Origin of the sequence: Escherichia sp. 94.0001, from assembly GCF_013369155.2 — a bacterium.
Taxonomy (GTDB): domain Bacteria; phylum Pseudomonadota; class Gammaproteobacteria; order Enterobacterales; family Enterobacteriaceae; genus Escherichia; species Escherichia coli_F.
Genome location: NZ_JABWMS020000011.1, coordinates 1 through 57,671, shown reverse-complemented (window position 1 = coordinate 57,671; position 57,671 = coordinate 1). Strand labels below are relative to the sequence as shown.

Sequence of the window (57,671 nt, the reverse complement as noted above, 5' to 3'; positions counted from 1 at the left end):
GGATACCGACGCGATCAAGGCAGTTAAGAATTTCGCCACGAGCCGCTTCCCGACGCATCCCGCGGTGGAGTGAAAGCACTTCATAAAGCTGTTTTTCCAGGGTATGCAATGGATTTAACGACACCATCGGTTCCTGAAAAATCATGGCAATCTTATTACCGCGTACACCGCGTAACGTTTGATCGCTGGCATGAAGCAGCGATTCGCCATGAAAACGAATATCGCCGGAGAGATATTCAACCGGCGGGGAAGGGAGCAGGCGTAAAATTGACAGCGCGGTAACGCTCTTACCTGAACCAGACTCACCCACCAGCGCCAGCGTTTCGCCAGCCTCAATCTGTAGTGAAACATCATTGACTACTGTGCGTACGGTTTGCTGATGGCGAAAACCCACCGACAAATTTTCAATCGCTAACAGAGTTTGCGTCATGCTACACCGCCTTATTAGGATCAAATGCGTCGCGGACGGCTTCACCAATAAAGATCAGCAAAGACAACAATATCGCCACCGACAAGAAGGCGGTGATCCCAAGCCACGGGGCCTGAAGGTTATTTTTCCCTTGTAACAGCAGTTCGCCGAGTGACGGTGAACCGAGCGGCAGACCGAAGCCGAGGAAATCGAGTGAGGTCAGGGTGGTGATCGAACTACATAAAATAAACGGTAAAAAGGTGAGGGTAGCGACCATGGCATTTGGCAACATATGACGCAGGATGATACTGCGATCGCTGACGCCAAGCGCCTGCGCCGCACGGATGTAGTCGAAATTACGGGTACGTAAAAACTCCGCCCGCACCACGCCGACCAGACTCATCCAGCCAAACAAGACGGTAATTGCCAACAGCCACCAGAAGTTAGGCTGTACGACGCTGGAAAGTAAAATAATCAAAAACAGCGTCGGCATCCCCGACCATACTTCAATAAAACGTTGCCCCCAGAGATCGACTTTACCGCCGTAATAGCCTTGTAGCGCCCCCGCCAACACGCCCATCACGCTGGAGCAGAGGGTCAGCATCAGGCCAAACAGAACTGAGATCCGCGTGCCATAGAGAATGCGCGCCAGCACATCGCCGCCATTGGCATCCGTTCCCAGCCAGTTTTGCCGGGAGGGTGGAGAAGGGAAGGGCTTATCGGTAGCAAAGTTGATACTGGTAGCACCAAAGCGAATCGGTGCCCACAGTACCCAGCCTTTATCTTCCAACCGCTGTTTCAGCCACGGGTCCTGATAATCAGCCTGGCTTGCCAGCGGGCCGCCAAAATCGCTTTCGCTGTAGTTTTTCAACAACGGGAAATACCAACTGCCGTCATAACGTACCAGCAACGGTTTATCGTTGGCGATAAGTTCAGAACACAAACTCAAACCAAATAAGACGAGGAAAATCCATAACGACCAGTAGCCGCGACGGTTATGACGAAAACGCGCCCAACGGGCCTGATTGACGGGGCTGAGTCGCGACATTAACGTCCCTCAAAATCTATACGCGGATCGACCAGCGTATAGCTGATATCACTGACAATATTCAGCAGCAGGCCAATCAGGGTGAAAATATACAAGGTACCAAACATTACAGGATAATCGCGCGAGACGGTCGCTTCGTAGCCCAGTAAGCCAAGACCATTGAGTGAAAACATCACCTCAATCAGCAGCGAGCCGGTAAAAAACATGCTGATAAACGTCGCCGGAAAACCGGCAATCACCAGCAGCATGGCGTTGCGGAACACATGTTTCCAGAGAATATTTTTTTCACTTACCCCTTTCGCACGGGCGGTCACCACGTATTGCTTGCGCACTTCATCAAGGAATGAGTTTTTTGTCAGCATGGTCAGCGCCGCAAAGCCGCCAATCACCGTCGCCAGCACCGGCAGCGTGATATGCCACAGATAATCGGTGATTTTCTGATACCACGGCAGCGAATCAAAGTTAGCGGAAACCAGGCCGCGCAGAGGGAACAGGTCGAAATAGCTGCCGCCCGCGAAGAAGACAATCAGCAGGATGGCAAACAAAAAGGCCGGAATGGCGTAGCCGATGATGATAAATGCGCTACTCCAGACGTCAAAGCGGCTACCATTATAAACAGCTTTGCGAATGCCTAACGGAATCGACACCAGATAGATAATCAGCGTGCTCCACAATCCGAGGGTGATGGAAACCGGCAGACTGTCTTTAATCAGCGTCAGCACAGAAGCGCTGCGAAACAAGCTGTCGCCAAAATCAAAGCGAATGTAGTCCCAGAGCATTTTGAAGTAACGTTCGTGGATCGGCTTATCAAAACCGTAGCGATGAGTGATCTCGGCGATCACTTCTGGATCTAATCCGCGTCCGCCACGGTAATTACTGTCGCTGATATTGCCGACGCCCGTTTGTGCATGGCTGGCACGAACACCTTCACTGCCAGCGCCGGGTAATACTCCGGCATTACCAAACTCGATGGCGGCGATGGCCTGGTCGACCGGACCGCCAGGCGCAATTTGCACGATGAAAAAGTTGATAGTGATAATCGCCCATAACGTTGGGATCACCAGCAACAGACGGCGAATCAGATAAGCGCCCATCTACTCTCCCTGTTGTCTGGCTGACGGCAGTTTCGTCGCTTTATTAACGTCATACCACCAGGTATCGATACCCAGGCTGTAAACAGGGCGCACTGCGGGTTGAGAGAATTTATCCCACCAGGCGAGACGGTCTTCCGCCATATACCACATTGGCAGCATGTAATAATTCCACGTTAATACGCGATCCAGTGCTCGCCCCAACGGCAGTAATTTTTCTTTATTTCCCTGCGCGGCAATAATTTGGTTGATCAGCGAGTCGATAACCGGACTTTGCACGCCGGGGGCATTATAAGTGGAGTTGATATATTCCGATGACCAGGAAATCTGTAAATCGGAACTGGGCCACGGCATCGCCCGCCATACGCGCGGCATCATGTCATAGTCGCGACTGCGCATGCGGTTGGTGATTTGCGAGTTATCCACCTTGCGAATGTCCATGTTGATACCCAGCCGTTGCAGGCTGTGCTGGAACGGTAATACCCACTGACTATTGCTGCTTGCGGGAAGCAATAATTCAAAGCTGAGAGGCTGACCCGTTGTGGCATTAACGCGTTGCTGACCCTTCAGCACCCAGCCCGCTTCATTGAGAAGTTTGTCGGCTTTTAACAGGTTGTCACGATCGTAGCCATCGCCTTTCGATACCGGCGGCTGGTAGATTTGTGTGAAGACTTCTGGCGGAAGATCTTTTTTCATTGGTGCCAGAAGCACCAGCTCCGCGGCGTCGGGGTAATTTCTGGCTGCGTATTCGGTATTCTGAAAATAACTGTTCGTGCGACTCCAGGCATTGTAAAACAACGCCTTGTTCATCCATTCAAAGTCAAAGGCGAGAGTGATCGCTTCCCGGACCCGGCGATCGCTGAATACCGGACGTTGGATATTAAACGCCAGCCAGCGCGTATCTTGGGCTGATTCGTTCTTTTGCTCATCTTTGATGATGTATTTCTTATCGAAATTTTTACCGGTATAGCGCGTGGCCCAGTTTTTGGCGTCGTTTTCCATACGCAAATCAAAGGCACCGGCTTTAAACGCTTCAAAGGCGACATTATCATCGAGGTAATAATCGTAGCGAATGGTGTCGAAATTCCATCGTCCACGGTTTACCGGTAAGTTTGCGGCCCAGTAATCTTTCACGCGGGAATAAACAATATTTTGCCCCATTTTCCAGGACGTAATGCGGTACGGACCACTGGCAAGTGGAGGCGTGGCGAGCGGGTCGCTAAGTTTGTGATCCTTCCAGTACTTTTCTGGAAATACCGGCAGCGAAAACAGGCTCAGCATATCTTCTTTGCCGGGTTTCGCTAACTCAATACGCACGGTTAATGGTGCAATGGCTTTGACGGTGGTGCCTTTGTAGACCAGACGAAATTGCGGCACGCCTTCGGTCATAAATTTTTGAAAAGTAAACTCTACATCGCGGGCAGTAATGGGAGAACCATCATGAAAACGGGCGCGCGGATTAATTGCGACCTCCACCCAGGAATAATCGTCAGCATAGCGCGCACTTTCGGCAATCAGCGGGTAATAACTGCCTGGCTCGTCATCGGAAGTAGTAAATAGCGTGTCGTACAGCAGCTCGGTGCGTGCGCCCGGGTTGCCGCGCAGTGCATAACGGTTGAAATTATCGAAGGTGCCGAGGGCTGACAACGTTATCTGCCCACCTTTTGGCGCGGCGGGGTTCACATAATCAAAATGGTTGAAATTAAACGCGTACCGGGGTTCGCCCAGTACCGCAAAGGCATAGCTTTCCTTGATAGCCTGCGCCTGCGCACCAAAGGTGAACAGAGCGATAAACAGCAGCAGTATGCGCACAATCATCTGCAACAGATTTCCTTTTACTCATCATTAGCCGCAAACCGGCATGCTTTCACTATGAATAATAAGGGACGTAAGCACGCCTTACCACTGCGGCGTATACGGTTTCTTCAGCCAGCGGACAAAATCGTCCAGCGGTAATGGGCGACTGATCCAGTAGCCTTGCATGAAATTAACGCCGCGTTCGCTTAGCCATCGCGCCTGTTCCGGCGTTTCAACCCCTTCAGCAACCGTCAGCATATTGAGACGTTTCGCCAGCGTCAGCACCGCGTCAAGTACGGGTGAAGTGATCGTTTCCGTACCGATGGCGTTGATAAATCCACGATCAATTTTCAGATAATCGAGCGTAAAACGCTCAAGATAGATAAGCGCGCTGTGTCCGGTGCCAAAGTCATCAATAGCAATTTCAACGCCGACTGAATGCAGCCAGGCGAAGAGTTGCGTGGCTTCTTGCTCTTTCAACATATCGCGCTCGGTAATTTCCAGCACAATCTGGAAATGATGTGCGGGCAGGGAAGTGAGCAATTTTTGGATATCAGCTTTAAAGCTTTCGCTGTGCAGATGGTCCGGCGCAATGTTAATGCCAAATTTGACGCCTACCGGCAGTACTTTTTCTAATTCTGCGGCATCACGGGCAATCAACTCAAACAGGTGCTGAGTCAGCGGCACAATCATCTTTTGCGATTCGGCAAAGTTGATGAAGGCATCCGGGGGAATTTCTCCCGCTACAGGATGCCGCCAGCGTAGTAGTACTTCCAGGCCTGTTACCCGCAAAGCTTGTGTATCAACCACCGGTTGATATACCACGTAAAATTGTTCGCGCTTGATGGCGGTCATGATTTCTCTGCCCGGTCGCATACGCACGCTCATCAGGTAATAGCAGAGAAGTCCAACCATTGTTCCACTCATGCCGCCCAGTAAAAATGCGTACCACACATCGTTCCATGTCCAGTCATCCGCATAAAGTCGAACGGTCAGAGGAATGCCCGCAATTTTAGTTTCACGGACCGGCATGTCGGTTAATTCATTAACATTCATCAAACGTGACGAAAAGGTAGATAGAGCAGTATTGCCAATAATGAGCGCGACACCATCGTAATCTTCTTGCCGTGAGCTATAGAAGAGAGAAGGCGTCAGATTGAGATTCAGAGCGGCAAACACGCCGCTATTTTTCAGCAAAGGGTTGCGATACCAGATGACGATTGCGGGTTTGTTCGGCACCATCGGCGTGCCGGGTAAGATCGCCATATCGACGTTTTTATTAATGTCGAGCGCCGGAATCAATTCATTGAGTGGAATGTCCATCTCACCGGTCGCAGATGAACAGAATGTTTTTTTATCTTTTACCAGCACAAACGTACGGACATTCATGCTAAACGCCGCGCGGGCGGTCAGTTCGGGGTTAGCCTGCTGGCAGGTATCTAAGGTCAGCGGCTGGAGCCGGTCAGTAGTGGATTTCAGGTCGGCAAAATAGGTATCGAGATACTTTTGTACGTCGGTAATCAGTGTATCGTATTTGACTTCGTGCTTATGCCAGGCGACTAGAAACTGAAGGCAACTCACCAGTATCGCAATCATCACGCCTGCAACGATGCAGGTAAGCATAAGCTTACGTCCAGAAGAGGGAGCGCGTATGAACATGATTCCGTTAATTTCCTGAAATTACGACAACATTTAAAAGATAACAATGACCGGACTATAGCCTGGATCATGACGCGGAAACATCATTTTCTCTGATGAATGGAAACAAAAAAGCACTGCCTAAGCAGTGCTTTCAGTTAACTCGTCAGGATAGCCAAGGGATTGCATCCAAACGGTTTATTAGCTGCGGCTGAGAACCCGGCGTGCTTCGTTGTAACGCTTCTTCCAGTACGGTTCATTCATGCTGGAAATAATAACACCACTGCTGGTGGAAGCATGGACAAACTGATTGTTGCCGATATAAATACCGACATGGCGTCCCGTTGAACCGGCGCGGAACAGAACTAAATCACCCGTACGCAAATTACTGCGGGAAACAGATTTACCCATTTCCTGCTGTTCGTAAGTCGAACGCGGAAGTTCTAAGCCAAATTGCTCACGGAATGTACGCTGTACGAAACCAGAACAATCGATACCTTTTTTAGTGCTGCCGCCCAGACGATAGCGTACGCCTTTCCAGTCAGCATACTGATCCATAATTCGCGATTTTACGTCGACATTACGAACCAGGTTTTCAAATTCATCCTGAGAAGCTTGCAGTGATGATGTTTCACTACCCACTGCACGTGTCTCAGGATGCATATTCTTTGCGGTGTTATTTGCACTACATGCAGAAAGCAGAACCGCTACTGCAATCGCGGGGATCCCGCGCAAGATATATCTCAAAATCGGTTGAGATTTGACCATGTTGTTTGTTTTCCCTTGAAGTCCTTAACGACAAATATCGTTATAAAAAAATGCCAAGCGACACGAGACTAATTACCTGGGCATGTTGAAACAATTCCTTAAGGCCAAATCTGTGGACTAACGCACAAAATTATATGCTGTGAGGATAATCTACCGCCGAGGCAAAACGAGTTCGAGATTACCCGATTGGTGCGGTCTTGGCGAGTGGTTTTACATGATTTTTTATAAGAAAAAGTGATACAGAAAGTTAATAAGCGGGATTGGTCAATTAAAGTACGATTGAGTGAAACGCATACAATCCATTCATTTACTTAGGGAATGATTTTTGTGTTCGATGAAAGAAAGCAAAGGCGCACATCATCAGGAATATCCTTACTATAAAAATAAACCTGATGATGTTAATTACCTTGAGTTATTTGTTTTGGAAATGTTTGTTTTTTCCCGGTAGTGATTTATCAAAAAAGGTGATTAATCGATCACTTAATGGCGTCAGCAACATCCAGGGCAAACCAATCAATATCACGGTCATCGAACCAACAATGATGTCAGTAAACCAGTGTGCACCAATCATTACTCTGGGAAATGCAAAAACCACAAAAATAATAAGGGCGATAAGGCCTGCGACTTTGCCGAAATAACGCCACATGAATGCCGAAAAAATAAGCAACATCATGCCGTGATCGCCGGGAAAGCTATCTCGTGAGGCATCTTTCGTGGGAACAGAGAGCAGTTCGCTGACGCGGTTAATATCGGTAAAACTCAATGTTGGGCTGGCCCGTTTTACAGGAATTAATGCCTGACCCAGCTGGTTTAATACCACTGCAGTTAATAGCATGACCAGACCAATAATCACGATACGTCGTCGGCCTGGGGCGTTTTCTTTCAGCCAGAAACTCAGCATCAACATTCCCATTGCCAGCAGTGAACAACCGTCGAAGGCACGATTATTGGTCAATGCAACCAGCCACAAAAAGGCCTTACTTTCGACCAGTTTCTGATTAAAAAAATAAAAAATATCCGCATCAATCGGCAACCAGAATCCATGATTAACGGGAATATACCAGGAAAGAAACAGCGCGAGGCCGACAATATTCAACAACACTATTTGCGGCAAATTTTTAATCATATTTTCTCTAATTATCTTACTGAAAAACGCAGGCAACCTTACGCGGTAGTCGCTAAACGAAGCTTCAACAGCGCGCTCTGCAAAGCATTCCAGTCAGCTTCGCTGCTGGAAATCAGCTCAATACGACTGTCCGGTGGCGCAACGTTTTGCGTTTCAATGTGCAGGTCATCGCCCTGACGGTTGATTCGCACCAGCCCTTCGGGAATACGCATCACGCCTTTGACGCGTTCCACCGGTGCAAGTCGCGCCCATTCCAGAATGCCAATGGTGTCGAATACCGTATCAGCGTCGAATATCCAGCCACAGGCCTGATGCCCTTGTCCACTGTTCAGACTGCGACGCCAGCGTTGATGCTCTGGCAGGCTTAACGCTGCTAATCCTTTTTTCACGCTATGCTGATGAGAATGCGCCGCGCTGGCGGGCAACTCGGCTAAATTGCGACGTGGCAAATCCAGAAGATGACCGTCAATTTTCCCATGCTCGCTGTGAATTAATTGCCGATCGCCACCATTTTGCTGCCACCAGCGCTGTAGCGCTTGCTCACTTTCGGGCGTCGCACGGTCGGATTTATTGGCGACAATAATGTCTGCGGCAGCCAGCTGGTCACGGAAGTTTTCATTGCTGGCGCTTTTTTCGTCCAGCAGCAGGCGTGGATCGAGAATGCACAACGTGGCGCGCAGATCTATCCACGGTTCATACACGGGCGCGGTTAAGAGATCGAGGATCTGTTTCGGATGGCCCAGCCCGGTCGGCTCTATCAACAAGCGGTCTGGTTTTCCCTGACGCAGTAAGGTATTCAACCCTACCTGCATGGGTAAACCATTAACGCAGCACATACAGCCGCCGGGGATCTCTTTCAACAATGCGCCGCTATCGGCGAGCAAAGCACCATCAATTCCGACTTCCCCAAATTCATTAACCAGTACCGCCCATTTTTCGTTGGGATCTTTATGGGCTAACAGATGAAGAATCGACGTAGTTTTCCCGCTGCCGAGAAAACCGGTGATGAGGTTGGTCCTGGTCACAACGGCTCCGCAATACTCTTAAAAGTTAACTGAGCGTTAATCCTGGCTAAAAAAGGCAGAAAAGAGAAGGGGAGAGCGGACGAAGGCGAGCTTCATCCGCTTTAACCGCAGAAATCGTTAAATTTTGAGGGTGTTTAATAGCGCCTGATGCGCGCCGAATTGTGCGATTTGCTGCCAGGCTTGTTCGATAGCCTGTACAAAATGCGGGTTATCTGGCAGATCATCACCGAAAACTTCACGCAGAGAAAGCAGGGCGGTTACGCGTTGTTCACTGCTACTGCCCGCAACAAGTTCGCAAATTTTATCGCTAAGCGGATCGCGAACATCAATGGCATTTCCGGCATCATCAACGCCGCTGACGTAACGCATCCAGCCTGCAACGCCTAATGCCAGCAACGACCAGTCCGTTTCGCGCGCCAGATGTATGCGAATACCTGCCAGCATACGTTGCGGTAATTTCTGGCTACCATCCATTGCGATTTGCCAGGTCTTATGTTTCAGCGCCGGGTTAGCAAAACGTGCAATTAACTTATCCGCATATTGTGTTAAATCGACATCTTTAATTCGCAGTGTCGGCGCTTGCTCATCCAGCATTAATGCTCTGGCGGCATGGCGAAATGCGCGATCCTGCATGCAATCACTGATGTGCGCGAATCCTGAGAGGTAACCCAGATAAGCGAGAAAAGAGTGGCTGCCATTAAGCATACGCAGTTTCATCTCTTCCCATGGCAGGACATCATTCACCATTTGTACACCGGCGACTTCCCAGGCAGGACGCCCAGCGACGAAGTTATCTTCCACCACCCACTGGATAAACGGTTCGCAGCTAATCGCGCAGGGATCATTCACCCCCAGATGTTGGCTGATTTCCGCCAGTGATTCGTCGGTTGCTGCCGGAACAATACGGTCGACCATGGTTCCCGGAAAACTGACGTGTTCTTTTATCCACCCGGCGAGTTCTGGTGAACGTTTTTCCGCCATCCCCTGCACCGCGTTTTTCACCACATGGCCATTGTCGGGAATATTGTCGCAGGAGAGTACGGTAAACGGTGCAAGGCCGCGTTCACGGCGTCGTTTCAGTGCTTCGACGAGAATACCCGGCGCGGAGTGAGGTTCTTCAGGATTTTGAAGATCGTGAATAATCCGCGGATTGCTGGTGTCGAGTGCACCGGTGGCCGGGTCAATACAATAGCCTTTTTCGGTAATCGTCAGGGAAACAATTGCCACCTGTGGCTCGCAAAATTTCTCAATAATTGCCGCTAAGGAATCCAGTTTTGCATTCAGGCATTCGTGAACGGCACCGACAATTATCGCCTGATTGCCGTCCGCACCTTTCTCCAGCACGGTATATAAATGGTTCTGTGCGCGGAGCTGGCTCATCAGTTGATCGCCGCTGAACAAGCTGATCTCACAGATCCCCCAGTCGCCGCCCTGGGCATTCAGCACACGATCGGTCAGTAACGCCTGATGTGCGCGGTGAAAGGCTCCGAAGCCAAAATGAACGATACGTGATTGCAACTGCTGGCGATCGTAGCGTGGAGCGTGTACCTGAGGCGGGAGCGTAGCGGAGGCGATTGTATTCATAGGAGTCACGTCTTAGTAACGATTGATTAACAATGACAGTGTAAAGTTATATGACAGAAATTGAAATTGGTCTGGATTGTTAATGCGATGAAGTGTGAGGGCGATCAATGAACTGGTGAATATTACGGGAGAACTATATTCAGGAAGCGCAAAATAGAAGATTGGTATAATAAATTAAAAAAGGGACAGTCTGAGCTATCCCTTTTCTGCATGCGGCTGAAGTTAGTCAGCACGACCCATATAACGACGTTCTTCGATATGAATACGAATTTTTTCACCCGGGCTTAAGTATTCCGGTACCTGAATCACCAGACCAGTGCTCAATGTCGCCGGTTTGTTACGGGCGCTGGCAGATGCCCCTTTGATGCCTGGTGCGGTTTCAACGATTTCCAGATCAACGGTCTGCGGCAGCTCAAGCGCCAGCAGTTGACCGTCCCAGGTCAGCACCTGCATGTCCGGCATGCCGCCCTCAGGCATAAACAGCAACTCTTCTTCAATCTGATCTTTGGTGAAGGTATACGGGGTATAGTCTTCTTTATCCATAAAGACATATTCGTTGCCATCGACATAGGAGAAGTCAACGTAACGGCGGGTCAGCGTCACGGTGTCAACGATATCATCTCCTTTGAAACGCTCTTCTACTTTCAGCCCGGTACGGACATCAGAAAAACGCATTTTGTACAGCGTAGCGGCACCGCGGGCAGTGGGCGACTGAATATCAATGTCCTTAACCAGCAGCAGTTTGCCGTTGTAATTCAGTACCATACCTTTTTTAATTTCGTTCGCTCTTGGCATCGAAAAATTCCTGTAGTCGAAAATGTCAAAAATATCGCGACAAAGTACTCGCGACGGGCCTTTCGGGCAAGTGGTATTCGCACTTTTGCTGGTGCAAAAAAGGTGGTACTGTGCGCGCTCATCAATCCGGTGGTTAACCTTAAGAGAACAACGTATGGAATGCCGTCCGGGTTGCGGGGCGTGTTGCACTGCCCCTTCAATTTCCAGCCCTATTCCCGGTATGCCAGATGGCAAGCCCGCCAATACGCCCTGCATTCAGCTTGATGAACAGCAACGCTGTAAAATTTTCACCTCGCCACTGCGGCCGAAAGTCTGTGCAGGCTTACAAGCCAGCGCTGAAATGTGCGGTAACTCGCGTCAGCAGGCAATGACCTGGCTTATCGATCTGGAAATGCTGACCGCGCCTTAAACATCTTTAATCCGCAGTAAGCAAAACAGAGTGGCGATAATCATCACCATCGCAAACCAGAACACAGCGTGATAATTCCAGATCTCGGCGACGATGCCCGCCACAGATCCTGCGATGATCCAGCCCACGCGCGACGTGTTGGTATAGAGCGTGGTGGCTGAACCTGCCTGACCGGGCATCAAATCCTGAAAATAGAGCATCCCGATGCCGCCCAGAATGCCAATAAAAATAGCATTTAGCAGCTGCAAGCCCAACAGAATGGCAGGTGAATGCGCCATCAGCATTCCTGCGTAAAAACAGACGCCACCCACGGCAGCAACGCGCATTAAGAAACGCTTACCCAGACGTTTGGCAAAATATCCGGCAATCAACATGGTCGGGATTTCCAGCCCGGCGGCGGTCCCCATCATCACGCCTGCCAGTTTCTCGGGAAGATGCAGTTCGTTGATAATAAATAGCGGCATGTTGATGATGTACAGGCTGTTCGAGCCCCACATCAATGTACAAATGACAAACAGCAGCAGCGTATCGCGACGGTTACGGCGCGGCGCTTCAACCGTGCCGGTCGCCAGCGGAAGCTCTTTTTGCATCGACGGTAAAAACAGCCACACCATCACGCCGCAAACAATAAACGCTACCGCTGCGCTCAGATACATTACCGTAAAGCTGAAACCCATCGCTAAGGCATAAGCCAGCGGCGGGCCAATGACCCATGCCAGTGAAACCTGAGCGCGTAAAAAAGAGCTGAACATCACCGCCTCACGTCCGGTTTTGTCGGCATGTTCACGAGCAAGGGCAAACATTTGCGGGTTAGCGGTCGAGCCAAAGCTGCTAAGAAAGACGCCAACGAATAGCAAAACAAAGTAGTTGCGATTCCAGGCAAAAAGGGTGCAGGCCAGCACGCCTAACAGGCAGCAAAAGACAATCAGCGATTTGCGATCGCCGCGCTTATCAGAGCGCCCGGCGAGAAACTGACTGACCAGAATCCCAATGACAGCGCTGCCGGTAAAGAAGAATCCCACCATCGCCGGACGGGCATGTACTTCATCGGTAAGGAAAATACTGAGTGTCGGGGTTTGCAGAGCGCCCGCAATACCGGTGAGAAAGGCAACGATTAAAAACGCCGTCGAGGTCAGGTCAAACGATTTCGCGCTGGAGACTGCGGGGGAGTTATGCATGCTGGTCGATCACTGGAAGAGGAAGACGCGGAGTTTACGCTGCTTGTTAGAAAATAAACAGACAGCGAAATCAAAAGCGCCACGAATAATCAAAATGCCATTTCACTGTTGCTGATTGTCTGCTGACGCTGCTGAATTGAAATTACTGACCACGGATTTTCCCATCAGCAATTAGGAAAAATGACAAAAAATTGTGCAGCACATCAAACTTTTGCTCATTACTTTACGGCTTTCCTTGCGTGCTGAAACAGAAGTATTATGCTTTCTTGAAACGTTTCAGCGCGATCTTGTCTTTAACCCTAAGCCAGGTTGGCGCTTTTTTTCTCATAGAAGCTGAATCGTTTCAATTCAGCAAGAGAGGAGAACTATGTTCCAGTTATCCGTACAGGACATCCATCCGGGCGAAAAGGCCGGAGACAAAGAAGAGGCGATTCGCCAGGTCGCTGCGGCGCTGGTGCAGGCCGGTAATGTAGCTGAAGGCTACGTCAATGGCATGCTGGCGCGCGAACAGCAAACCTCTACGTTCCTCGGCAATGGTATTGCTATTCCACACGGCACTACCGACACCCGCGATCAGGTGCTGAAAACCGGCGTTCAGGTATTTCAGTTCCCGGAAGGCGTCACCTGGGGTGACGGCCAGGTAGCGTACGTGGCGATCGGTATTGCTGCCAGCTCGGATGAACATCTGGGTCTGTTACGCCAGCTGACCCACGTACTGAGCGATGATTCCGTTGCTGAACAGCTGAAGTCAGCAACGACAGCAGAAGAACTTCGCGCATTGCTGATGGGCGAAAAGCAGAGTGAGCAGCTGAAGCTCGATAACGAAATGCTGACGCTGGATATTGTCGCCAGCGATCTGCTGACGCTTCAGGCGCTTAACGCTGCGCGTCTGAAAGAAGCAGGGGCAGTTGACGCCACCTTCGTCACTAAAGCCATCAATGAACAACCGCTGAACCTCGGACAGGGCATCTGGCTGAGCGATAGCGCTGAAGGCAATTTGCGTAGCGCGATTGCGGTAAGCCGTGCGGCAAATGCTTTTGATGTGGACGGCGAAACGGCAGCCATGCTGGTGAGTGTGGCGATGAATGACGATCAGCCCGTCGCGGTTCTTAAGCGTCTCGCTGATTTGTTGCTCGACAATAAAGCTGACCGTTTGCTGAAAGCGGATGCGGCAACGTTGCTGGCGCTGCTGACCAGCGATGATGCGCCGACCGACGACGTGTTAAGCGCGGAGTTTGTGGTGCGCAATGAACACGGCCTGCATGCTCGTCCAGGTACCATGCTGGTCAATACTATTAAACAATTTAACAGTGATATTACCGTGACAAACCTTGATGGCACCGGCAAACCGGCAAACGGACGTAGTCTGATGAAAGTTGTGGCACTTGGCGTTAAGAAAGGTCATCGCCTACGCTTTACCGCCCAGGGTGCAGATGCTGAGCAGGCGCTGAAAGCCATTGGCGACGCTATCGCTGCTGGTCTTGGGGAGGGCGCATAATGAGCAGACGTGTTGCTACTATCACCCTTAATCCGGCTTATGACCTTGTTGGTTTCTGCCCGGAAATTGAACGCGGCGAAGTGAACCTGGTGAAAACCACCGGTCTGCATGCGGCGGGTAAAGGCATCAACGTGGCCAAAGTATTAAAAGACCTGGGAATTGATGTCACCGTTGGCGGCTTCCTCGGTAAAGACAATCAGGATGGTTTTCAGCAACTGTTCAGCGAGCTGGGCATTGCCAACCGTTTCCAGGTTGTACAGGGGCGCACCCGAATTAACGTTAAGCTGACGGAAAAAGACGGCGAAGTGACCGACTTCAACTTCTCGGGTTTTGAAGTTACCCCCGCCGACTGGGAACGCTTTGTGACTGATTCTCTGAGCTGGCTCGGTCAGTTCGATATGGTCTGTGTCAGCGGAAGCTTACCGTCAGGCGTCAGCCCGGAAGCGTTCACCGACTGGATGACTCGCCTGCGTAGTCAGTGTCCTTGCATTATCTTTGATAGTAGCCGTGAAGCGTTAGTGGCAGGTTTGAAAGCGGCACCGTGGCTGGTGAAACCTAACCGCCGCGAGCTGGAAATCTGGGCGGGCCGTAAACTGCCTGAAATGAAAGATGTGATTGAAGCTGCGCATGCGCTGCGTGAACAAGGTATCGCGCATGTCGTTATTTCACTGGGTGCCGAAGGCGCGCTTTGGGTTAATGCCTCCGGCGAATGGATCGCCAAACCACCGTCAGTCGATGTCGTAAGCACCGTTGGCGCAGGGGATTCTATGGTTGGTGGCCTGATTTATGGCTTGCTGATGCGTGAATCCAGTGAACACACACTGCGTCTGGCGACAGCTGTTGCAGCCCTGGCGGTAAGTCAAAGCAATGTGGGTATTACCGATCGTCCGCAGTTGGCCGCAATGATGGCGCGCGTCGACTTACAACCTTTTAACTGACAGCAGGAGAGGCATAATGAAAACGCTGCTGATTATTGACGCTAATCTCGGTCAGGCACGCGCCTATATGGCGAAGACCCTGCTGGGCGCGGCGGCGCGAAAAGCAAAACTGGAAATCATCGACAATCCGAACGACGCTGAAATGGCGATTGTTCTCGGTGATTCCATCCCGAACGACAGCGCGCTGAACGGTAAAAATGTCTGGCTGGGCGATATTTCCCGGGCAGTTGCGCACCCTGAGCTGTTCCTGAGTGAAGCCAAAGGCCATGCGAAACCTTACACTGCACCGGTCGCTGCGACAGCACCAGTTGCCACCAGCGGTCCGAAACGCGTAGTTGCGGTGACAGCTTGCCCGACTGGCGTAGCACACACATTTATGGCGGCTGAAGCCATTGAAACCGAAGCGAAAAAACGTGGCTGGTGGGTGAAAGTTGAAACCCGTGGTTCTGTTGGCGCGGGTAATGCGATCACCCCTGAAGAAGTAGCCGCAGCGGATCTGGTGATTGTGGCGGCAGATATCGAAGTGGATCTGGCGAAATTTGCTGGTAAACCGATGTATCGCACCTCTACCGGTCTGGCGCTGAAGAAAACCGCGCAGGAACTGGATAAAGCGGTTGCTGAAGCAACGCCGTATGAACCGGCGGGCAAAGCTCAAACAGCGACCACTGAAGGTAAGAAAGAGGGTGCAGGCGCTTACCGTCACTTGCTGACGGGCGTCTCTTACATGCTGCCGATGGTCGTTGCAGGTGGTCTGTGTATCGCGCTTTCTTTTGCTTTTGGTATCGAAGCGTTTAAAGAGCCGGGTACGTTGGCAGCGGCGCTGATGCAGATTGGTAGTGGTTCAGCCTTTGCGCTGATGGTACCGGTACTGGCAGGTTACATAGCCTTCTCCATTGCCGATCGTCCGGGTCTCACGCCGGGTCTGATTGGCGGTATGCTGGCGGTCAGCACCGGTTCTGGCTTCATTGGGGGTATTATTGCGGGCTTCCTGGCTGGTTACATTGCGAAGTTAATCAGTACGCAACTGAAACTGCCACAGAGTATGGAGGCGCTGAAACCGATCCTGATCATTCCGCTAATTTCCAGTCTGGTGGTCGGTCTGGCGATGATCTACCTGATCGGTAAACCGGTTGCTGGCATTCTCGAAGGGTTGACTCACTGGCTGCAGACCATGGGGACTGCGAATGCGGTTCTGCTGGGGGCGATCCTCGGTGGCATGATGTGTACTGACATGGGCGGTCCGGTAAATAAAGCAGCGTACGCATTCGGTGTGGGTCTGCTGAGTACTCAAACCTATGGCCCGATGGCGGCGATTATGGCGGCAGGTATGGTGCCACCGCTGGCAATGGGTCTGGCAACAATGGTGGCGCGTCGCAAATTCGACAAAGCGCAGCAGGAAGGTGGCAAAGCCGCTCTGGTTCTTGGTCTGTGCTTTATTTCGGAAGGTGCAATTCCGTTTGCTGCTCGTGATCCGATGCGTGTGCTGCCGTGTTGTATCGTTGGTGGGGCGCTGACTGGCGCAATCTCAATGGCGATTGGTGCGAAGCTGATGGCACCGCACGGTGGTCTGTTTGTTCTGCTGATCCCTGGCGCTATTACGCCGGTACTGGGTTACCTGGTAGCAATTATTGCCGGTACGCTGGTGGCGGGTTTGGCCTATGCCTTCCTGAAACGTCCGGAAGTGGACGCAGTAGCGAAAGCAGCGTAATAAAAGGTGTGTTACAGGGCAGAAATTTCCTGCCCTGTAACATTTGATGAGCGCAAAGGGAATGACCAGTTTGTGAATGTAATTTTATGAATTTAAATGGTTTTATCTTTCAGTAGAAACTTGAAATGTTCATCAAACACTAAGGTTATTTCCTCAAGGGCAGATTATTTTCTGCCCTTTTTTAGTGTTCCTGTTCTGTGCATCCCGTCACAAATTCCTCACTTTTGTAATTCAGGCATTTAATCGCATTTTGTGAGCCTGCTCAAATCTGCCCATTTTGCCTCTTTGGCGGCAATTTACTTTACGTAAAACATGCATACTATGAGCACATGTTTAAATATGAACACATGTTTAAACCGTCTTTGCAGTATCTATATTCTTGTGGATTGACAGGGTTGGTAATTTTTTACCAGAGGACGTGCTATGCGCGAAAAGGATTATGTCGTAATTATAGGCTCGGCGAATATTGATGTCGCCGGATATTCACATGAATCATTAAATTATGCGGATTCAAATCCAGGTAAAATAAAATTTACGCCTGGTGGGGTAGGGCGCAATATTGCACAAAACCTGGCGTTGCTGGGTAATAAAGCCTGGCTACTGAGCGCCGTAGGCAGTGATTTTTATGGTCAATCGCTGCTAACGCAAACCAATCAATCTGGCGTTTATGTCGATAAATGCCTGATTGTGCCGGGAGAAAATACGTCGAGCTATTTATCATTACTCGATAATACCGGTGAAATGCTGGTTGCTATAAATGACATGAATATTAGCAACGCTATTACAGCTGAATATCTCGCACAGCACCGTGAATTTATTCAGAGGGCAAAGGTCATTGTCGCGGACTGTAATATCAGTGAAGAGGCACTGGCATGGATTCTGGATAATGCCGCCAACGTACCCGTATTTGTCGATCCTGTTTCTGCGTGGAAATGTGTCAAAGTGCGCGACCGTCTAAATCTGATCCACACTCTCAAGCCAAACCGCCTTGAAGCGGAAACCCTGAGTGGGATTGCGTTGTCAGGGCGTGAAGATGTGGCAAAGGTTGCCGCCTGGTTCCATCAACATGGCCTGAACCGACTGGTATTGAGCATGGGCGGCGACGGCGTTTATTACAGTGATATCAGCGGTGAAAGTGGTTGGTCTGCGCCGATTAAAACCAATGTCATTAATGTTACCGGAGCGGGCGATGCCATGATGGCGGGACTTGCTTCGTGTTGGGTAGACGGAATGCCGTTTGCCGAATCTGTTCGTTTCGCACAGGGATGTTCGTCAATGGCGCTCTCCTGTGAATACACCAATAACCCCGATTTATCGATTGCCAACGTTATATCGTTAGTGGAGAACGCAGAATGTCTGAATTAAAAATTTCCCCTGAATTATTACAAATTTCCCCGGAAGTGCAGGACGCTTTAAAAAACAAAAAACCGGTTGTGGCACTGGAATCGACCATTATTTCTCACGGAATGCCATTCCCGCAAAATGCTGAGACGGCAATTGAAGTAGAAGACACAATTCGTAAGCACGGTGCTGTACCTGCAACAATCGCCATTATTGGTGGTGTCATGAAAGTAGGTTTGAGCAAAGAAGAAATTGAATTGTTAGGCCGTGAAGGACATAACGTGACGAAAGTCAGTCGCCGTGATTTACCTTTTGTCGTTGCCGCAGGAAAAAATGGCGCGACCACCGTTGCTTCAACGATGATTATCGCGGCACTGGCAGGAATTAAAGTATTTGCAACGGGGGGGATTGGTGGTGTGCATCGCGGTGCGGAACATACATTCGATATTTCTGCCGATTTACAGGAACTGGCAAATACTAATGTCACCGTTGTTTGTGCCGGTGCAAAATCTATTCTCGATTTAGGATTAACAACAGAATATTTAGAAACCTTCGGTGTACCGTTAATTGGCTATCAGACAAAAGCGCTGCCTGCGTTTTTCTGCCGTACCAGCCCATTTGAAGTCAGTATTCGCCTTGATAGTGCCACGGAAATCGCTCGTGCAATGGCAGTGAAATGGCAAACCGGTTTGAACGGCGGCCTGGTAGTGGCGAATCCGATCCCGGAGCAGTTTGCGATGCCGGAGGAATCTATCAATGCAGCCATAGATCAAGCCGTCGCCGAAGCCGAAGAGCAGGGCGTTATTGGTAAAGAAAGTACACCGTTCCTACTGGCGCGTGTTGCTGAACTGACCGGTGGTGACAGCCTGAAATCCAACATCCAACTGGTGTTCAATAACGCCATTCTGGCGAGCGAAATTGCCAAAGAATACCAGCGTCTCGCGGGTTAATTTCTGACGGGCAGAAAGCCGTCGCCCGTACTGATCATACATACCAAAACCTGGCGCTAGCGCCGGGTTTACTGGCATGAAAGGAAAATCATTATGGATATAATGAGAAGTTTGGTGGGTATGGTGGTATTGCTGGCAATTGCATTCTTATTGTCAGTGAATAAAAAAGGTATCAGCATACGCACGGTCGGGGCTGCATTGCTGCTGCAAATCGCTATTGGTGGCATTATGCTCTACTTCCCACCGGGAAAATGGGCAGTAGAGCAGGCGGCATTAGGCGTGCATAAAGTGATGTCTTACAGTGATGCCGGTAGCGCCTTCATTTTTGGTTCGCTGGTTGGGCCGAAAATGGATGACCTGTTTGATGGCGCGGGCTTTATCTTCGCCTTTCGCGTACTTCCGGCAATTATTTTCGTCACAGCGCTCATCAGCCTGCTGTACTACATTGGCGTGATGGGGCTGCTAATCCGCATTCTTGGCAGTATTTTTCAGAAAGCCCTCAACATCAGCAAAATCGAATCTTTTGTTGCGGTTACCACTATTTTCCTTGGGCAAAATGAGATCCCGGCGATCGTAAAACCGTTTATCGATCGCATGAATCGCAACGAGCTATTTACGGCAATTTGTAGCGGGATGGCGTCCATTGCCGGTTCGATGATGATTGGTTATGCCGGAATGGGCGTACCAATTGACTACCTGTTAGCGGCATCGCTAATGGCGATCCCTGGTGGTATTTTGTTTGCACGTATTCTTAGCCCAGCCACCGAGCCTTCGCAGGTGACATTTGAAAATCTGTCGTTCAGCGAAACGCCGCCAAAAAGCTTTATCGAAGCGGCGGCGAGCGGTGCGATGACCGGGTTGAAAATCGCCGCTGGTGTGGCGACGGTGGTAATGGCGTTTGTGGCAATTATTGCGCTGATCAACGGCATTATCGGCGGAATTGGTGGCTGGTTTGGTTTTTCCAATGCCTCTCTGGAAAGTATTTTTGGCTATGTGCTGGCACCGCTGGCGTGGATCATGGGCGTGGACTGGAGTGATGCCAACCTTGCGGGTAGCCTGATTGGGCAGAAACTGGCGATTAACGAATTCGTCGCTTACCTGAGTTTCTCCCCATACCTGCAAACGGGCGGCACGCTGGAAGTGAAAACCATTGCGATTATCTCCTTTGCGCTTTGTGGTTTTGCTAACTTTGGTTCTATCGGTGTTGTCGTTGGGGCGTTTTCGGCTATTTCGCCAAAACGCGCGCCGGAAATCGCTCAGCTTGGGTTACGGGCGTTGGCAGCAGCAACGCTTTCCAACCTGATGAGCGCGACCATTGCCGGGTTCTTTATTGGTTTAGCTTGAGTTTCATTGCCGGATGTACGCGCTTATTAAGCGTTGCATCCGGCAATCGCGTACTATTCCAGATTAATTTTTACTGCATCATCCCGGAGAATTTATTCTCCGGATCCATCTCCAGCGCCAGCCCTAACAACTGCTTTCTGTTTTTAATCAGATACCCTTTCTTGCTTTTAATTAATAAACCGTCATGAATGAATTGCGCGAGAACATATAAAAGATGTCGATAAGAAACGCCCAAATACTCTGCCGCTTGCGTATGCTTTTCGTGATAAAGATCACCTTCCTGCGAGAGTAATATAAAAGCTGCCAAGCGATTCACTAACGGAAATGATTGATTCTGAGTTAAAGAAACAATATTACGATAATTTTTATGACTTAAGGTGACGCAGAGTTTTCGTAAAAATAGCGTATCGTTTAATAACAGCGGACGGTAATGTTTCATGGGGAGTGCAAGGCACCAACACTCTTCAATCGCCTGTACCGCTCGTGGTTCATGATCTTTATCGATTAACTCAATCTCGCCAATAAAACAGGGTGCAGCAAAGAAATCAATAAGCGACACGCGACCATTAGCAAGCGTGGCGTAAAGCCTGGCGCGGCCTCGCGTCAGGTAAAACAGCCATGACGGCTGTTGCCCTTCCTGCACAATGTAGTCACGTGCTAAAAAATGAAACAGCCGTGTATCGGCTGAAACATCCGTTGAAAAGCAATCCTTACACGCGGACTCACTCATCAATTGCTGCTTAAGATCATTATTGTGGATTTCTTTCACGATGTTTATCCGCTATGAGATTTCTCATATTTAGCATACGTACGCTGTTGTTAAGATTCAATCATCGGCCCGGTCGAATTTTCTTTGCTGTAGAAAAAATAACACAACTGGAAACAGAGGAAATAAACAATGGAAAAGAGAAAAATTATTCTGGATTGTGATCCGGGTCATGATGATGCTATTGCCATAATGATGGCCGCGAAACATCCGGCGATTGATTTATTAGGTATCACTATTGTGGCGGGGAATCAAACCCTCGATAAAACATTAATTAATGGCCTGAATGTTTGCCAGAAACTGGAGATTAATGTTCCGGTTTATGCGGGGATGCCGCAACCCATTATGCGTCAACAAATCGTTGCCGATAATATTCACGGTGAAACCGGGCTGGATGGTCCGGTATTCGAACCGCTGACTCGTCAGGCAGAAAACACCCATGCGGTGAAATATATCATCGATACCCTGATGGCAAGCGATGGCGATATCACTCTGGTGCCGGTTGGTCCGCTTTCAAATATCGCGGTGGCAATGCGTATGCAGCCCGCAATCCTGCCGAAAATCCGTGAAATTGTACTGATGGGCGGCGCTTACGGTACTGGCAACTTCACCCCATCTGCCGAGTTCAACATTTTTGCTGACCCGGAAGCCGCACGCGTGGTGTTCACCTCCGGCGTTCCATTAGTGATGATGGGCCTCGATCTCACCAACCAGACCGTTTGCACTCCGGACGTGATTGCACGGATGGAAAGGGCAGGCGGCCCTGCCGGAGAGTTGTTCAGCGACATCATGAACTTCACTCTCAAAACCCAGTTCGAAAACTACGGTCTGGCTGGCGGCCCGGTACATGACGCCACCTGTATCGGTTATCTGATTAACCCCGATGGTATTAAAACCCAGGAGATGTACGTCGAAGTGGACGTCAACAGTGGCCCTTGTTACGGGCGTACCGTCTGCGACGAGCTGGGCGTTCTTGGCAAGCCCGCCAATACCAAAGTCGGCATCACTATTGATACCGACTGGTTCTGGGGATTAGTCGAAGAGTGCGTGCGCGGCTACATCAAAACCCATTAAGTGTTGATAACAAGCCGGGACAGTATCGCAAGATGCAGGCCCGGCTATTTCTGATGGGCAGAAAGCCGTCGCCCAAAATGACATGAAGAGATAATAACTATGGATGTCATGAGAAGTGTTCTGGGAATGGTGGTACTGCTGGCAATTGCGTTTTTGCTGTCAGTAAACAAGAAGAAGATCAGCCTGCGTACCGTTGGCGCGGCGTTAGTGTTACAGGTCGTGATTGGCGGCATTATGCTTTGGTTACCGCCAGGGCGTTGGGTCGCAGAAAAAGTCGCTTTTGGCGTGCATAAAGTGATGGCGTACAGCGACGCAGGTAGCGCATTTATCTTCGGTTCTCTGGTTGGACCGAAAATGGACACCTTATTTGATGGTGCAGGATTTATCTTTGGTTTCAGGGTATTACCGGCAATTATCTTCGTCACTGCACTGGTGAGTATTCTCTACTACATCGGTGTGATGGGGATCTTAATTCGCATTCTCGGCGGTATATTCCAGAAAGCATTGAATATCAGCAAGATCGAGTCATTCGTCGCGGTCACTACCATTTTCCTCGGGCAAAACGAAATTCCGGCAATCGTCAAACCCTTTATCGATCGTCTGAATCGCAATGAATTATTTACAGCGATTTGTAGCGGGATGGCCTCGATTGCTGGTTCGACAATGATTGGTTACGCCGCACTGGGCGTGCCTGTGGAATATCTGCTGGCGGCATCGTTAATGGCGATCCCTGGCGGGATCTTGTTTGCCCGCCTGTTAAGTCCGGCTACGGAATCTTCGCAGGTTTCCTTTAATAACCTCTCTTTCACCGAAACACCGCCAAAGAGCATTATTGAAGCCGCTGCGACAGGGGCAATGACCGGGCTGAAAATCGCTGCGGGTGTGGCGACAGTGGTGATGGCATTTGTCGCCATCATTGCGTTGATCAACGGTGTTATCGGCGGCGTTGGTGGCTGGTTTGGTTTTGAACATGCCTCGCTGGAGTCCATTTTAGGTTACCTGCTGGCCCCGCTGGCGTGGGTGGTGGGTGTTGACTGGAGTGATGCGAATCTTGCCGGAAGTTTGATTGGACAGAAACTGGCGATTAATGAATTTGTCGCTTACCTCAATTTCTCACCTTATCTGCAAACAGCTGGCACTCTGGATGCTAAAACCGTGGCGATTATTTCCTTCGCGTTGTGCGGATTCGCTAACTTTGGTTCTATCGGGGTGGTGGTTGGCGCATTTTCTGCGGTTGCGCCACACCGTGCGCCGGAAATCGCCCAGCTTGGTTTACGCGCGCTGGCGGCGGCGACACTTTCTAACCTGATGAGTGCCACCATTGCAGGATTCTTTATTGGCTTAGCGTAGTGCGCGAGTTATGAGCCGGATAAGACGCGGTCAAGCGTCGAATCCGGCAAGATTGTTACACCATCGGCACTAATGAAAGCGCGTTATCGGCAGACAGGGTAGGGTTGTTTAAGCTGCCGCTGGCGCGTGAAATTGCCGCGCAGGCCATCGCAAAACGGGCACTATCACGGAAACTGCTTCCTTCCAGAAAGCTATACACCAGGCCCGCCATAAAACCATCGTCAGCACCAAAACTGTCTACCGTCGTATGCGCTGGCGCAGTCAGCAAAAATTGTTCGCCATCCTTTTGGCTGCAATAAACAGACTCATCGGGCAAATAAACAAACAGTTGCTGAACGCCTTGCTGATGCAACGCATTCACTGCGGCATTACGATCAGCATCGCGGGTTATCGGCTGGCCCCATAAAATTTCCAGCTCCGGCAAAGTGGGTTTCAGAGTGTGAATATGCGCCAGCCAGTGTTTGATTTTGCCCGCTTTGAATTCTGAAACGGTATCGACAAACACCGGGATTTCATCAGCGAGGGTAAAGACCCACTCCAGCGCCTCGGCTGTCAGGTTGCAATCAGCCAGTACCACGCCCGCATGACGAAGTAAATCGCGCGACCCGTTCAGTAGTTGCGGTGTCAACTGATCCAGCAGATGGGTATCGTTAATCGCCAGCACGGTTTGATCGTCTCGATTGGCAATTGCCAGATACGTCGATGTGCTTTGACCATGTAAACGAACGCAGCCGGAGACATTCACGCCGGCGCGGCGCGTTTCTTCCAGGAGCATTTCGCCATAAAAGTCATCGCCAATCACTGAAAGCAAATGGACGTCGCGGCCTAACAGCGCCAGATTGTGGGCGATATTGCGTCCAACGCCGCCTGCCGAGCAATGAATTGTACCGGGATGAGAAGCCGCTTGCGGGTAACGGATATCCGCCATCCCGCGAATATCCATATTGATTGTCCCCACCACTACGCAGTATTCCTGCTCGGTGAGAATGTAACCTTTGCCTTTAATCCGACCTTTGCGCATTAAATCCATAATATGCGCTGCAACACGCGAACGGCTGATTTGCAGCATATCCGCAATTTCGTTCTGCTGAATCAGCGGGTTACGCCTTAATATTGCAAGGATCTCCTTCTCCCGGTTATTCATCTTCAGGCTACCGCTTTTTCAGTTTGTTGCGCTTTCAGCCAGGCGATCTCTTCTGCCCAGATATCCGGGTTGATGGTTTCAAGGATCAGCGGAATTCCGTCGAAACGGTCATCCTGCATGATCCAGCGGAACGCATCATGACCGATATTGCCTTCACCGAGGCTATGATGGCGGTCAACGCGGCTACCAAAGGTGCTTTTCGCATCGTTAAGGTGCATCCCGCGCAGATACTTAAAGCCGACAATACGGGCAAAATCCGCGAACGTTTTCTCGCATTCGGCTGGAGTACGCAAATCATACCCGGCAGCGAAAGCATGGCAGGTATCAATGCAGACGCCGACGCGGGATTTATCTTCCACGCCGTCGATAATCGCCGCGAGATGTTCGAATTTAAACCCTAAGTTGCTGCCCTGACCGGCGGTATTTTCAATCACCGCTGTCACACCTTGAGTTTTATCCAGCGCAATGTTGATGGATTCGGCAATACGCGCAAGGCAATCCTCTTCTGAAATCTGCATCAGATGGCTGCCAGGGTGGAAGTTGAGCAAAGAAAGCCCCAGCTGTTCGCAACGCTGCATTTCATCTATAAACGCATCGCGCGATTTTTCCAGAGCTTCAGCGACCGGATGTCCGAGGTTAATCAGATAACTGTCGTGGGGAAGAATTTGCGCCGATGTGTAGTGATATTTTTCACAGGCGGCTTTGAATTCATCGATGGTTTGCGTCGTGAGCGGTGCGGCACGCCACTGACGTTGGTTTTTGGTGAACAAGGCAAACGCGGTTGCGTCGATTTCGGCGGCGCGAATTGCGGAATTTGCCAGACCGCCAGCAGCACTAACGTGCGCTCCAATGTATTTCATGCGAGGACTCCTGTTAAACCCGCTGGAGGAAAACGGTAATGATAGCGGGTTAACAGGAGCAAGATGTAGTGGTTTATGCGATGACGCTTTGAATCACATAGTTAATCGCACCACCACCAACAATCAGCCAGGCAAACAGTACCAGAGCCATCAGCAGAGGTTTCGCCCCGGCTTTTTTCAGCGCGCTGACGTGAGTGGTCAGACCCAGCGCCGCCATCGCCATTGCCAGCAGGAAGGTATCCAGCGTTACCAGCATATTCACTACGCTCTGCGGTAACAGGTGGAACGAGTTAAAGATGGCAACTACGATGAACAAGATGGCAAACCACGGAATAGTGATTTTGCTTTTCTCGCCGCTGTTCGCCCCAGACAGCTGTTTAACACGCGCCGCCAGCAGGATGAGGAACGGAGCCAGCATCATCACGCGCAGCATTTTGGAAATAACTGCTGCGTTTTCTGCATCCGGGCTGATGGCATGACCTGCCGCCACCACCTGCGCCACTTCGTGCACAGTAGAACCAATGTAGATACCGAAAGTTTCCGGACTAAACCATTGAGACATCAGCGGATATATCGCCGGGTAGAGGAAAATCGCGACGGTCCCGAAGATAACGACGGTTGCAACAGCCACGGTTACTTTACTGGCTTCCGCTTTCACTACCGGCTCAGTCGCCAGTACCGCGGCAGCACCACAGATACTGCTACCGGCACCGATCAACCAGCTGGTGTGCTTATCCAGACCAAACACTTTCTGCCCCAGGAAGCAAGCCAGCAGGAAGGTACTGGACAGCGTCAACACGTCAATGATGATCCCACTGATACCGACATCGGCAATTTGCGAGAACGTCAGACGGAAGCCATAAAGAATGATACCCAGACGTAATAAATATTGCTTGGCAAACAGCACGCCACCGTCACAGCTTTTCCAGATGTGCGGATAGATGGTGTTGCCTAAAACCATCCCCAACAAGATTGCGAGGGTGAGGGCACTAAACCCGGCACCCGCAACCGCGGGAATGGAACCACCCCACAGGGCGACCCCGGTGATAACTGCACTCAGGGCTAACCCCGGAATAAAATGCCACAGTGTACGATGTTGTTTCTGTAAGGTGATATTCGTCATAACCCTCTCCTTTAACCGGGTATAAGGTTACGACTAACTGGTTTAAAAATAAAATTGATTATATATTTATAATTAATCTTTATAAGTGGTAAGCGACTATGCACATCACCCTCCGGCAGTTGGAAGTTTTTGCAGAAGTATTGAAAAGTGGATCAACCACCCAGGCGTCGGTGATGCTGGCGTTGTCGCAATCAGCAGTGAGCGCAGCCTTGACCGACCTGGAAGGGCAGCTTGGCGTGCAACTGTTTGATCGCGTGGGGAAAAGACTGGTAGTTAATGAACACGGGCGGCTGCTCTATCCGCGAGCGTTGGCACTGCTTGAACAGGCGGTTGAAATCGAACAACTGTTTCGCGAAGACAACGGCGCGATTCGTATCTATGCCAGTAGTACTATCGGTAACTACATTCTGCCTGCAGTCATTGCCCGTTATCGCCATGATTATCCGCAGTTGCCGATTGAACTTAGCGTTGGGAACAGCCAGGACGTGATGCAAGCGGTGCTGGATTTCCGCGTTGATATTGGCTTTATTGAAGGACCGTGCCACAGCACTGAAATCATCTCTGAACCGTGGCTGGAAGACGAGCTGGTGGTTTTCGCCGCGCCGACTTCGCCGTTGGCTCGTGGTCCGGTCACCTTAGAGCAGCTGGCTGCCGCGCCGTGGATCCTGCGTGAACGCGGTTCCGGCACGCGGGAGATTGTCGATTATCTGTTGCTGTCACATTTACCGAAGTTTGAGATGGCGATGGAGTTAGGTAACTCCGAGGCAATCAAACATGCGGTGCGTCATGGATTGGGAATTAGTTGCCTGTCGCGACGGGTCATTGAAGATCAATTGCAGGCAGGCACGTTAAGTGAAGTTGCGGTCCCTTTGCCGCGCTTGATGCGCACGTTGTGGCGTATCCATCATCGGCAAAAACACCTTTCCAACGCGCTTCGGCGCTTTCTGGACTATTGCGATCCCGCGAATGTACCGCGTTAAGTTGCTGTACAAGAACATGCTGGTGCTGTGTCGATTTCGTGACGCAGCGCCCGCAGCATGCATTCGCCAGAAAAGAGATTGGCTGCTTTACTTATAATCCCGGGGCGATCATGAAGGTGTCTTATAACCGTGTATTTCTGCCGGAAGGATTGCCAATCGTCTGCTACAATCGCGCCTCATTTTTAAGATGGATAGCATTTTTGTATGGTTTCCGAAACTAAAACCACAGAAGCGCCGGGCTTACGCCGTGAATTAAAGGCGCGTCACCTGACGATGATTGCCATTGGCGGTTCCATCGGTACAGGTCTTTTTGTTGCCTCTGGCGCAACGATTTCTCAGGCAGGTCCGGGCGGGGCATTGCTCTCGTATATGTTGATTGGCCTGATGGTTTACTTCCTGATGACCAGTCTCGGTGAACTGGCTGCTTACATGCCGGTTTCCGGTTCGTTTGCCACTTACGGTCAGAACTATGTTGAAGAAGGCTTTGGCTTCGCGCTGGGCTGGAACTACTGGTACAACTGGGCGGTGACTATCGCCGTTGACCTTGTTGCTGCGCAGCTGGTTATGAGCTGGTGGTTCCCGGATACACCCGGTTGGATCTGGAGTGCGCTGTTCCTCGGCGTTATCTTCCTGCTGAACTACATTTCGGTCCGTGGCTTTGGTGAAGCAGAATACTGGTTCTCACTGATCAAGGTTACGACGGTTATTGTCTTTATTGTTGTCGGCGTGCTGATGATTATCGGTATCTTCAAAGGCGCACAGCCTGCGGGCTGGAGCAACTGGACAATCGGCGAAGCACCGTTTGCTGGTGGTTTTGCGGCAATGATCGGCGTGGCAATGATTGTCGGCTTCTCTTTCCAGGGTACCGAGCTGATCGGTATTGCTGCAGGCGAGTCCGAAGATCCGGCGAAAAACATTCCACGCGCGGTACGTCAGGTGTTCTGGCGAATCCTGTTGTTCTATGTATTCGCGATCCTGATCATCAGCCTGATTATTCCGTACACCGATCCGAGCCTACTGCGTAATGATGTGAAAGACATCAGCGTCAGTCCGTTCACCCTGGTATTCCAACACGCGGGTCTGCTCTCTGCGGCGGCGGTGATGAACGCTGTTATTCTGACGGCGGTGCTGTCAGCGGGTAACTCCGGTATGTATGCGTCTACTCGTATGTTGTACACCCTGGCGTGTGACGGTAAAGCGCCGCGCATTTTCGCTAAATTGTCGCGTGGTGGCGTGCCGCGTAACGCGCTGTATGCGACGACGGTGATTGCCGGTCTGTGCTTCCTGACCTCGATGTTTGGTAACCAGACGGTATACCTGTGGTTGCTGAACACCTCTGGTATGACAGGCTTTATTGCCTGGCTGGGGATTGCGATTAGTCACTACCGCTTCCGTCGCGGTTACGTATTGCAGGGACACGACATTAACGATCTGCCGTACCGTTCAGGCTTCTTCCCACTGGGGCCGATCTTCGCATTCATTCTGTGTCTGATTATCACACTGGGCCAGAACTACGAAGCGTTCCTGAAAGACACCATTGACTGGGGCGGCGTAGCGGCAACATATATTGGTATCCCGCTGTTCCTGATTATCTGGTTCGGATACAAGCTGATTAAAGGAACTCACTTCGTACGCTACAGCGAAATGAAGTTCCCGCAGAACGATAAGAAATAAGTTTCCTCCCTTCCTTGCTAAGCCCTCTCAACCGAGAGGGCTTTTTCAATTCTATTTCCCTGACAAATCATGTGGATATAAATTTTAACATTTTGATTGATAATTGTTATCGTTTGCATTATCGTTACGCCGAAATCAAAAAAGGCTGACAAATCAGGGGCTGTTCCGGCTTTCTGGGATGATCACCTGCATACAAATAAGTCCACCGCGATGCTGCCGTACGCAAGGGGACGTGAAGAAGATGTGAGCGATAACCCATTTTATTTTCGTAGTTACCTCATGGAGATATGGAATGTTTAGGTTGAACCCCTTCGTACGGGTCGGGCTGTGTTTGTCCGCTATTTCTTGTGCATGGCCTGTGTTAGCGGTCGATGATGATGGCGAAACGATGGTTGTCACCGCATCTTCCGTTGAGCAAAACCTTAAAGATGCACCCGCCAGTATCAGCGTCATTACCCAGGAAGACCTGCAGCGAAAACCGGTACAGAATCTGAAGGATGTCCTCAAAGAAGTGCCTGGCGTACAACTGACGAACGAAGGGGATAACCGTAAGGGCGTTAGTATTCGTGGTCTGGACAGCAGCTACACCCTGATTCTCGTCGACGGTAAACGCGTTAACTCCCGCAATGCCGTCTTCCGCCACAATGATTTCGATCTGAACTGGATCCCGGTCGATTCCATCGAACGTATTGAAGTGGTCCGTGGCCCGATGTCGTCGCTGTACGGTTCCGATGCGCTCGGCGGTGTCGTGAATATCATCACCAAAAAAATCGGTCAGAAATGGTCGGGTACCGTTACTGTCGATACCACCATTCAGGAACATCGCGATCGCGGTGATACCTATAACGGTCAGTTCTTTACCAGCGGACCATTAATTGACGGCGTGCTGGGAATGAAAGCTTACGGCAGCCTGGCAAAACGTGAAAAGGATAACCCGCAAAACTCAACCACCACCGATACCGGAGAAACGCCGCGTATTGAAGGATTCTCCAGCCGCGACGGCAATGTTGAATTTGCCTGGACGCCGAATCAAAATCACGATTTTACCGCTGGATACGGTTTTGACCGTCAGGATCGTGATTCCGACTCGCTGGACAAAAACCGCCTGGAACGTCAGAACTACTCCGTCAGCCATAATGGGCGTTGGGATTACGGCACCAGCGAACTGAAATACTACGGTGAGAAAGTCGAAAACAAAAACCCTGGCAACAGCAGCCCGATTACTTCCGAAAGCAATACGGTCGATGGTAAATACACGTTGCCACTGACGGCGATTAATCAGTTTGTTACGGTTGGCGGTGAATGGCGTCACGACAAACTTAGCGATGCGGTGAACCTGACCGGAGGAACAAGCTCCAAAACGTCTGCCAGCCAGTACGCGCTGTTTGTGGAAGATGAATGGCGGATCTTCGAGCCGCTGGCGCTGACGACCGGCGTGCGTATGGACGATCACGAAACCTACGGTGAACACTGGAGTCCTCGTGCCTACCTGGTTTATAACGCCACCGACACCGTAACGGTGAAAGGGGGCTGGGCGACGGCATTTAAAGCGCCTTCTCTGTTGCAACTTAGCCCTGACTGGACGAGCAATTCCTGCCGTGGTGCATGCAAGATTGTGGGTAGCCCGGATCTGAAACCTGAAACCAGCGAAAGTTGGGAGCTGGGGCTTTACTACATGGGTGAAGAAGGCTGGCTGGAAGGGGTTGAATCCAGCGTGACCGTTTTCCGCAACGATGTGAAAGATCGTATCAGCATCAGCCGTACGTCTGATGTCAATGCTGCTCCGGGCTACCAAAACTTTGTCGGTTTTACAGCGGACGGTGTGCCAGTATTCAGCTACTACAACGTTAACAAAGCACGTATTCAGGGCGTGGAAACCGAACTGAAAATTCCGTTCAACGATGAATGGAAACTGTCGATCAACTACACCTACAACGATGGTCGTGATGTCAGCAACGGCGAAAACAAACCGTTGTCCGATCTGCCGTTCCATACCGCTAACGGTACGCTGGACTGGAAACCGCTGGCGCTGGAAGACTGGTCATTCTATGTTTCTGGTCACTATACCGGGCAGAAACGCGCCGACAGCGCGACGGCTAAAACTCCGGGCGGTTATACCATCTGGAATACCGGCGCGGCCTGGCAGGTGACCAAAGACGTCAAACTGCGTGCGGGTGTGCTGAACCTTGGCGACAAGGATCTCAGTCGTGACGACTACAGCTATAACGAAGACGGGCGTCGTTACTTTATGGCAGTGGATTATCGCTTCTGATGAGAAGATGCCCGGCGTGGATCCCGCCGGGCATAATCCCAGAAATTCGCTTCTGGCTTTATAACCGATGAAATTTTGCCAGTAAGGCCAGTGAAAATGTTGTCAGCAAAATGGTAATGACTGCGTAAATATACACTCCTGACCATTCCCAACTGTTTTTCACCATAATAACTGGAAGCCCTGCCATTGCCGCGCCTAAATAACTAAACAAGCCCCTGAATCCAGTAATGGAACCTGCCGCATCTTTATGCGTAACATCAAGACACCCGACAGCGAATAACATATGTGGTCCATACAATGCAAACCCCATGATTGTAAACAGAATAGCCGTTAATGTGTAGGAGACGTCCTGCACCAGCGGTACGAGAACGATGCAAATACATAAAGCGATGGCAAAGATTAATCCGGTCATCCAGCGGTTACTTTTAAACATGAAATCGGACAAGTACCCCGCCAGTAATCCCCCAGCAAGTCCACCTGCTTCAAACCAGGATATAATGGAGTTCGCTTTAATCAGGCTCCAGTTATGAACCTGAGAATAATAAATTTGTGGCCAGTCATTGAGGATGGTGCGTGCAATATAGACCGACATATCCCCGAGGATAATGAGCCAAACTAATGGGTTGGTAAGAATATATTTAACGAATATTTGCCAAAAACTGAGATCAACCGGACTTGCTTTAACTTGTGCAAGTTCTGTCGGGTCGTTGCGCCACTTACCGACGTTAGGCAAACCGAGCGTGCCGGGACGATCTTTTATCGTAAACAAGGCAACAATCCCCATAATCAGTGAGATTACACCCGGAACATAAAAGCCCATCTTCCAGCTGCCACTAAAAGCAATAGCAAAGCTTGTCAGGAGAGGCGCAAGACTACCGCCAATATTATGCGCAGCTTCAACAACTGCCCACCAGCGTCCGCGTTCATTTTTCGAGAACCAAGAGGCCATAATTTTTGCCATTGGCGGAAAACTGGTACCCTGGAGAATAGCATTAAGGCTATACAGGATATAGAACGCAGCAACGCTGTCTGAAAAACCGAAAAGAATGTTAACAATACCGACGCCAATAAGTACGGGGCCAGTCATCGCTCGTGGGTTAATTTTATCGACTAACATGCCACCTACAAACTTCATGGAGCCATAAAGAATGTAAAAGACCGACGACATGATAGCGAAATCTTGTGCGGTTAATGACGTATCCGTTAACATCGCTGGCATGGCCGCAGAGAAATTCTTGCGGGTTAAGTAAAATACGGCATAAGAGATAAATACAGAGGTGATGATTTCAATGCGAAATTTTTTATAAGTATGATCAACTTCTTCTTTTGGTTTGACCACCGGCTGGTCGGCCTGGCTGAAAATAAATTTTTTCAAACTCATTGTGAGTTTCCTTTTCTGTGAACCTTATGGCGCTATAATTTTTCTTCTATAAAAAAGAGAAGCGACTCGAAACCATTAAAATTAATCTGGTCAGCAATTTTTTCCCGGGTTTTAGGTTTTGCTTTCCATGCCACGCCATTTCCGGCATGCAAAAGCATAGGAATATCATTGGCACCATCTCCACAGGCAATGATGTTTTCACGGCAGATAGCTAACTCTGTCGCTAAATTTATCAGGGTTTGCTTTTTCTTTTCTGCATTCATAATAGGTAAGGTAATTGTATCAGTTAACAGATCTTCCTTAATGCGCACAGAGTTAGAAAATGCAAAATCAAGTTGATATTTTTCCTTCAATCGCTCAGTAAAAATATCCAAACCTCCAGATATAATTGCCGTCTTGAATCCTTTTTCTTTTAGTATGGGAAGAATAGTTTCAAGACCTGGTGAAAGAGTCATCTGTTCACAAACTTGATGCAATATATCTTTATGCGTTCCTTTAAGCATGGCAATTCGCCGGGTAAAACTGGTATCAAAATCGATTTTCCCTTCCATCGCTTCACGGGTCAGTGCGGTGATTTTTTCAGAGATGCCGAGTCTACGGGCTATTTCATCGACACCTTCTTCTTCAACAAAGGTGGAATCCATATCAAAGGCAATAATTCCCTGATCCGGTAAGACCCTGGGTTTACGGAAAAAATCAAACTGATGATTATCAGCACGGTGACGTAAACCAGCATAAAAAGCAGGGTTGGTAACATCATTTGGTAATACTAGCTTTAGATACTCTCTATTTATTTGCCTACTGTAATTCGTTGTTAGCGAAAACACCGAGGGGGAAATCTTTAAATGTTGCAGATAATCTTCCAGACATTTTTGGGTGATGTCGATGCCTGTTGGCGACAAGAAATAAATAATCGTCATTTACCGCTCCTTTTTATCTGCGATGATTATAATAAGATTTCGTAGAGGCTGATGTATCTAACAATCACAGTTGTGAATGTTAAATAAAAGATAAAAAAGTACTTTTTTTGATACTTTGAAATAATAAGATACTAAAAGTACCATTTTTGATATCTTTACCAGGATATAAAGAATAACTATTTTTCAACGTTGAAGGAATCATTTACAAATATGGAAAGCTGCATAAATATATTCAAGATAGTTATTGGCCCATCCAGTTCCCGCACAGTCGGGCCAATGCGTGCGGCTTATAATTTTGTGTCACAATTGAAACAGCGAGAAATGTTACCTTTGTTGCGGAAAATTGATGTCGAACTTTATGGTGCGCTGTCATTAAGCCGCAAGTGTCATAATGTTGATGTGGCGATTTATCTCGGTTTGCAAGGACACTTACCTGACAGCGTTGACATTCGCATGGAAATGTCCGCCATCAGGCGTGCAGAAACTGAGGCGACGCTGGAAGTTATGCCTGGTGTCAACGTCAGTGTATCCATTCTTTCTAATCTACAAGCGCATCCGGGGCACCCTTATGCGATGACATTTCGTGCCAGAGATGACTGGTTTACACTTTATGAAGAAACCTGGTTTTCTGTCGGTGACGGTCAGGTGCTAAAAGCAGGAGAGGCGATTATTCCTCCATCAGTCACTCCACATCCTTTTGAATTCCAGAACGCAAACGAATTATTAAAACTTTGTCAGCAAAACGGATTATCTGTCGCGGCATTAATGATGAAAAACGAACTGCACTGCCAGACAGCAGCTTTTTTGCATGACGATCTTCATAAAAAATGGGAAGTAATGAAGGATGCGGTTTATCGCGGGATGCATACAGAAGGATTACTTCCAGGTCCGTTTCAGGTTAACCGTCGTGCCTGTGCTTTATATAAATCGTTGCAGTCAAAGGGGTTTTCCAATGACTTCCTGACTACGCTCAATTGGGTCAATACTTTTGCCATTGCGGTGAGCGAAGAAAATGCTGCGGGTGGACGTGTCGTGACAGCACCCACCAACGGCGCGAGCGGTATTATCCCGGCTGTACTGTGCTGGTATGATAAATTCATTCACGAGATTGATACATACTCCGTTACCCGCTTTTTACTGACCGCTGGTGCCATCGCCATTCTGTTCAAAAAAAATGCCTCTATTCTGGGTTCTGAAGTTGGATGTCAGGGGGAAATAGGTGTTGCCAGTTCAATGGCGGCAGCAGGATTAGCAGAACTTATGGGCGGGTCAGTGGCTCAGGTACTTAGCGCGGCAGAAATTGCGATGGAGCATCATTTAGGTTTGACCTGTGATCCAGTTGGCGGGCAGGTACAAATTCCTTGTATTGAACGAAATGCTATTTCAGCTGTGAAAGCTATCAACGCAACGACGATGGCGTTGAGTCGCATAAGCGAGCCGAGCATTACGCTGGATGAGATAATTTCCGCGATGTATGAAACCGGAAAGGATATGAGCGCTAAATACCGTGAAACTTATCATGGCTGTCTGAGCAAATTGCAGCCAAGAAAAAAGGATGCGTAAGATGAAATATAATACGATGAATAACAACGAAATTATTTTATCACTGTGCGCTCGCATTAAAGAAACGCGTATCTCATTATCATTGACCCAACAGCAGTTAGCCGAGCGTGCATTGGTGGGCATAGCAACGGTCAAGCGGATTGAAAAGGGGGGAAGTTTAAATCTTGATACTCTCATTTCTCTTCTGCGCGCGCTGAATAAATTGCAAAATCTCGATGCCATATTGTTCGAAGCAGAAATGCGTAATTTCAACGAAAATAGTTCCAGCGGCGAAGGGGCAGGGCGACTACAGGTACGCCAGCAACTGACAGATTTAAACCAGAAGTCTCCAGCCCCGCACGCAGATGACCATAATTTTAGTACGGCGCTGGAAAATACCCTCTGCTGGTGATTATTCCTGTAAATACTGCGCATGGAAGCGCAGATGATCCTCTATATAAGAGGCAATAAAGTAGTAACTGTGATCATATCCCGGCTGAATACGCAGCGTCATCGGCCACGCTTTTTGACGCGCGGCTTCTGCCAGCACTGCGGGTTGTAGCTGGTCGGCAAGAAACTGATCATTATCGCCCTGATCAATCAGTGTCGGGATCGCATCCTGCGCATTACTCGCATACATCAGCGCGCAACTGTCCCATTCCATCCAGTCATTTTTATCCTCACCCAGATAAGTGCTAAACGCTTTGATTCCCCACGGGACGCTGCACGGATTCACAATCGGCGCAAAGGCGGAAACACTGGTGTATTTGCCAGGATTTTTCAGCGCCATAATCAATGCGCCGTGACCACCCATGGAATGACCGCTAATAGCGCAGCGATCGCTGACGTTAAATTGCGATTGAATGAGAGTCGGTAATTCATCGCGCAGATAATCGTACATCCTGTAATGCGTCGCCCACGGTTTTTGTGTGGCGTTGAGATAAAACCCCGCGCCCTGACCTAAATCGTAGCCGTCGTCGTTGGCAACTTGTTCGCCGCGCGGACTGGTGTCTGGCATCACCAGTACAATCCCCAGTTCCGCCGCTACGCGTTGGGCCCCCGCTTTGGTGGTGAAGTTCTCGTCATTGCAGGTTAATCCGGAGAGCCAGTACAGCACCGGCGGCGGGGTGTGATCGCGAGGCGGTGGAAGAAAGATGCTGAACGTCATCGGGCAATTTAAGGTACTGGAGTCGTGCCGCCAGCGTTGTTGCCAGCCTTCAAAACAGCGGTGCTCTTCGAGCATTTCCATGCGTGGCTCCTTGTTGTGTTGTTTGCAATTTCTTCATCATACCGTTTATTCAATGTGCTGTGAGTAACTTTCACTTCCGTATTTGCATAACGATGTTTTAACATCTGCTGATGAAAGGCAGCGGCAATTACAATAATTATCGCTGTGAATACTGGATTATGTGCGCCGCCTCACGCACAATAATCAGGCTGTAAATCAGCTTAATAACTTTGCCCCCACGCAGGGCGGAGGCGTCACACCTGCAGGAGAAATCATAAATGCCATCACTCAGTAAAGAAGCGGCCCTGGTTCATGAAGCGTTAGTTGCGCGAGGACTGGAAACACCGCTGCGCCCGCCCGTGCATGAAATGGATAACGAAACGCGCAAAAGCCTTATTGCTGGTCATATGACCGAAATCATGCAGCTGCTGAATCTCGACCTGGCTGATGACAGTTTGATGGAAACGCCGCATCGCATCGCTAAAATGTATGTCGATGAAATTTTCTCCGGTCTGGATTACGCCAATTTCCCGAAAATCACCCTCATTGAAAACAAAATGAAGGTTGATGAAATGGTCACCGTGCGCGATATCACCCTGACCAGCACCTGTGAACACCATTTTGTTACCATCGATGGCAAAGCGACGGTGGCTTATATCCCGAAAGATTCGGTGATCGGTCTGTCAAAAATTAACCGTATCGTGCAGTTCTTTGCCCAGCGTCCGCAGGTGCAGGAACGTCTGACGCAGCAAATTCTCATTGCGCTACAAACGCTGCTGGGCACCAATAACGTGGCTGTCTCTATCGATGCGGTACATTACTGCGTGAAGGCGCGTGGCATCCGCGATGCAACCAGTGCCACGACAACGACCTCTCTTGGTGGATTGTTCAAATCCAGTCAGAATACGCGCCACGAATTTCTGCGCGCTGTGCGTCATCACAACTGATTAAAAGGCAGGAACCATGGAGCGCAACGTCACGCTCGATTTTGTTCGCGGCGTCGCCATTCTGGGGATCCTGCTATTAAACATCAGCGCCTTTGGGTTACCAAAGGCGGCTTATCTCAATCCCGCCTGGTACGGCGCTATTACGCCGCAGGATGCATGGACCTGGGCATTACTCGATCTCATCGGTCAGGTGAAATTCCTCACGCTTTTTGCGTTGCTGTTTGGTGCTGGCCTGCAAATGTTGCTACCCCGTGGCAAACGCTGGATCCAGTCGCGGTTAACACTGTTAGTCTTGTTGGGCTTTATTCACGGTTTATTGTTCTGGGACGGCGATATTCTGTTGGCTTACGGGCTGGTGGGCTTAATCTGTTGGCGGCTGGTGCGCGATGCGCCATCGGTAAAAAGCCTGTTTAATACCGGCGTCATGCTTTATCTGGTGGGGCTTGGCGTTTTGCTGTTGTTGGGGTTGATTTCAGACAGTCAGACCAGCCGCGCCTGGACGCCGGATGCATCGGCTATTTTGTATGAAAAATACTGGAAGCTTCACGGCGGCGTTGAAGCGATCAGTAATCGTGCCGATGGTGTTGGCAACAGTTTACTGGCACTGGGCGCACAGTATGGCTGGCAACTGGCAGGGATGATGCTAATTGGCGCGGCGCTGATGCGCAGTGGCTGGCTGAAAGGGCAGTTTAGCTTGCGCCATTATCGGCGTACCGGTTTTGTGCTGGTGGCGATTGGGGTGATCATTAACCTTCCAGCGATCGCCCTGCAATGGCGGCTGGACTGGGCATATCGCTGGTGCGCCTTCTTACTTCAGATGCCGCGGGAACTGAGTGCGCCGTTTCAGGCGGTTGGCTATGCGTCGCTGTTTTATGGTTTCTGGCCGCAATTGAGCCGCTTTAAGCTGGTGCTGGCGATCGCCTGCGTCGGACGGATGGCGCTGACCAACTATCTATTGCAAACGCTGATTTGTACCACGCTTTTTTATCACCTCGGTTTGTTTATGCAGTTTGACCGTCTGGAATTGCTGGCGTTTGTTATTCCGGTATGGCTGGCGAATATTCTCTTCTCTGTTATCTGGCTGCGTTACTTTCGTCAGGGGCCGGTGGAATGGCTCTGGCGTCAGTTAACTTTGCGTGCTGCCGGACCTGCATTATCTAAAACATCAAGATAACGATCTGGATCACATTCATTAACAAAATGGTTGTAACCGTTTCCATTGCTGTGACTCGATTCACGAAGTCCTGAATTCAGTGCTGACAAAATAGCCGCCAGCAAGCAGGCATTTACTGCAATCTCATAACAGGTAGTGAATATGATCACCATTCGTGATGTAGCGCGTCAGGCTGGCGTCTCTGTGGCAACGGTTTCCCGGGTGCTCAATAACAGCACGCTGGTCAGTGCCGACACGCGTGAAGCAGTAATGAAAGCAGTGAGCGAGTTGGATTATCGGCCAAACGCCAATGCCCAGGCGCTGGCAACTCAGGTTAGCGATACCATTGGCGTGGTGGTAATGGACGTTTCTGATGCGTTTTTCGGCGCGCTGGTAAAAGCGGTGGATCTCGTCGCCCAGCAGCACCAGAAATATGTGCTAATAGGTAATAGCTATCATGAAGCGGAAAAAGAGCGTCATGCCATTGAGGTGTTAATTCGCCAGCGTTGTAACGCGTTGATTGTTCATTCAAAAGCGTTAAGCGATGATGAATTAGCGCAGTTTATGGATAACATTCCCGGTATGGTGTTAATCAACCGCGTTGTGCCAGGTTACGCCCATCGTTGCGTTTGCCTGGATAATCTCAGCGGTGCCCGAATGGCCACGCGCATGTTGCTCAATAATGGTCATCAACGTATTGGTTATCTTTCTTCCAGCCACGGTATTGAAGATGATGCCATGCGCAAAGCAGGCTGGATGAGTGCGTTGAAAGAGCAGGATATTATTCCGTCGGAAAGCTGGATTGGCACTGGCACCCCGGACATGCCAGGCGGTGAGGCGGCGATGGTTGAACTGCTGGGGCGCAATCTACAACTTACCGCTGTATTTGCATACAACGACAATATGGCCGCTGGCGCACTGACAGCATTAAAAGATAATGGCATTGCGATTCCGTTACATCTCTCCATCATCGGTTTCGATGATATTCCCATCGCTCGTTACACCGACCCGCAATTAACGACCGTGCGTTATCCCATTGCTTCAATGGCGAAATTAGCTACCGAACTGGCCTTACAAGGGGCAGCAGGCAACATTGATCCTCACGCCAGCCACTGTTTTATGCCGACGTTAGTGCGTCGCCATTCTGTCGCAACGCGCCAGAATGCGGCAGCGATCACTAACTCAACAAATCAGTCGATGTAACCGCTTTCAATCTGTGAGTGATTTCACAGTATATTAACAATGCGATAGCTATGATTGCACCGTTTTAACGTTGTAACCCGTATGTAACAGTGAATAATCACTTTCACCGAGGTAATAGCGTCATAACAACAATTAAAGCCGTTTTCTGGAGCGTTACCGGGCATGGAAGAACGAATTTTAAAAAGTGAGCTTCGGCGTTCAGTAACACTTCATTAACTCTACTGCCCCGCCGAGCATTTATCTCAAGCACTACCCTGCATAAGAAAAACCGGAGATACCATGAATAAGAAGGTGTTAACCCTGTCTGCTGTAATGGCCAGTATGTTATTCGGTGCCACTGCACACGCTGCTGATACCCGTATTGGTGTAACAATCTATAAGTACGACGATAACTTTATGTCTGTTGTGCGCAAGGCTATCGAACAAGATGCGAAAGCCGCGCCAGATGTTCAGCTGCTGATGAATGATTCTCAGAATGACCAGTCCAAGCAGAACGATCAGATCGATGTATTGCTGGCGAAAGGGGTGAAGGCACTGGCGATCAACCTGGTTGACCCGGCAGCTGCGGGTACGGTGATTGAGAAAGCGCGCGGGCAAAACGTGCCGGTGGTTTTCTTCAACAAAGAACCGTCTCGTAAGGCGCTGGATAGCTACGATAAAGCCTACTATGTCGGCACTGACTCCAAAGAGTCCGGCATTATTCAGGGCGATTTGATTGCTAAGCATTGGGCGGCAAACCAGGATTGGGATCTCAACAAAGACGGTCAGATTCAATTCGTACTGCTGAAAGGTGAACCGGGCCATCCGGATGCAGAAGCACGCACCACTTACGTGATTAAAGAGCTGAACGACAAAGGCATCAAAACTGAACAGTTACAGTTAGATACCGCTATGTGGGATACCGCTCAGGCGAAAGATAAGATGGACGCCTGGCTGTCTGGCCCGAACGCCAACAAAATCGAAGTGGTTATCGCCAACAACGATGCGATGGCAATGGGCGCAGTAGAAGCACTGAAAGCACACAACAAGTCCAGCATTCCAGTGTTTGGTGTCGATGCGCTGCCAGAAGCTCTGGCACTGGTGAAATCCGGTGCACTGGCGGGCACCGTATTGAACGACGCTAACAACCAGGCGAAAGCGACTTTTGATCTGGCGAAAAACCTGGCCGATGGCAAAGGTGCGGCTGATGGTACCAACTGGAAAATCGACAACAAAGTGGTCCGCGTACCTTATGTTGGCGTAGATAAAGACAACCTGGCTGAATTCAGCAAGAAATAAGACTGATTGGGCGCAGTCGTTTACTGCGCCCTTATTGTATGGCCAACAAGGTAAAATTATATGGTCAGCTCAACGACTCCGTCTTCCGGGGAATACTTGTTGGAAATGAGCGGTATCAACAAGTCTTTTCCGGGTGTTAAGGCACTTGATAACGTTAATTTAAAAGTCCGGCCACATTCTATCCATGCATTAATGGGGGAAAACGGCGCAGGAAAATCAACATTATTAAAATGCCTGTTTGGTATTTATCAAAAAGACTCCGGCACCATTTTGTTCCAGGGTAAAGAGATCGATTTCCATTCTGCCAAAGAAGCACTGGAAAATGGTATTTCGATGGTACACCAGGAATTAAACCTGGTATTGCAACGTTCGGTGATGGACAACATGTGGCTGGGGCGGTATCCCACCAAAGGCATGTTTGTCGATCAGGACAAAATGTACCGCGAAACCAAAGCGATTTTTGATGAGCTGGATATTGATATCGATCCGCGTGCGCGCGTCGGCACATTATCCGTTTCGCAAATGCAGATGATCGAAATCGCCAAAGCGTTTTCCTATAACGCGAAAATTGTGATTATGGATGAACCGACATCTTCGTTAACTGAAAAAGAGGTCAATCATCTTTTCACTATTATTCGTAAATTAAAAGAGCGCGGCTGCGGTATTGTTTATATCTCGCATAAAATGGAAGAAATCTTCCAGTTATGTGATGAAGTCACCGTATTGCGCGACGGTCAGTGGATCGCTACCGAACCGCTGGCAGGGCTAACGATGGACAAGATCATCGCCATGATGGTTGGACGCTCTCTTAACCAGCGTTTCCCTGACAAAGAAAACAAGCCGGGCGAAGTGATTCTGGAAGTGCGTAATCTGACGTCGCTGCGCCAGCCGTCGATTCGCGATGTCTCGTTTGATCTGCATAAAGGGGAGATCCTCGGTATTGCCGGTCTGGTGGGGGCGAAACGTACTGATATTGTTGAGACGTTATTTGGTATTCGCGAGAAATCGGCTGGCACCATTACGTTGCACGGCAAAAAGATCAATAACCATAACGCTAACGAAGCCATAAACCACGGATTTGCACTGGTAACTGAAGAGCGACGCTCAACGGGAATTTATGCCTATCTGGATATTGGCTTTAACTCGTTAATTTCCAATATCCGCAACTACAAAAATAAAGTTGGTTTGCTGGATAACTCGCGGATGAAAAGCGATACCCAGTGGGTAATTGATTCGATGCGGGTAAAAACGCCGGGACATCGTACGCAAATTGGTTCACTCTCCGGCGGTAATCAGCAAAAGGTAATTATTGGGCGCTGGCTGCTTACGCAACCAGAAATATTAATGCTCGATGAACCAACGCGCGGTATTGATGTCGGAGCGAAGTTTGAAATTTATCAGTTAATTGCCGAACTGGCGAAGAAAGGCAAGGGGATTATTATTATTTCCTCCGAAATGCCAGAGTTGTTAGGGATAACAGACCGTATTCTGGTCATGAGCAATGGTCTCGTTTCCGGAATTGTCGATACAAAAACAACAACGCAAAACGAAATTCTGCGTCTTGCGTCTTTGCACCTTTAAGATTAGGGGCCTCCCATGAGTGCGTTAAATAAGAAAAGTTTTCTTACTTACCTGAAAGAGGGCGGTATTTACGTCGTTCTTTTAGTTTTGCTGGCGATTATTATTTTCCAGGACCCAACTTTTTTAAGTCTGTTGAACTTAAGTAATATTCTCACCCAGTCATCGGTGCGTATTATTATCGCGCTTGGTGTGGCAGGATTAATTGTCACCCAGGGGACCGACCTTTCTGCGGGACGTCAGGTAGGGCTGGCAGCCGTGGTGGCAGCGACGTTATTGCAGTCCATGGATAACGCTAACAAAGTATTCCCGGAAATGGCGACGATGCCGATTGCGCTGGTAATTCTGATTGTCTGTGCCATTGGCGCGGTGATCGGTTTGATCAACGGCCTGATTATCGCTTATCTCAACGTGACGCCATTCATTACCACGCTCGGCACGATGATTATCGTCTACGGCATCAACTCGCTCTATTACGACTTTGTCGGGGCGTCGCCAATTTCTGGTTTTGACAGTGGCTTCTCTACCTTTGCTCAGGGCTTTGTTGCGCTGGGGAGCTTCCGTCTCTCTTACATCACTTTCTACGCGTTGATTGCGGTGGCATTCGTCTGGGTGTTGTGGAACAAAACCCGCTTCGGCAAGAACATTTTTGCCATTGGCGGTAACCCGGAAGCGGCGAAAGTTTCTGGTGTCAACGTTGGCCTGAACCTGCTGATGATCTACGCGTTGTCTGGTGTGTTCTATGCCTTTGGCGGGATGTTAGAAGCCGGACGTATCGGCTCTGCCACCAACAACCTCGGCTTTATGTATGAGCTGGATGCTATCGCAGCGTGTGTGGTGGGCGGTGTATCGTTCAGCGGTGGTGTAGGGACGGTGATTGGTGTGGTGACCGGGGTAATTATTTTTACCGTCATCAACTATGGCCTGACGTATATCGGCGTAAACCCATACTGGCAGTACATCATCAAAGGGGCGATTATTATCTTCGCCGTAGCGCTGGATTCACTGAAATACGCGCGTAAGAAATGATGTGAATGTGGGTATTGCCGGATGCGCCGCATCCGGCAATCGGTGCCAAATGCCGGATGCGACGCTGGTTCTACAACGTTACCGGGTGTTCTTTCTCTCCCTTCTTAAACTTCACTTCCCCGAGATCAATACAACCAACCGGGCAAACATGACCACAAAGCAGACAACCCACGCACTTCTCGGTATTACAATGCGGTGTGCGCGTTTTCTCGCTCCATTCCATCGCCTGGTGACCGCCGTCGTAACAGGAAATATAACAGCGTCCACAGCCAACACATTTATCGAGATTGATATGGGGATAGACAATATAACTGCGGTCTAAATCTTCCGCCGGAACAATATTGTGATTCGCCAGACCTACCATCTCCTGCAACGAATCAAACCCCTGATCGGCAAGATAGTGTGACAACCCGCTCGCCATATCTTCCACTATCCGATAGCCGTACTGCATAATGCCGGTGGTCACCTGCAATGTCGCTGCACCGAGCAATAAAAACTCTGCTGCATCTTCCCAGGTTTCAATACCGCCGATACCGCTGATCGGGAAATCGCGCAGCTCTGGATGGGTGCGCATTTGCTGAATAAAGCGTAGGGCGATCGGTTTTACCGCTTTACCGGAATATCCGGAAATACTCGATTTACCGTTAACGATCGGCATACCAATTTTCTGATTAAGATCGATATTGGTGATGGATTTAACGGTATTAATCGCCGCAATGCCATCTGCGCCGCCGCGCTTCGCAGCCAGCGCCACTTCGCACATATCACCGATATTCGGCGTCATCTTCGCCAGCATCGGCAGCGTAGAACCACGTTTCACTGCCCGACAATATTTTTCTACCAGCTCCGGGCTTTGCCCGACATCACTACCCATCGCATGAGAAGTCATTTGCGGACAGGAGAAGTTACACTCGATCATATCCGCACCAGCTTCTTGCACTAGCCGCGCCAGATCCTCCCACTGCTGTTCATTTTCGCCCATGATCGAAGCGATCAACACTTTGTCCGGATAATCTTCTTTCAGCCGACGCAGGGCGGCCAGATTCTCCTCCAGAGGATGTTCGGCAATCTGCTCCATATTTTTGAAGCCGATAAAACCGGTATCTTCTTTCACCAGATGATCAAAACGTGGTGAGACTTCGTTGGCGATAAAAAAGCCGATCGTTTTAAATACCACGCCACCCCAGCCCGTGTCGTAGGCTTTGGCGCACATCTCATAGCAATTGCCTACCGGCGAAGAAGAGAGGCAGAACGGGTTGGGAAACTTCACGCCGCAAAAGGTAATCGAAAGATCTTTCGTTAACATGAGCAAGCTCCCTCTAAATAGTGATGAATTGCCTCAGCGGCTTCTTTCCCGGTTTTCACGGCATAAACCACGGTTTTGTCACCCTCAACAATATCGCCAGCAGCAAAGACTTGCGGGTCGCGGGTCTGGTAATTTTTTGTTTTGATGGTGTTACGCTGCGGCTCTAACTCCGCAAAGGCATCCAGTCTGGCATGCTGACCGACGGCGAGAATAATTTTATCTGCCGCCATCGTCAGTTCGCCCGGTAAGCGTACATGCTTAAACGTGACTTTATTGCCTTCCACGGCCACTGGTGTGAATCCATCGATGATCGAAACGCCCAACTCCCGGGCGCTGGCAAACTCTTTTTCGCTTGCCGGAAACTCATCTAACTCTTCACGTGCTACGCAGGTTACCGCCTGACAGCCGAGAACTTTCAGCGTGCTGGCAACGTCCATCGCGACATCACCGCCGCCGATAATTAATGCGCTTTGTGGAATGCTGATATCGCCCTGCGCCTGCCGTGCACGTTGCAAGAAGTCGACGGCAATCTCAACGTCGCTATGCTCAAACAGCGGTAGCCCGGAACCGCCCGACAACCCTACGGTGACAAGTACTGCGCGGTTTTCCGCTTTCAGTTGCTCCAGGGTGAGTACTTTACCGATTTCGTTATTGCACTTAATGGTCACCCCCATTTTTTCGATACGGGCGATCTCTGCATCCAGCACGGTTTGCGGCAAACGAAATTGCGGAATACCGTTACACAGCCAGCCACCGGGTTGCGCTTCTTTTTCATAAATAGTGACGTCGTACCCCATATTTGTCAGCGTCACGCTGGCCTGCAATCCAGCAGGACCTGCGCCAATAATGGCGACTTTGCCGAGCGTTTTAGTACCAGGCTGATAAATTTCCATCCCGGTTTGTTGTTCAAAATCAGTGATAAAACGCTGTAAGCGACCGATATCAATGGGAGCATCAACACCGGCACGGGTACAACCGCTTTGACATAATTTCTCCGTTGGGCAAACTCTGGCGCATACAGCACCTAAGGCATTATTTTCGCGAATTGTCTCGGCAGCGCCTTTAAAATTACGAAAGTAGATTGAGCGTATAAATTTCCCCGGATCGGTTTGTGCCGGGCAAGCCTGACTACAGGGAGCGTCGTGACATAATAAACAGCGAGAGGCTTCTTTAATCGCCAGTAAAGGCGTAAAAGCCGGAGTGAGTTCATCCAGATAATTTTGTTGCGGCATGTGATCTTCCTTAATGCTATGAGTAATTAAGGCGAACGCTAAATATACTCGTCATACTTCAAGTTGCATGTGCTGCGTCTGCATTAGCTCACCCCAGTCACTTGTCGTCTTCCTGCAACTCGAATTATTTAGAGCATAAATATTGCTTGCTGATATTAAGGCTAAGCGTGTGGGGAAATTTAAACTGTGAAAGAATTCACAAATAGCTGCGGTTCAGAATGTTATATCCGCAGCTTATTGACTGAAGTAATAATTATTCTCAATAATTAACAGGGGAGGGACAATATTAACGATAGAAAATAAGATAAATAATCATACCAATAGATAAAATTCCGAAGCCACTATATGCCACTATATAAGCAAAGAAAAGTCCTGGATTTTTTGCTCGCCAGACATACACCGGTTCCGCTGCATTTTTAACCCGTTTATCAATCGCGCCTGCACGCCAGCCTTTCCATGCTTCGCGAAAACAAAATATCGGGATAAGGAAAAAAACGGCAACCACAAAAAACTGCTGTACATCCATAACTACTTTCCTTGTTTCTTCTGTAATTCAAGTAACTGTTCGGGCGTGACGGCGGGATACCCCTGTGCATCTTCCGGCACCTGGTGCATAGCCGGAATAGGCACAAGCGGCCCTAAAAAACGCGGTTCACGTTTAAAAATATAAAGGTCGGCCAGCGCACCGAAACGGGCGGCAAATTCGCGAATACGTACTGACAGCATATCTTTCGGCGACGGTACGGCATAACACTGGGCCTGAATCCCCATATGTAGCGCTATAAATAATGCCCGCTCACAGTGGAAACGTTGGGTGATAATAATGAAATCATTAGTATCAAAAACTTTGCGTGTACGGACGATGGAATCCAGCGTACGAAAACCTGCGTAATCGAGGACAATATCTGATGGGTCGACACCTGCGGCGATTAAATCTTTGCGCATGGTCTTTGGCTCATTATAACTTTGCAAAGCATTATCGCCGCTCAGTAATAGATAATTTACCTTGCCGCTGTTATAGGCATTAATCGCTCCTTGAATACGGTAGCGATAATACTGATTAATTACGCCAGTACGATAATATTTTGCTGTGCCGAGCACCACGCCGACCTGGCGGTAGGGGAGATCCTGCAATTCGTCGTAGATATAAGGCGCGGTTTTCCAGCTCATCCAGCGATCGAGGCCGAGCACAGTCAACAGCAGCAAGCCGATCAGGACTAACAGGCTGTAGAACACGCGCTTTAACATGCAGGAGACTCGATCTAAGGAAAATTTCCATCAGGCTACTTTACCCGCTGGTTTTGCGCAAGAAACGGCAAACTGTTTGCCGGGATTTTCGACACCGGGAGAGAGCAGGCAAGTATGATGCGACGTTTATCAGTGTGTCAGACCTGAAGGCGGCCGGATAAGGCGTTCACGCCACATCCGGCACCAGGCTTAAGCGAGAACCACGCGGTCGATACTGTGACAGCCGAGAGCTTTCAGCGTTGCGGAGGTGGCATCCCACTGAATCAACGGCGCATCGGCTTTTTCTGCCAGAACCGCGCGCTGGATATCCGGGTAATCATAACCCTTGAGATTCAACAAAATTAACGCCCCCTGCAACGGTGGTAGAGTCGGGTTAAATGCGGCGTTTTCAGCGTAGCTGCCGCTGAAAATACGACCGTCTTTACATTCCAGCGCAACACCGCTTGGCGACTTACTGTAAGGCATGTGTGAACGATTTGCCGCTGCAATCGCCGCCTGAGAAAGCGCATCACCAGTCAGCGCATAGCCGTGATCCTGCTCGTCCATCAGCAGCGTTTTAATCTCCAGATCCTTCGGCCCAAAGGCATCCGGCAGATAGTCACGCAGCGCGTGTGCCTCGCGGCCCGGCAGATGAATACGCAGATCCAGACCGCTGTTCAGTTCATTCATAAACTGACGGCAGTGACCACAAGGCGTGTAGTTAACGGTGATGGCTGCGAGCGCTTTTTCACCACTCAACCAGGCGTGGCTGATCGCGCTTTGTTCGGCATGAACGGTTTGCTGCATTGTCGCACCAATAAATTCCATATTGGCACCGAAATACCAGGTTCCGCTCACACCGCGCGCAATTGCGCCAACATTAAAATTCGACAATGGCGTACGCGCACAGGCCGCCGCCAGCGGGAGTAGTGCGAATGCCAGCGCGTCTTCGTCCAACCCCGTTGCGCTCTTCAGCGATGAGACTTGCTCCCCGGTCAACAAAGCGGGGAAGTACTTGTCTGCCAGAATAGGTTCCAGTGCAGATTGCAAGTTATCCGCAAGTTGGGCAAAAGCGGTTTGAAAACGTGGATGCATGGCGTTGCCTCATAATCATGTAATGGGATAACAGTTTACGAACCCGTTATGGCTTTATATGTGATCTGAATCTCATTAATTGTGCAACGAATGAAACTTACATCAAAAATGCGCGACGCATCGCAAATTTTAGCCCATTACTGCCAGAATAATCGGGAAAAGGAACGGTGCGATCAGCGAAGTAATAATCCCGCATAACACCAGCGCCAGCGAACTAAATGCACCTTCCTGATAATCCAGCTCAGCACAGCGTGCCGTACCGAGGGCGTGCGAGGCTGTCCCCATCGCCAGACCACGCGCTGCTTTGGTGCGAATACGCATCGCATTAAGTAACGTATGACCAAACACTGCGCCCAGAATACCGACGAAAATCACGCAAACTGCGCTGATTGCCGGAATACCGCCAATACTGCCGCCAACCGCCATTGCAATAGGCGTGGTGACTGATTTCGGCAGGATTGACGCGGCGATTTCCGGTGAAGCGCCCATCAACAATGCCACGGAAGTCCCCGTCACCATCGCAACCACGCTGCCGATAAAACAGATGGTGATGATCGATTTCCAGCGCGCGCGGATCTGGTGCAGCTGCTCATATAAAGGATAGGCCAGTGCGACAACCGCCGGTTGCAGCAGATCGTTTAGCACTTCGCTACCTTTAAAGTAGCTGTCATAAGAGATGCCGGTCAGCATTAAAAAAGGAATGATCACCACCATTGCAACCAGCAATGGGTTAAGCAAGGGAAACTTATACCGCGCCGCCAGTTTGCGGGCGGCAAAAAAGACAATTAACGTTAGCGGCAATGACCACCAGATATTTGCCATCATTCTTCTGATCCTTTCTGACCTACGACTTTACGTTCACCGTGCACCAGTTGCGAACTCCAGCTCACCACCAGAAAAACCACCAGCGTACTGACTGCACAGGAAACCACTACCGGACCAAACTGTGCGCGGAGCAAATCAAAATATTGCATGACGCCTACGCCAATCGGCACAAACAATAGCGCCATATAGCGAATCAGTACGTAGCACCCCGGATTGACCCACTTTGCCGGAAGAATTTGCAAGGCCAGCAGGACAAACAAGATCAGCATCCCGATGATGCTGCCCGGAATGGTTACCGGTAGCAGGGAAGCAATGAAAATGCCTGCATACAGGCAGGCATAAATCAGGATAAAAGCGCGTAAATATTGCCAGATAATGTTCAGTGTCTTACTCATAATCAACACCCCAGATGAGATGGATTCATCATACAATTAATTCGTAAAACGTGCTACCGATCACATTAAGAATTCTCAGCATAGTTGAATTACAGGGAAGTAACATCGGGCGAGTGCCCAGTTCAGCACACTAATTCTGCTGTAAAAAGTGCAGAAACTGACTTAAAGCATAAGAAGGCGTTTCGTTATTACGCCAAAACACACCGACGCTGCCTTTCTGTTCAATCTTTGGCAGGTTGAGGATCACCAGTTGCCCCTGGCTGGCATAACGTTGCGCCAGGCGTAATGACAAAATAGAGATCATATTGCTGCTTTGTAACAGGTTGGTACTGACGTTCATCGACGCCGACTCAATCGTGTTTTCTGGCAGCATCACGCCGTGGTCTACCAGCGCATTATCAATGCTGATGCGGATGGGGGTACCTGTCGGCCAGACTATCCACCGCCAGTTAGCAAGATCATTCCAGCTGAGGGTGGCGTATTTCGCCAGTGGATGCTCAGGACGGGCGACAAAGCATACCGGCTCGGTGTAGAGCACGCGATAATTCAGCGGCAATTGCAACGCGCGACCGCCAATTCGCCCAACCACCACATCGACAGAACCTGCCAACAGATCTTGCAGCAATGGGGTCATCACCTTCTCTTCGATATTCAGGTGTAGAGTTGGCATCTCCTTGAGCAAATGCAAAATCGCCTGGGATACGCAGTCAGTGGCGACGGGAGAACAACCAATTTTCAGACTGCCGACCAGTCCACCTTGTTTAAAGCGAGCCAGTTCATATTGCGATCTTTCCATGTCATTGATTAACCGTTGGGCATGTTGCAATAACAATTTGCCGCCTTCGGTCGGACGAAGCCCTTTGCTGTGCCGCTCAAAAAGTGTGAGTCCGATCTCATCTTCCAGTTGTGACAACCATTTCGAAAGCGCGGGTTGGGTGATATTCATCATCCGTGCGACATGGGTCAGATTACCCTGTTCACCCAGCGCCACCAGCATTTGCAGGTGATGTAGTTTTAGTTTTTGCGCCCAGTTCGCCATTTGCCATAACCTCCAGGTTATCTCTCTGCCCGAAATGCCATTGTACATCTCATCTCTTTAATCACATTATCGCAACATATACAAAACAAAAGAAACATCTACCTTACCTGCACTGAGGCATTTACTATGACTCAACGACGTGATTTACAAGCACTTATCGATGCCGCTCCGGTCGGCAAGATGCAGTGGCGCGTTATCATCTGCTGTTTTCTGGTGGTAATGCTCGATGGTTTTGACACCGCGGCTATCGGCTTTATCGCCCCTGATATCCGTACTTACTGGCAACTCACCGCAGGCGATCTCGCCCCGCTTTTTGGCGCGGGTCTGCTGGGATTAACCGCAGGCGCACTGCTTTGTGGCCCGTTGTCCGATCGCTTTGGTCGCAAGCGGGTGATTGAGCTGTGCGTCTTTTTGTTTGGCGCGTTAAGCCTCGCCTCGGCTTTCTCACCGGATCTGCAAACGCTGGTCTTCCTGCGCTTTCTCACCGGCCTGGGTCTGGGCGGCGCGATGCCGAACACCATCACCATGACCTCGGAGTATCTGCCTGCCCGCCGCCGCGGCGCGCTGGTGACGCTGATGTTTTGCGGCTTTACGCTGGGTTCGGCGTTTGGCGGGATTGTCAGCGCGCAGCTGGTGCCGGTGATTGGCTGGCACGGCATTCTGGTGTTGGGGGGCGTGTTACCGCTGATGCTGTTTGTCGCACTGCTGGTAGTTCTGCCGGAATCGCCACGCTGGCAGGTGCGCCGCCAGCTACCGCAGGCGGTGATTGCGAAAACCGTCAGCGCCATCACCCGCGAGCGTTATGTCGATACCCACTTTTATCTCAATGAATCAGCCTCCGTTACAAAAGGCAGCATTCGTCAACTGTTTATGGGACGTCAGTTACCCATTACGTTGATGCTTTGGGTGGTGTTCTTTATGAGCCTGCTGATTATTTACCTGCTCTCAAGCTGGATGCCAACGCTGTTGAACCATCGCGGCATAGACCTGCAACACGCGTCCTGGGTCACCGCCGCGTTCCAGATTGGTGGTACGTTAGGCGCGCTGGCGCTGGGTGTGCTGATGGATAAGTTCAATCCTTTCCGCGTACTGGCGCTGAGCTATGCCATAGGCGCTATATGCATCGTGATGATTGGCTTAAGCCAGGATGGATTATGGCTGATGGCGCTGGCGATTTTCGGCACCGGCATTGGCATTAGCGGATCGCAGGTGGGGCTGAATGCGCTGACCGCAACACTTTATCCAACACAAAGTCGCGCCACGGGCGTGAGCTGGTCAAATGCTATCGGCCGCTGCGGCGCGATTGTTGGTTCGCTGTCTGGCGGCGTGATGATGACGATGAATTTCTCTTTCGACACCCTGTTTTTCATTATCGCTGTGCCTGCGGCGATCAGTGCGGTGATGTTAACCCTGCTGATTACCGTGGTTCGCCAGTCGACCTCTGTCCCTGACTCACTGCCTCGCGCAGGCGTTGTGAACGAATAAGGAGCATCCCAATGACTGATAACAATCAAAATAGCCGCGAGCAATTTTATCAGCATATTTCCGGGCAAAACCTGACCCCGCTGTGGGAGTCACTGCACCATCTGGTGCCGAAAACGCCCAACGCTAACTGTGCGCCAGCGTACTGGAATTATCAGGAGATCCGCCCGCTGCTACTGGAGAGCGGCAGCCTGATTGGTGCGAAAGAGGCCGTGCGCCGCGTGCTGGTGCTGGAAAACCCGGCGCTGCGCGGGCAGTCTTCCATTACCGCGACTTTATATGCCGGTTTGCAACTGATCATGCCGGGCGAAGTGGCACCGAGTCATCGTCATAATCAGTCGGCGCTGCGTTTTATTGTTGAAGGCAAAGGGGCATTTACCGCCGTTGATGGCGAACGCACGCCAATGAATGAGGGCGATTTTATCCTGACCCCACAATGGCGCTGGCACGATCACGGTAACCCTGGCGACGAACCGGTTATCTGGCTCGATGGACTGGATCTGCCATTAGTGAACACTCTGGGCTGCGGTTTTGCCGAAGATTACCCGGAAGAGCAACAACCGGTCACGCGTAAAGAGGGCGATTATCTGCCACGTTACGCTGCCAATATGTTGCCGCTGCGCCATCAGACGGGGAACTCCTCACCGATCTTTAACTATCGTTATGACCGTAGCCGCGAAGTGCTGCACGATTTAACCCGCCTGGGCGATGCCGACGAGTGGGATGGCTACAAAATGCGCTATGTCAACCCGGTCACCGGCGGCTATCCGATGCCGTCGATGGGCGCCTTCCTGCAACTGCTACCGAAAGGGTTCGCTTCCCGCGTGGCGCGTACCACTGACAGCACTATCTACCATGTAGTGGAAGGTAGCGGACAAGTCACCATCGGCAATGAAATCTTCACCTTTAGTGCAAAAGATCTCTTTGTGGTGCCGACCTGGCACGGCGTGTCATTCCAGACTACGCAAGATACCGTTTTATTCAGTTTTTCGGACAGACCGGTACAAGAAGCCCTGGGGCTGTTCCGCGAAGCGCGTTATTAATTTGGGAGAGAGAAAATGACTCAATATGTATTCGAACCACAAGCGCCCGTTACCGTACCGGTTGTTGGCAGTGATGAACAATTCCCCGTGCGCCGCGTTTACTGCGTTGGGCGTAACTATGCCGCCCACGCCCGCGAAATGGGCTTTGATCCGGATCGTGAACCCCCCTTCTTCTTCTGCAAACCAGCAGATGCCGTTGTTCCGGTCGCCGCTGGCGAAACGCTGGCGCTGCCGTATCCGGCGCAGACCGATAACTATCATTACGAAATTGAACTGGTGGTGGCGATTGGTAAAAAGGGCAGCGATATCCCACTGGAAAAGGCCCATGAATATGTCTGGGGTTATGCCACAGGCCTTGATATGACGCGCCGTGACCGTCAAATGGAAATGCGTCAGATGGGCCGCCCGTGGGAAATCGGCAAAGCATTTGATCTCTCGGCCCCCATCGCACCGCTGCACAAAGCCAGCGAAACCGGCGGTATTGATAACGCACCAATCTGGTTACAGATAAACGGTGAAGATCACCAGCGCAGCGATATTCGCCATCTCATCTGGTCGGTGAATGAAACCATCAGCTACCTGTCAGGCTTCTTTGAGCTGCAACCGGGCGATCTGATCTTCACTGGTACGCCAGAAGGGGTGGGCCCGGTAGTCAAAGGTGATGTGATCACGGGCAACGTCGAGGGCTTAACGCCTATCGCGGTGAAGATTGTCTGAGGTGCATGATGAAGCTGTACAGTTTTTTTAATAGTTCAGCATCGTACCGGGTACGCATTGCGCTGGCGCTGAAAGGCATTAATTACCAGACCGAAGGGGTGAATATCCGTATTGGTCAGCAAAATGAACTGGCCTATCGGCGGATGAATCCTGTCGGGCTGGTGCCGACGCTGCTGACTGACGAGGGGGAGTCACTCGGTCAGTCGCTGGCGATTATTGACTGGCTGGATCGTCACTACCCGCAAGTTCCGCTGGTGCCGCAGGAAGAACCGGCCCGCAATAAGGTGCTGGAAATTGTCTATGCCATCGCCTGTGATATTCATCCATTGAATAACCTGCGCGTGCTGCGCTACCTGACCGAAGAGCTGAACGTCAGTGAAGAAGAGAAAAAACGCTGGTATGCGCACTGGATCCAGCAAGGTTTAAGCGCGGTGGAACAGCTACTGCGCCAGAGCCAGTCGGGGCAATTTTGTGTGGGTGAGACGCCGACGCTGGCAGATTGCTGCCTTGTTCCACAGTGGGCGAACGCGCTACGTATGAACTGCGATCTGAGCGGGTATCCGCGCTGCAAAGCGGTGTACGACGCCTGCACGCAGCTGCCAGCGTTCATTGCCGCAGCGCCAGAAAATCAACAAGATAAAATTTCAGCCTGACCAGGAGAACCATAATGACTAAAGTGACACGCGCAGTAATTGTGGGAGGCGGGATCGGCGGTGCGGCAACTGCGCTGTCACTGGCCCGCCAGGGGATCAAAGTGGTGCTGCTGGAAAAGGCGCATGAGATCGGTGAGATCGGCGCAGGTATCCAGTTGGGGCCAAATGCGTTTTCGGCGTTGGATAGTCTTGGTGTTGGCGAAATCGCCCGCCAACGTGCGGTATTCACCGATCACATCACCATGATGGACGCGGTGAACGCCGAAGAAGTGGTGCGTATTGAAACCGGGCAGGCCTTTCGTGACCATTTCGGCGGCCCTTACGCGGTGATCCACCGCGTTGATATTCATGCCTCGGTGTGGGAAGCGGTACTGACGCATCCGGACGTGGAGTATCACACCTCTACGAATGTCGTGGATATTCGTGAGACGGAAGACGATGTCACCGTTTTCGACGATCGAGGTAATAGCTGGAGCGGCGATATTTTGATTGGATGTGATGGCGTGAAGTCAGTGGTGCGCCAGAGCTTATTAGGCGATGCGCCGCGCGTCACCGGTCATGTGGTCTACCGTGCGGTTATCGATTGTGCGGATATGCCGGAAGATTTACGTATTAATGCGCCGGTATTGTGGGCGGGGCCGCACTGTCACCTGGTGCATTATCCTTTGCGCGGCGGCAAGCAGTATAACCTGGTGGTGACATTCCACAGCCGCCACCAGGAAGAGTGGGGCGTGAAGGATGGCAGTAAAGAGGAAGTGCTTTCTTATTTTGAAGGCATTCACCCGCGTCCTCGCCAGATGCTGGATAAACCGACGTCATGGCGACGCTGGTCAACGGCCGATCGTGAACCGGTAGGGAAATGGGGGACTAACCGCATTACGCTGGTGGGCGATGCGGCCCATCCGGTGGCGCAGTATATGGCACAAGGTGCCTGTATGGCGCTGGAAGATGCAGTAACGCTGGGTAAGGCGCTGGCGCAGTGTGAGGGTGATGCGGCGCAAGCTTTTGCGCTGTATGAGTCGGTACGTATTCCGCGTACCGCGCGCATCGTCTGGTCGACCCGTGAAATGGGGCGGGTTTATCACGCCGCAGGGGTAGAACGTCAGGTACGTAACCTGCTGTGGAAAGGGAAATCGCAGGCAGAGTTTTATCGCGGCATGGAGTGGCTGTACGGCTGGAAAGAAGATAACTGTCTGCAACCACGCTGAGTACTTCTTACCTAATCAGGTGCACGGACGGTCCCCTCGCCCCTTGGGGGAGAGGGTTAGGGTGAGGGGAAAAATCTTGCCCGAATTAATCAGTAAGTCAGTTTGTCTGCAAACACCAGAGGCGCTAACATAGCGCCTCATTTTTTTGCGGGTGATGATATGCGTGTGTTACTGGCGCCGATGGAGGGTGTACTCGACTCTCTGGTGCGTGAATTGTTGACCGAAGTTAACGACTACGATCTGTGCATCACCGAGTTTGTCCGCGTGGTGGATCAACTGCTGCCGGTAAAAGTTTTTCATCGCATTTGCCCGGAGCTACAAAACACCAGCCGAACGCCATCCGGTACGCTGGTGCGCGTGCAATTGCTGGGTCAGTTCCCACAATGGCTGGCAGAGAACGCCGCCCGTGCGGTGGAGTTAGGTTCCTGGGGTGTGGATCTTAATTGCGGCTGTCCGTCGAAAACGGTTAACGGTAGCGGCGGTGGGGCGACACTACTCAAAGATCCTGAACTCATCTACCAGGGTGCAAAAGCGATGCGTGAAGCTGTACCGGCGCATTTGCCCGTCAGTGTGAAAGTGCGTCTGGGCTGGGACAGCGGTGAGAAGAAATTTGAAATCGCCGATGCGGTTCAACAGGCTGGCGCTACGGAGTTGGTGGTGCATGGGCGGACAAAAGAGCAGGGTTACCGCGCGGAGCATATTGACTGGCAGGCGATTGGCGAGATTCGCCAACGGCTGAATATTCCGGTGATTGCCAACGGTGAAATCTGGGACTGGCAGAGCGCGCAACAGTGTATGGCGATCAGCGGCTGTGACGCGGTGATGATTGGTCGCGGAGCGCTCAATATTCCCAACCTGAGCCGGGTGGTAAAATATAACGAACCGCGAATGCCGTGGCCGGAGGTGGTTGCTTTGCTACAAAAATATACCCGTCTGGAAAAGCAGGGCGATACTGGGTTATATCACGTTGCGCGGATTAAACAGTGGTTGAGTTATTTGCGTAAAGAATACGATGAAGCAACGGAATTATTTCAGCATGTTCGGGTGTTGAATAATTCCCCTGATATTGCAAGGGCTATTCAGACCATTGATATCGAGAAACTCTAAGAAACCATAGTGATGTTTTTTGACAATGTGTTAGCTCTTTATCAATAGGCCGCACGGTTGTTTGGTGGCGTCAAAATCGCCGAGGCGTTCCCTGAAGGCCGGGGCAGCCCACATGGATGTGGGCTGAGGGCGCGTTTTACAGGGATAATGAGATGGACGCTCCAGATTTTACGGTATCAAAGTACCAGACTGG

52 protein-coding genes (1 of these 52 running past the window's edge) are annotated in these 57,671 nt (G+C 50.3%); 26 read left to right on the top strand and 26 right to left on the bottom strand.

Annotated elements, in window-relative coordinates:
* The 10 genes from yejF to yeiP form a co-directional block, all read right to left on the bottom strand.
* A protein-coding gene (yejF, locus tag HEN33_RS08275; protein WP_160523892.1) for a microcin C ABC transporter ATP-binding protein YejF crosses the window boundary here: on the bottom strand, window positions 1-430 show its 5' portion. Its footprint begins 1,160 nt before the window's first position; 430 of the gene's 1,590 nt are visible here — the first part of the coding sequence; its start codon is at window positions 428-430; the stop codon falls past the left edge of the window.
* A 1-nt stretch (window position 431) separates the two neighbouring features.
* Complete coding sequence (locus HEN33_RS08270; RefSeq protein ID WP_000088899.1) at window positions 432-1,457, bottom strand: ABC transporter permease; 1,026 nt, start codon at window positions 1,455-1,457, stop codon at window positions 432-434.
* The gene (locus HEN33_RS08265) at window positions 1,457-2,551 is read right to left on the bottom strand and encodes a microcin C ABC transporter permease YejB (RefSeq protein ID WP_042094810.1); all 1,095 of its coding nucleotides are present in this window, start codon (window positions 2,549-2,551) and stop codon (window positions 1,457-1,459) included. The genes HEN33_RS08270 and HEN33_RS08265 overlap by 1 nt, the downstream gene beginning before the upstream one ends.
* Window positions 2,552-4,366, bottom strand: a complete 1,815-nt coding sequence (locus HEN33_RS08260) for an extracellular solute-binding protein (RefSeq protein WP_176263388.1) — start codon at window positions 4,364-4,366, stop codon at window positions 2,552-2,554.
* A gap of 81 nt (window positions 4,367-4,447) precedes the next feature.
* Window positions 4,448-6,004 (bottom strand): cyclic di-GMP phosphodiesterase, encoded by a 1,557-nt coding sequence (locus tag HEN33_RS08255; RefSeq protein WP_000470621.1) that lies wholly within the window; start codon window positions 6,002-6,004, stop codon window positions 4,448-4,450.
* 180 nt (window positions 6,005-6,184) lie between these two features.
* Window positions 6,185-6,751 carry a bifunctional murein DD-endopeptidase/murein LD-carboxypeptidase gene (mepS, locus tag HEN33_RS08250; protein WP_000241011.1) on the bottom strand — a complete coding sequence of 189 codons (567 nt, stop codon included), beginning with the start codon at window positions 6,749-6,751 and terminating at the stop codon, window positions 6,185-6,187.
* Window positions 6,752-7,163: 412 nt separating this feature from the next.
* A complete protein-coding gene (gene lpxT / locus HEN33_RS08245) occupies window positions 7,164-7,877 on the bottom strand; it encodes a Kdo(2)-lipid A phosphotransferase (RefSeq protein WP_176263387.1) in 714 nt (237 codons plus the stop codon).
* A gap of 38 nt (window positions 7,878-7,915) precedes the next feature.
* Entirely contained in the window at window positions 7,916-8,902 is a 987-nt protein-coding gene (gene yeiR / locus HEN33_RS08240) for a zinc-binding GTPase YeiR (RefSeq protein ID WP_000198812.1), read from the bottom strand.
* A gap of 117 nt (window positions 8,903-9,019) precedes the next feature.
* A complete protein-coding gene (locus HEN33_RS08235; RefSeq protein WP_032184621.1) occupies window positions 9,020-10,486 on the bottom strand; it encodes a mannitol dehydrogenase family protein in 1,467 nt (488 codons plus the stop codon).
* A 222-nt stretch (window positions 10,487-10,708) separates the two neighbouring features.
* Window positions 10,709-11,281: an elongation factor P-like protein YeiP gene (gene yeiP, locus HEN33_RS08230; RefSeq protein ID WP_001136827.1), complete on the bottom strand. Its 573-nt coding sequence runs from the start codon at window positions 11,279-11,281 to the stop codon at window positions 10,709-10,711.
* A 154-nt stretch (window positions 11,282-11,435) separates the two neighbouring features.
* Between yeiP and HEN33_RS08225 the strand changes: the two genes are divergently transcribed.
* Window positions 11,436-11,690: a YkgJ family cysteine cluster protein gene (locus HEN33_RS08225; protein WP_000389030.1), complete on the top strand. Its 255-nt coding sequence runs from the start codon at window positions 11,436-11,438 to the stop codon at window positions 11,688-11,690.
* Here the strand turns inward: HEN33_RS08225 and setB are convergent.
* On the bottom strand, window positions 11,687-12,868 hold the full coding sequence (gene setB, locus HEN33_RS08220; protein WP_000551973.1) for a sugar efflux transporter SetB: 1,182 nt from the start codon (window positions 12,866-12,868) through the stop codon (window positions 11,687-11,689). The genes HEN33_RS08225 and setB overlap by 4 nt on opposite strands.
* A 367-nt stretch (window positions 12,869-13,235) precedes the next feature.
* Between setB and fruB the strand changes: the two genes are divergently transcribed.
* The 6 genes from fruB to HEN33_RS08190 all read left to right on the top strand — a co-directional run bounded on the left by fruB (window position 13,236) and on the right by HEN33_RS08190 (window position 20,647).
* Window positions 13,236-14,366 (top strand): fused PTS fructose transporter subunit IIA/HPr protein, encoded by a 1,131-nt coding sequence (gene fruB / locus HEN33_RS08215; RefSeq protein WP_000487253.1) that lies wholly within the window; start codon window positions 13,236-13,238, stop codon window positions 14,364-14,366.
* Window positions 14,366-15,304 carry a 1-phosphofructokinase gene (gene fruK, locus HEN33_RS08210; protein ID WP_000091263.1) on the top strand — a complete coding sequence of 313 codons (939 nt, stop codon included), beginning with the start codon at window positions 14,366-14,368 and terminating at the stop codon, window positions 15,302-15,304. The genes fruB and fruK overlap by 1 nt, the downstream gene beginning before the upstream one ends.
* Before the next feature lie 16 nt (window positions 15,305-15,320).
* The gene (gene fruA / locus HEN33_RS08205; protein ID WP_176263386.1) at window positions 15,321-17,012 is read left to right on the top strand and encodes a PTS fructose transporter subunit IIBC; all 1,692 of its coding nucleotides are present in this window, start codon (window positions 15,321-15,323) and stop codon (window positions 17,010-17,012) included.
* 423 nt (window positions 17,013-17,435) lie between these two features.
* A complete protein-coding gene (locus HEN33_RS08200) occupies window positions 17,436-18,377 on the top strand; it encodes a pseudouridine kinase (protein ID WP_032171598.1) in 942 nt (313 codons plus the stop codon).
* Window positions 18,365-19,303, top strand: coding sequence for a pseudouridine-5'-phosphate glycosidase (gene psuG / locus HEN33_RS08195; protein WP_001292440.1), 939 nt, complete (start codon window positions 18,365-18,367; stop codon window positions 19,301-19,303). Before HEN33_RS08200 ends, psuG begins: the two co-directional genes overlap by 13 nt.
* Window positions 19,304-19,396: 93 nt before the next feature.
* Window positions 19,397-20,647: a NupC/NupG family nucleoside CNT transporter gene (locus tag HEN33_RS08190; protein ID WP_176263385.1), complete on the top strand. Its 1,251-nt coding sequence runs from the start codon at window positions 19,397-19,399 to the stop codon at window positions 20,645-20,647.
* Between the two features lie 70 nt (window positions 20,648-20,717).
* Here the strand turns inward: HEN33_RS08190 and HEN33_RS08185 are convergent, their stop codons facing one another.
* Window positions 20,718-21,416, bottom strand: coding sequence for a transcriptional regulator YeiL (locus HEN33_RS08185; protein WP_176263384.1), 699 nt, complete (start codon window positions 21,414-21,416; stop codon window positions 20,718-20,720).
* A gap of 129 nt (window positions 21,417-21,545) precedes the next feature.
* Between HEN33_RS08185 and rihB the strand changes: the two genes are divergently transcribed.
* Window positions 21,546-22,487 carry a ribosylpyrimidine nucleosidase gene (gene rihB, locus HEN33_RS08180; RefSeq protein WP_000415422.1) on the top strand — a complete coding sequence of 314 codons (942 nt, stop codon included), beginning with the start codon at window positions 21,546-21,548 and terminating at the stop codon, window positions 22,485-22,487.
* A gap of 99 nt (window positions 22,488-22,586) precedes the next feature.
* A complete protein-coding gene (locus tag HEN33_RS08175; RefSeq protein ID WP_176263383.1) occupies window positions 22,587-23,837 on the top strand; it encodes a NupC/NupG family nucleoside CNT transporter in 1,251 nt (416 codons plus the stop codon).
* A gap of 55 nt (window positions 23,838-23,892) precedes the next feature.
* Here the strand turns inward: HEN33_RS08175 and HEN33_RS08170 are convergent, their stop codons facing one another.
* The 3 genes from HEN33_RS08170 to HEN33_RS08160 form a co-directional block, all read right to left on the bottom strand.
* Window positions 23,893-24,981, bottom strand: a complete 1,089-nt coding sequence (locus tag HEN33_RS08170; protein WP_001064991.1) for a sugar kinase — start codon at window positions 24,979-24,981, stop codon at window positions 23,893-23,895.
* 2 nt (window positions 24,982-24,983) lie between these two features.
* A complete protein-coding gene (gene nfo / locus HEN33_RS08165; RefSeq protein ID WP_176263382.1) occupies window positions 24,984-25,841 on the bottom strand; it encodes a deoxyribonuclease IV in 858 nt (285 codons plus the stop codon).
* A 73-nt stretch (window positions 25,842-25,914) separates the two neighbouring features.
* Window positions 25,915-26,964: a YeiH family protein gene (locus HEN33_RS08160; protein ID WP_000182053.1), complete on the bottom strand. Its 1,050-nt coding sequence runs from the start codon at window positions 26,962-26,964 to the stop codon at window positions 25,915-25,917.
* A 98-nt stretch (window positions 26,965-27,062) separates the two neighbouring features.
* On the opposite strand from HEN33_RS08160, the gene yieE reads away from it, so the two are divergent.
* The 3 genes from yieE (at window position 27,063) to cirA (ending at window position 31,890) form a co-directional block, all read left to right on the top strand.
* Window positions 27,063-27,944 (top strand): DNA-binding transcriptional regulator YeiE, encoded by an 882-nt coding sequence (yieE, locus tag HEN33_RS08155; RefSeq protein ID WP_000548294.1) that lies wholly within the window; start codon window positions 27,063-27,065, stop codon window positions 27,942-27,944.
* A gap of 204 nt (window positions 27,945-28,148) precedes the next feature.
* The gene (lysP, locus tag HEN33_RS08150) at window positions 28,149-29,618 is read left to right on the top strand and encodes a lysine-specific permease (RefSeq protein WP_000253276.1); all 1,470 of its coding nucleotides are present in this window, start codon (window positions 28,149-28,151) and stop codon (window positions 29,616-29,618) included.
* Between the two features lie 292 nt (window positions 29,619-29,910).
* Window positions 29,911-31,890: a catecholate siderophore receptor CirA gene (gene cirA, locus HEN33_RS08145; RefSeq protein ID WP_176263381.1), complete on the top strand. Its 1,980-nt coding sequence runs from the start codon at window positions 29,911-29,913 to the stop codon at window positions 31,888-31,890.
* Window positions 31,891-31,948: 58 nt separating this feature from the next.
* On the opposite strand, the gene HEN33_RS08140 is transcribed toward cirA, so the two are convergent.
* Window positions 31,949-33,271, bottom strand: coding sequence for an MFS transporter (locus tag HEN33_RS08140; RefSeq protein ID WP_000053687.1), 1,323 nt, complete (start codon window positions 33,269-33,271; stop codon window positions 31,949-31,951).
* 32 nt (window positions 33,272-33,303) lie between these two features.
* The gene (gene serB / locus HEN33_RS08135) at window positions 33,304-34,191 is read right to left on the bottom strand and encodes a phosphoserine phosphatase SerB (RefSeq protein ID WP_176263380.1); all 888 of its coding nucleotides are present in this window, start codon (window positions 34,189-34,191) and stop codon (window positions 33,304-33,306) included.
* Window positions 34,192-34,401: 210 nt separating this feature from the next.
* On the opposite strand from serB, the gene HEN33_RS08130 reads away from it, so the two are divergent.
* Both HEN33_RS08130 and HEN33_RS08125 read left to right on the top strand, forming a co-directional pair.
* Window positions 34,402-35,754 carry an L-serine ammonia-lyase gene (locus HEN33_RS08130; protein WP_176262685.1) on the top strand — a complete coding sequence of 451 codons (1,353 nt, stop codon included), beginning with the start codon at window positions 34,402-34,404 and terminating at the stop codon, window positions 35,752-35,754.
* A 1-nt stretch (window position 35,755) separates the two neighbouring features.
* Window positions 35,756-36,145 carry a helix-turn-helix domain-containing protein gene (locus tag HEN33_RS08125; RefSeq protein ID WP_001353094.1) on the top strand — a complete coding sequence of 130 codons (390 nt, stop codon included), beginning with the start codon at window positions 35,756-35,758 and terminating at the stop codon, window positions 36,143-36,145.
* On the opposite strand, the gene yeiG is transcribed toward HEN33_RS08125, so the two are convergent.
* Entirely contained in the window at window positions 36,146-36,982 is an 837-nt protein-coding gene (gene yeiG, locus HEN33_RS08120; protein ID WP_105276871.1) for an S-formylglutathione hydrolase, read from the bottom strand.
* A gap of 257 nt (window positions 36,983-37,239) precedes the next feature.
* On the opposite strand from yeiG, the gene folE reads away from it, so the two are divergent.
* From folE to mglC, 6 genes are all read left to right on the top strand, one after another.
* Window positions 37,240-37,908 carry a GTP cyclohydrolase I FolE gene (folE, locus tag HEN33_RS08115; RefSeq protein WP_001139613.1) on the top strand — a complete coding sequence of 223 codons (669 nt, stop codon included), beginning with the start codon at window positions 37,240-37,242 and terminating at the stop codon, window positions 37,906-37,908.
* A gap of 16 nt (window positions 37,909-37,924) precedes the next feature.
* Window positions 37,925-39,082 (top strand): DUF418 domain-containing protein YeiB, encoded by a 1,158-nt coding sequence (gene yeiB / locus HEN33_RS08110; RefSeq protein ID WP_039020527.1) that lies wholly within the window; start codon window positions 37,925-37,927, stop codon window positions 39,080-39,082.
* A 141-nt stretch (window positions 39,083-39,223) separates the two neighbouring features.
* Window positions 39,224-40,264, top strand: a complete 1,041-nt coding sequence (gene galS, locus HEN33_RS08105; protein ID WP_000628667.1) for an HTH-type transcriptional regulator GalS — start codon at window positions 39,224-39,226, stop codon at window positions 40,262-40,264.
* A 279-nt stretch (window positions 40,265-40,543) separates the two neighbouring features.
* Window positions 40,544-41,542 carry a galactose/glucose ABC transporter substrate-binding protein MglB gene (gene mglB / locus HEN33_RS08100; RefSeq protein ID WP_001036980.1) on the top strand — a complete coding sequence of 333 codons (999 nt, stop codon included), beginning with the start codon at window positions 40,544-40,546 and terminating at the stop codon, window positions 41,540-41,542.
* A gap of 60 nt (window positions 41,543-41,602) precedes the next feature.
* Window positions 41,603-43,123, top strand: coding sequence for a galactose/methyl galactoside ABC transporter ATP-binding protein MglA (gene mglA, locus HEN33_RS08095; protein ID WP_000255032.1), 1,521 nt, complete (start codon window positions 41,603-41,605; stop codon window positions 43,121-43,123).
* 15 nt (window positions 43,124-43,138) lie between these two features.
* A complete protein-coding gene (gene mglC, locus HEN33_RS08090) occupies window positions 43,139-44,149 on the top strand; it encodes a galactose/methyl galactoside ABC transporter permease MglC (RefSeq protein WP_001275118.1) in 1,011 nt (336 codons plus the stop codon).
* Between the two features lie 70 nt (window positions 44,150-44,219).
* Here the strand turns inward: mglC and preA are convergent, their stop codons facing one another.
* The 8 genes from preA to HEN33_RS08050 all read right to left on the bottom strand — a co-directional run bounded on the left by preA (window position 44,220) and on the right by HEN33_RS08050 (window position 51,268).
* Window positions 44,220-45,455, bottom strand: coding sequence for an NAD-dependent dihydropyrimidine dehydrogenase subunit PreA (gene preA / locus HEN33_RS08085; protein ID WP_039020529.1), 1,236 nt, complete (start codon window positions 45,453-45,455; stop codon window positions 44,220-44,222).
* Window positions 45,449-46,687: an NAD-dependent dihydropyrimidine dehydrogenase subunit PreT gene (gene preT / locus HEN33_RS08080; protein ID WP_176262686.1), complete on the bottom strand. Its 1,239-nt coding sequence runs from the start codon at window positions 46,685-46,687 to the stop codon at window positions 45,449-45,451. The genes preA and preT overlap by 7 nt, the downstream gene beginning before the upstream one ends.
* Before the next feature lie 286 nt (window positions 46,688-46,973).
* A complete protein-coding gene (locus HEN33_RS08075) occupies window positions 46,974-47,213 on the bottom strand; it encodes a DUF2542 family protein (RefSeq protein ID WP_000383089.1) in 240 nt (79 codons plus the stop codon).
* Between the two features lie 2 nt (window positions 47,214-47,215).
* A complete protein-coding gene (gene sanA, locus HEN33_RS08070; protein WP_000920073.1) occupies window positions 47,216-47,935 on the bottom strand; it encodes an outer membrane permeability protein SanA in 720 nt (239 codons plus the stop codon).
* A gap of 189 nt (window positions 47,936-48,124) precedes the next feature.
* The gene (cdd, locus tag HEN33_RS08065) at window positions 48,125-49,009 is read right to left on the bottom strand and encodes a cytidine deaminase (protein ID WP_176262687.1); all 885 of its coding nucleotides are present in this window, start codon (window positions 49,007-49,009) and stop codon (window positions 48,125-48,127) included.
* A gap of 129 nt (window positions 49,010-49,138) precedes the next feature.
* The gene (locus tag HEN33_RS08060) at window positions 49,139-49,834 is read right to left on the bottom strand and encodes a CidB/LrgB family autolysis modulator (RefSeq protein WP_000968208.1); all 696 of its coding nucleotides are present in this window, start codon (window positions 49,832-49,834) and stop codon (window positions 49,139-49,141) included.
* Window positions 49,831-50,229 carry a CidA/LrgA family protein gene (locus tag HEN33_RS08055; protein WP_001353095.1) on the bottom strand — a complete coding sequence of 133 codons (399 nt, stop codon included), beginning with the start codon at window positions 50,227-50,229 and terminating at the stop codon, window positions 49,831-49,833. The genes HEN33_RS08060 and HEN33_RS08055 overlap by 4 nt, the downstream gene beginning before the upstream one ends.
* A gap of 130 nt (window positions 50,230-50,359) precedes the next feature.
* Window positions 50,360-51,268, bottom strand: a complete 909-nt coding sequence (locus HEN33_RS08050) for a LysR family transcriptional regulator (protein WP_032184600.1) — start codon at window positions 51,266-51,268, stop codon at window positions 50,360-50,362.
* A gap of 126 nt (window positions 51,269-51,394) precedes the next feature.
* On the opposite strand from HEN33_RS08050, the gene mhbT reads away from it, so the two are divergent.
* The 6 genes from mhbT (at window position 51,395) to dusC (ending at window position 57,478) form a co-directional block, all read left to right on the top strand.
* On the top strand, window positions 51,395-52,753 hold the full coding sequence (gene mhbT / locus HEN33_RS08045; RefSeq protein WP_176262688.1) for a 3-hydroxybenzoate transporter MhbT: 1,359 nt from the start codon (window positions 51,395-51,397) through the stop codon (window positions 52,751-52,753).
* Window positions 52,754-52,764: 11 nt separating this feature from the next.
* Window positions 52,765-53,793, top strand: a complete 1,029-nt coding sequence (gene gtdA / locus HEN33_RS08040) for a gentisate 1,2-dioxygenase (protein ID WP_176262689.1) — start codon at window positions 52,765-52,767, stop codon at window positions 53,791-53,793.
* Window positions 53,794-53,808: 15 nt separating this feature from the next.
* Window positions 53,809-54,510, top strand: a complete 702-nt coding sequence (locus HEN33_RS08035; RefSeq protein ID WP_176262690.1) for a fumarylacetoacetate hydrolase family protein — start codon at window positions 53,809-53,811, stop codon at window positions 54,508-54,510.
* Between the two features lie 8 nt (window positions 54,511-54,518).
* A complete protein-coding gene (gene maiA, locus HEN33_RS08030) occupies window positions 54,519-55,163 on the top strand; it encodes a maleylacetoacetate isomerase (RefSeq protein WP_000781197.1) in 645 nt (214 codons plus the stop codon).
* Window positions 55,164-55,177: 14 nt separating this feature from the next.
* Window positions 55,178-56,371 carry a 3-hydroxybenzoate 6-monooxygenase gene (locus tag HEN33_RS08025; RefSeq protein WP_176262691.1) on the top strand — a complete coding sequence of 398 codons (1,194 nt, stop codon included), beginning with the start codon at window positions 55,178-55,180 and terminating at the stop codon, window positions 56,369-56,371.
* Window positions 56,372-56,530: 159 nt separating this feature from the next.
* Entirely contained in the window at window positions 56,531-57,478 is a 948-nt protein-coding gene (gene dusC, locus HEN33_RS08020) for a tRNA dihydrouridine(16) synthase DusC (RefSeq protein ID WP_176262692.1), read from the top strand.
* Window positions 57,479-57,671: the final 193 nt, after the last annotated feature.

Excerpts from the sequence above, each read along its gene's own strand:
- HEN33_RS08260 (WP_176263388.1), bottom strand. The coding sequence starts at position 4,366 with ATGATTGTGCGCATACTGCTGCTGTTTATCGCTCTGTTCACCTTTGGT.
- galS (WP_000628667.1), top strand. The coding sequence starts at position 39,224 with ATGATCACCATTCGTGATGTAGCGCGTCAGGCTGGCGTCTCTGTGGCA.
- serB (WP_176263380.1), bottom strand. The coding sequence starts at position 34,191 with ATGACGATTATTTATTTCTTGTCGCCAACAGGCATCGACATCACCCAA.
- HEN33_RS08050 (WP_032184600.1), bottom strand. The coding sequence starts at position 51,268 with ATGGCGAACTGGGCGCAAAAACTAAAACTACATCACCTGCAAATGCTG.
- HEN33_RS08190 (WP_176263385.1), top strand. The coding sequence starts at position 19,397 with ATGGATATAATGAGAAGTTTGGTGGGTATGGTGGTATTGCTGGCAATT.
- lysP (WP_000253276.1), top strand. The coding sequence starts at position 28,149 with ATGGTTTCCGAAACTAAAACCACAGAAGCGCCGGGCTTACGCCGTGAA.
- yeiG (WP_105276871.1), bottom strand. The coding sequence starts at position 36,982 with ATGGAAATGCTCGAAGAGCACCGCTGTTTTGAAGGCTGGCAACAACGC.
- nfo (WP_176263382.1), bottom strand. The coding sequence starts at position 25,841 with ATGAAATACATTGGAGCGCACGTTAGTGCTGCTGGCGGTCTGGCAAAT.
- HEN33_RS08055 (WP_001353095.1), bottom strand. The coding sequence starts at position 50,229 with ATGAGTAAGACACTGAACATTATCTGGCAATATTTACGCGCTTTTATC.
- HEN33_RS08255 (WP_000470621.1), bottom strand. The coding sequence starts at position 6,004 with ATGTTCATACGCGCTCCCTCTTCTGGACGTAAGCTTATGCTTACCTGC.
- HEN33_RS08235 (WP_032184621.1), bottom strand. The coding sequence starts at position 10,486 with ATGAATACAATCGCCTCCGCTACGCTCCCGCCTCAGGTACACGCTCCA.
- HEN33_RS08125 (WP_001353094.1), top strand. The coding sequence starts at position 35,756 with ATGAAATATAATACGATGAATAACAACGAAATTATTTTATCACTGTGC.
- mepS (WP_000241011.1), bottom strand. The coding sequence starts at position 6,751 with ATGGTCAAATCTCAACCGATTTTGAGATATATCTTGCGCGGGATCCCC.
- mglA (WP_000255032.1), top strand. The coding sequence starts at position 41,603 with ATGGTCAGCTCAACGACTCCGTCTTCCGGGGAATACTTGTTGGAAATG.
- psuG (WP_001292440.1), top strand. The coding sequence starts at position 18,365 with ATGTCTGAATTAAAAATTTCCCCTGAATTATTACAAATTTCCCCGGAA.
- HEN33_RS08060 (WP_000968208.1), bottom strand. The coding sequence starts at position 49,834 with ATGATGGCAAATATCTGGTGGTCATTGCCGCTAACGTTAATTGTCTTT.
- rihB (WP_000415422.1), top strand. The coding sequence starts at position 21,546 with ATGGAAAAGAGAAAAATTATTCTGGATTGTGATCCGGGTCATGATGAT.
- mglB (WP_001036980.1), top strand. The coding sequence starts at position 40,544 with ATGAATAAGAAGGTGTTAACCCTGTCTGCTGTAATGGCCAGTATGTTA.
- mhbT (WP_176262688.1), top strand. The coding sequence starts at position 51,395 with ATGACTCAACGACGTGATTTACAAGCACTTATCGATGCCGCTCCGGTC.
- fruA (WP_176263386.1), top strand. The coding sequence starts at position 15,321 with ATGAAAACGCTGCTGATTATTGACGCTAATCTCGGTCAGGCACGCGCC.
- setB (WP_000551973.1), bottom strand. The coding sequence starts at position 12,868 with ATGCATAACTCCCCCGCAGTCTCCAGCGCGAAATCGTTTGACCTGACC.
- cdd (WP_176262687.1), bottom strand. The coding sequence starts at position 49,009 with ATGCATCCACGTTTTCAAACCGCTTTTGCCCAACTTGCGGATAACTTG.
- yeiB (WP_039020527.1), top strand. The coding sequence starts at position 37,925 with ATGGAGCGCAACGTCACGCTCGATTTTGTTCGCGGCGTCGCCATTCTG.
- HEN33_RS08130 (WP_176262685.1), top strand. The coding sequence starts at position 34,402 with ATGGAAAGCTGCATAAATATATTCAAGATAGTTATTGGCCCATCCAGT.
- preA (WP_039020529.1), bottom strand. The coding sequence starts at position 45,455 with ATGTTAACGAAAGATCTTTCGATTACCTTTTGCGGCGTGAAGTTTCCC.
- maiA (WP_000781197.1), top strand. The coding sequence starts at position 54,519 with ATGAAGCTGTACAGTTTTTTTAATAGTTCAGCATCGTACCGGGTACGC.
- HEN33_RS08140 (WP_000053687.1), bottom strand. The coding sequence starts at position 33,271 with ATGAGTTTGAAAAAATTTATTTTCAGCCAGGCCGACCAGCCGGTGGTC.
- cirA (WP_176263381.1), top strand. The coding sequence starts at position 29,911 with ATGTTTAGGTTGAACCCCTTCGTACGGGTCGGGCTGTGTTTGTCCGCT.
- HEN33_RS08025 (WP_176262691.1), top strand. The coding sequence starts at position 55,178 with ATGACTAAAGTGACACGCGCAGTAATTGTGGGAGGCGGGATCGGCGGT.
- yieE (WP_000548294.1), top strand. The coding sequence starts at position 27,063 with ATGCACATCACCCTCCGGCAGTTGGAAGTTTTTGCAGAAGTATTGAAA.
- preT (WP_176262686.1), bottom strand. The coding sequence starts at position 46,687 with ATGCCGCAACAAAATTATCTGGATGAACTCACTCCGGCTTTTACGCCT.
- dusC (WP_176262692.1), top strand. The coding sequence starts at position 56,531 with ATGCGTGTGTTACTGGCGCCGATGGAGGGTGTACTCGACTCTCTGGTG.
- sanA (WP_000920073.1), bottom strand. The coding sequence starts at position 47,935 with ATGTTAAAGCGCGTGTTCTACAGCCTGTTAGTCCTGATCGGCTTGCTG.
- mglC (WP_001275118.1), top strand. The coding sequence starts at position 43,139 with ATGAGTGCGTTAAATAAGAAAAGTTTTCTTACTTACCTGAAAGAGGGC.
- HEN33_RS08225 (WP_000389030.1), top strand. The coding sequence starts at position 11,436 with ATGGAATGCCGTCCGGGTTGCGGGGCGTGTTGCACTGCCCCTTCAATT.
- HEN33_RS08270 (WP_000088899.1), bottom strand. The coding sequence starts at position 1,457 with ATGTCGCGACTCAGCCCCGTCAATCAGGCCCGTTGGGCGCGTTTTCGT.
- HEN33_RS08200 (WP_032171598.1), top strand. The coding sequence starts at position 17,436 with ATGCGCGAAAAGGATTATGTCGTAATTATAGGCTCGGCGAATATTGAT.
- HEN33_RS08265 (WP_042094810.1), bottom strand. The coding sequence starts at position 2,551 with ATGGGCGCTTATCTGATTCGCCGTCTGTTGCTGGTGATCCCAACGTTA.
- HEN33_RS08035 (WP_176262690.1), top strand. The coding sequence starts at position 53,809 with ATGACTCAATATGTATTCGAACCACAAGCGCCCGTTACCGTACCGGTT.
- lpxT (WP_176263387.1), bottom strand. The coding sequence starts at position 7,877 with ATGATTAAAAATTTGCCGCAAATAGTGTTGTTGAATATTGTCGGCCTC.
- yeiP (WP_001136827.1), bottom strand. The coding sequence starts at position 11,281 with ATGCCAAGAGCGAACGAAATTAAAAAAGGTATGGTACTGAATTACAAC.
- folE (WP_001139613.1), top strand. The coding sequence starts at position 37,240 with ATGCCATCACTCAGTAAAGAAGCGGCCCTGGTTCATGAAGCGTTAGTT.
- gtdA (WP_176262689.1), top strand. The coding sequence starts at position 52,765 with ATGACTGATAACAATCAAAATAGCCGCGAGCAATTTTATCAGCATATT.
- HEN33_RS08170 (WP_001064991.1), bottom strand. The coding sequence starts at position 24,981 with ATGAATAACCGGGAGAAGGAGATCCTTGCAATATTAAGGCGTAACCCG.
- HEN33_RS08175 (WP_176263383.1), top strand. The coding sequence starts at position 22,587 with ATGGATGTCATGAGAAGTGTTCTGGGAATGGTGGTACTGCTGGCAATT.
- HEN33_RS08160 (WP_000182053.1), bottom strand. The coding sequence starts at position 26,964 with ATGACGAATATCACCTTACAGAAACAACATCGTACACTGTGGCATTTT.
- fruK (WP_000091263.1), top strand. The coding sequence starts at position 14,366 with ATGAGCAGACGTGTTGCTACTATCACCCTTAATCCGGCTTATGACCTT.
- fruB (WP_000487253.1), top strand. The coding sequence starts at position 13,236 with ATGTTCCAGTTATCCGTACAGGACATCCATCCGGGCGAAAAGGCCGGA.
- HEN33_RS08075 (WP_000383089.1), bottom strand. The coding sequence starts at position 47,213 with ATGGATGTACAGCAGTTTTTTGTGGTTGCCGTTTTTTTCCTTATCCCG.